Origin of the sequence: uncultured Winogradskyella sp., assembly GCF_947498345.1 — a bacterium.
Taxonomy (GTDB): Bacteria; Bacteroidota; Bacteroidia; order Flavobacteriales; family Flavobacteriaceae; genus Winogradskyella.
This window is the reverse complement of the sequence record NZ_CANMJY010000002.1, coordinates 1-57,671: the sequence shown is the minus strand read 5'-3', so window position 1 is coordinate 57,671 and position 57,671 is coordinate 1. Positions and strand designations below refer to the sequence as shown.

Sequence of the window (57,671 nt, the reverse complement as noted above, 5' to 3'; positions counted from 1 at the left end):
GCCATTTCTGTAGTCGTCAGTAAATCGGGTAAGAGTTAAGAAGGTTTCATCTGGGTTAAGACTGATATAATCATCATGTTGGTCTTTAACAGAAATAATATCCGGTTGAAATATTTGTGCTGTCTGTTTTTGACTTCCGTGTGTATTACATCCTTGGCAAATTATTAAAATAGCTAGAAAAAGAAAATATTGTTTCATTTTGTAATTTATATTATATGAAAAACAGATAAATTTTATTTAAAAAATAACTTTACTCTCATTATTAATTTAATCGAATTCCTTTTAAATTTTGCTTTTATTTGTCAACCTCTAAAAGTTTTAGAAACTGCAAATATTGATTCTTACTAAAATATCATGTCACTTAAATACGTATATAATGAAATAAACATTTCATTAAGAAACAGATTATTTGTCTAATTTCAAGAAGAATCCGCCTGATGCAAATTGCCCGTTCCTTACCTTTATAATTAATTCATTGACACCTTTCTTTAATTGTGCCCTATATACTCTACCTTTATGCTTAGGGTTATTATAAAAATCAAACCATGCATTCCAATCATTACCAGGTGACCTATAAGCATCCCTATAAATTCTGCCTATAAATCTTTTATTTAAAAACAAAGTGAGCTCATCTATAGTTGAAAAATTTAGAATTATCTCTTTTTCTGAATCTGAAACTATATTGGTCTTAAAATACGCCACAGTATTTTCATTATCATATTCTGTAACTCTTCCGGTAATGACTCCACCTCTTAAATCAGTATTGAATTTTCTCCATTTAATTTTACTCTCTTTTATCCCATTTTCAATTAATTGATTTGGCTTAGAAAAAGGTCCGGCAACTTCCCAATTTGTAACTAAATCCTCTGGACTGTAATCTATTTTGGGGGTAGACTCACCTTTATAAGAAAAATTATCTATCTTACTTAGCTTAATATTATCTAGCCAAACAGACCCGCCTGAAACTCTTGGCTGAAAGCCAACCATACCTGATGAAAGCTCAAATAATGGAAATATGATTTTAGGAATTTTTAAATTATTGATATATAAATGAATAACTTCATTTACTACTTCAAATTTAAATCTATGCCATTCACCTATTTTTATTGAATCCTTACCCTTTAAAGAAATTTTGTACTCTTCATAAAGTAATCTTGAAACATTACCATCTCTCCATGGGTTTGCTCTGATATAGCTACCATTTCCTTTTACGTATAATACACCAAAATCATCCCTTTTTCCTCGCTTTTGATAGTTATAAATAAAACCAAGGTAATTGTGGATTTTTTTTGGGAAAAACATTTCCCCTTCGACTTTAAGTCTATTAATTTTTTTTGACTTTTTTAAAAGGGCGAAAACTTTTCCGTTTGCCTTGAGCTCTAAGACTTTGTTATGAGATTTGTCATAAGAATCAATAACTTTAACATTATTTGCTGAGCTTATATTCCAGTTTGACAAACTACCATTTTCAAAATTCTCATATAGAACAAGTGTAGATTGTCCATACACCTCTTGAAAACTAGTATAAACGAAAAGCGTAAAATAAATTATAAAGATTAAATATTTCCCCATAAAGTTAAGTTTGAATTAGACTGATGAGTAATTTGTAATTAAACACTCTACTACATATAGAAATAACCATTAATTATATACTATGGGGACAAGCACTATTAAATTATTCATTTATTTTTTTTAAAAGTAATTCCTTTTCTTTTTGGTTATGTGTTAGCTCTATAGCTTGTTTAAAATTTATTTTGGCATCTTCGTTTCTATTAAGTTGCTTATAAAACTCCCCTAATGAAGCATATAAAAGATAGTATTTAGATAGTCTCTTGCTTTTGTTTTTAAGTTCTTCTAAAATTTCAATTGCTTTTTTAGGACCTTCAGTAATACCTTCAACCACTGCCAAATTCAATTTAATTACTGGTGATGATTTAAAGTTGTATAGTTGCAAGTATAAATGTTTTATAGTCTCCCAATCTGTAGATTCATAGCTATTCGCAATACAATGTTGTAAGGCTATACCAGCTTCTAAATGATACGAACTTAAAATTTGGCCTTCTGAAGCAGCAGATAATTCAACTATCCCTTTATTTATAAGCTCTCTACTCCATAAAGTTCTATCTTGATCTTTAAACAAAACTATGGCACCTTTATCATCGATTCGACTTTCAAATCTGGCAATATGAAAGCACATTAATGCCAAAAGCGCTCTAACTCTATATTCTTTATCATAAAAATTTGATAAAAGTTGTGTCAACCTAAGTGCTTCTGTACAAATATCTTTTCGGATGAGATTTTCATTACTAGTGGAATTATAGCCTTGGTTAAATAATAAATAGAGGCTATTCAACACACTATTCAGTCTGTCAGCCGATTTTTCTATATTCGGTGTTTGGAATAATTTATCATTTTCACGGATTTTCTTTTTTGCTCTATAGAGTCTCTTTTTAATGGTTTCTTCTTCTAAGACTAAAGCCGAAGCTAGTTCTTTTCTAGAAAAACCTCCTAATATATTTAAGACTAGAATAATCTGACTCTCTATTTTAATACTATTTGAACAGCATCTAAAAATCATCTCTAACATTCCATCTTCAATTTGCTGGTGTAATGTTATGTCATAAGTAAAAACATCTTGATCTTTTAATTGGCTTGTCTTAAGAGCTTGACTTTTGCTTTCTCTCTTTACAAAATTTATAGCTTTATTTTTAGCAACAGTAAGTAACCAGCCTTTTGGGTTATTAGGTACACCATCTTCCTTCCATTTTTCAAATGCAAGCAATAGGGTGTCTTGAGTAATATCTTGAGCAGATTCTAAGAAATTAAACCCAAATTTAGAAGTCAAAAAAGAAACGATATTACCGTACTCTTTTCGGAAAAGATTATCGACAATAATTTTTACCTCTTTACTCAGAACTTAAATTATAATTAATTTCAACAGGCCAACTGTACATTGATCTTACAGAAATAACGAAATCTTTGCTAAGTGGGCAATTCTGAGAAAGAGCAATAGCTTCATCTAGGTTTTTTGCTTTAATTAGTACATAACCTCCAACAATTTCTTTGGATTCTAGATAAGGGCCATCAGAAATAACACGTTCTCCTTTATCAATAATCACACTTCCTAAGTTTTCTAATCGCGCCCCTTTGATATACTGGTTAGTACTAGAAAGTTTCTTTACCCAGGCAATATATTTATCTATGTGGTTTTGTAAGATCTCAGACGATAATTCTTCAGGATACCCATTGCCGTGAATTAAAAGTAGATATTCTTTCATAATTACTTTTTTGTGAATATTCTAAAATAAAGTTAAGTATGCTAAAGCTAAAAATTATTAACAAATTTTTAAAATATACCCCCATTGTTTGTGTTTGTCTTATCAAACAAACTTGAATATTAAAATAATCATTAAATGAGGTTTTTGTCAGCCAAAGCATAGATTAATTCAAATATAAATCTTCTATTTGAAATCAATTAATTTTCTCTAATCATATATGCTATTTCTATACTAGATAAAGTTCTTTATGTGAATTCAAACCCTTTGAATCCCAGATTTCTTATTATCATTCATTTCTTCAAAAACCAATAATCTTGCTCAACAATGTTGTTATGACCTACTTTGACTCATCGAATTAACTTAATTCTTCTACCTCTCGATAGCTTAAACCAAATCTGAATTTAAAATATATGGCTTAAATGATGATTGGTTTGGGAAAACAATAACCTATGACCACAACATTATATCTCAAAGATACTACTTTATATTAGTTCATATAGATACGACAGAACCATATAAAACCTCCTTGTACATTTTTTCGTAGGTAGAATAGAGACATAAAAAATTAACAAAATCTCAGAATTATGAAAAAAACAAAAATTTTAATCGCAACGGCAATATTGGGTATTGCAACTTTCGTTGCCATTGCAGCTGATCATATTGATGCTCCTGCAGTTTCTGGTGGTACAAGTGATATCACAGATTTTTATGCCTTCCAAGGTGAGAACACATCAAATATTGCATTTGTAGCAAATGTTCAAGGGCTTTTAGCTCCTGGCGCTACAGGAAGCGCTTCGTTTGATGAAAATGTAATGATCGAATTTAATATCGATAATACTGGTGACAATGTTGAAGACTTGGTTATTCAAGCTCTTGCAAGAGATGGTAAAATGTATGTTTTTGGACCTACGGCGCCTTCTCAAACAGGTTTAAACAGTACTGTCGCTACTAATGCAGCCAATCAATTAGTTGCGGATATCACACCTTATGGACAGTCTGCTATGGTAGCATCTTCTACAGGAATGATGGCTTTTGCTGGTCCAAGAGACGATCCTTTTTTTATGGATTTTGCACAGTATTCTGAAATCATTGGTGGTAATGCAACAAGTTTCAACAACCCAGGATCAGATACTTTTGCTGGTTCTAATGTATTATCTGTAGTTGTTGAAGTACCAAAATCTATGATTGGTGGCACAGGTACAATTAATACGTGGGTAGAATCTAAAAGAAAACAATAATCTAAAATTTAAAAACTTGAAAACATGAAATTTAATAATATAAAATTATACGCATATGCAGTTTTAGTGTCGGTAATGACCTTTAATTGTAGCAATGATGACGATAATAATGGAGGAGAACCAATGGATACTGACTTTTCAGGAACATATGCTCAGCAAGACCAAATGGGTAGACCTGCTGTTAATACTGTGTTTGTATCTAGTGGTATGAAAGATGCTTTTAATACAACTGTTCCTTCACAACAAAGTGCATCATTTCAATCTATGTTCGAAACAAACTTAACAGCATTGAGTCCCGCTTATGCTAATCCTGGAGATACAAATGCATTAGGATTAGACGCTCCAACATTTACAGGTTTATTAGCAACAGATGTATTGACTGTATCGCTTGATGGAACTACTACATTTTTTGATGGTACAAATGTATTAACTGGTAGAACATTAGCAGATGACGTTATTTCTGTAGAATTACTACTCATATTTGGTGGTGAAGATGGTACTGAAAACCCAGGCCTATCTAATGATAATGTAGATGCTAATGATAAAGCATTCTTAACTTCATTTCCTTATCTAGCTTCCCCTTGGTAAGATACTGAACTCAAATTCTGAAGTAAGATTTAGGTTTTACTTCAGAATTACTCTAACAAAAAAACTCACAACATCATGACAATTAAATATTTTTTTTCAATAATAGCGCTTACTATACTTTATAGTTGCAATACAAATCAAGTTACCAACGAAGTAGATTACAAAATATACTTATCTTCTAAATTAAATGTATCTGAATTACATGCTAATGCTCAATTCTGGACAGATAAACTAAAAAATACCCCCGATCAATTTCCATATTTGGCTAAACGTGCAAGTGCTTACACTCAAGTATTCGATGCCACAGGTGACATATCTTATCTCATCAAAGCTGAACAAGATCTCATTGAAGCAATTGACCAATCTAAAAGAACTATTCCGTCTTATTTGAAAAGTTTAGCTACGAATTACATTTCACAGCATCGTTTTAAAGAAGCTTTGGTATTGCTAAAAGAAGCAGAAGATAATGGTGAAAAATTGAATGGTACTAAAAAAATGCTTTTTGATGTATATCTAGAATTAGGTAATAATTTAGCTGCTGAGAGTTATTTGATGCAAATTAAAGATAACTCAGATTTTGATTATCTAATTCGCTTGGCAAAATGGAAAGACCACAACGGTAACCTCGAAGCTGCTATAGAACAATTGGAAAAAGCTAAAGCAATTGCCGAGGCTTCTAACTTGAAAGAGATCAAGCAATGGTCATACACCAATCTTGCTGATTTTTACGGCCATGCAGGTGAAATAGAAATGTCTTACAGTTATTATTTAAAAGCCTTAGAGCTCGACCCAAATAATGCTTATGCTAAAAAAGGTATTGCGTGGATACTTTACTCTCACGAGAATAATCCAAAAAAAGCATTACAACTACTAGATCATATTTCAAGCTATTATAAATCTCCAGATTACGATTTACTTAAAGCGGAAATAGCAGAATATAAAAATGACTCTGAATTAAAAGAAAAAGCATTGTCAGATTACAAGAACGCTATTAAAAATAAAAATTATGGCGCTATGTATAACAAATACAATATCTTGCTATATACCGAAAATGAAACTTCTTTAACTAAAGCTATGGCTGTTGCTCAACAAGAAGTTGAAAATAGACCCACTCCTCAATCATATGATTTATTAGCCTGGAGTTACTTTAAAAATGGTGATATAGAAAGGGCAAATACTATTATAGAAGATCATGTATACGGACAAACGTCAGAACCAGAGGTGTTATATCATATTGCCGAAATCTACAAAGCAGTAGGCAAAACTGATAAGGTAAAAGTATTAAAGAGTGAGCTAGCTACCTGTCTTTATGAACTTGGACCTACTATGGCACCAAAAATTAAACAACTATAATTATGAAAAAGCAAATCTTAGCACTGCTATTGTTTGGTTGTTTTTCAATTGTAGTACAAGCTCAGAATGTTAAGGGCTTGGTATTAAATGAACTCAGTCAGCCTATAGAGGCAGCATATGTATATAATATAAATTCAGATAGTCATGCGCATACGTCAGAAAATGGTGTGTTTGTAATTGCCGAAACAAAAGTTGGTGACTCACTTAGAATAGGATTATTAGGTTATGAAACAAAAGTTATTTCTATAACCTCAACAGATAACTTAAAGATTATTCTTGAAGAGAAAATATTTCAACTCGATGAAATGGTTTTAGACAAAGAATTAAATACAGTGAGTACAATTTCTAGACTAGATTTAAATATTACTCCTGTAAATTCTTCACAAGAAGTTTTAAGAAAAGTACCTGGTTTAATCATAGGTCAGCACGCTGGAGGTGGAAAGGCAGAACAGATATTTCTACGGGGGTTCGATATAGACCATGGTACTGATATAACCATCGGAGTTGATGGTATGCCAGTAAATATGGTATCTCATGCCCATGGTCAAGGTTATAGCGATTTACACTTTGTAATTCCTGAAACTGTAAGTAAAATCGATTTTGGTAAAGGAGCCTATTATGCCTCAAAAGGTGATTTTAATACAGCTGGTTATGTCAATTTTAAAACCAGAGATTATTTAGACAAAAGTAGTATTTCATTTTCAGTGGGTCAGTTTAATACTTTACGTACCGTAGGTTTATTTGATTTATTAGAGAGAACAAAAAATCAGAATGCTTATCTAGCGATGGAATACATTGCTACGGATGGTCCTTTTGAATCCCCTCAGAATTTTAACCGTTTAAACCTCTTTGGGAAGTATGTGATGTACACTCCAGAAAATGATAAGATAACTTTAACTACGTCACATTTTACAAGTCGTTGGGATGCTTCTGGTCAGATTCCGCAACGCGAAGTCGATAATGGAAACATTACTAGATTTGGTGCAATAGATGATACAGAAGGAGGTGAAACAGAACGCACCAACCTTAATGTTATGTTCGATAAATATATCAATGATAACACTAAGTTTAGTGCAAATGCCTTTTACTCGCATTATGTGTTTGAGCTCTATTCTAATTTTACTTTCTTTTTAGAAGATCCTGTTAATGGGGATCAGATTAAACAGAAAGAAGATCGCCAGATTTTTGGTGCGAATACCGCTTTGAATTACTCTACATTTTTAGGCAATACGGAATTAAATCTAACTACAGGTTTAGGTGTACGACACGATATTGTTGATGATGTAGAATTGTCGCGAACGCTTAATCGAACTGAGACGCTTGAGTTCATTCAATTGGGTGATATCAATCAAACTAATATTGATGCCTTTGTAAATGCAGAGTTTGAATTTGGGGACTTTAAAATGGTACCAGCCTTACGCTTAGATTATTTTAAGTTTATGTACAACGATCAGTTACAGACTAATTACAAAACACAGTCTGAAACTAAGACTATTTTAAGTCCTAAATTAAATTTCTATTATAATGCAGCAGACAATTTACAACTGTATCTTAAGTCTGGTTCAGGATTTCATTCTAACGATGCTAGAGTCGTAGTGTTCAATGAAAGTGAAGACATTTTACCACGTTCTTACGGAGCCGATATAGGTACGGTTTGGAAACCGTTTCCTAAGCTGGTAGTGAATTCTGCCTTATGGTATTTATTCTTAGAACAAGAGTTTGTCTATGTAGGCGATGCAGGTGTTGTAGAACCAAGTGGTAAAACAAGACGTTACGGTGTGGATTTAGGTTTGCGCTATCAAATAAGTGATTGGTTGTTTTTAGATGCCGATGGGACATATACTAAAGCACGAAGTGTCGATGATCCTGAAGGTGAAAATTTTATCCCTTTGGCACCAGATTTTACACTTACAGGCGGTTTATCAGTTGATGATTTAGATGGGTTTTCAGGTGGTTTACGTTTTAGATATTTAGATGACAGACCAGCCAATGAAGATAACTCTATTGTAGCTGAAGGTTACTTCGTTACGGACTTTAATATTAACTATAAACTTAATAAGGTAACAATTGGTTTAGCAGTAGAAAATCTGTTTGATGATGATTGGAATGAAACTCAGTTTGCTACAGAGTCACGTTTACAAAACGAAGTACAGTCTGTAGAAGAAATACATTTCACACCTGGTACACCATTTTTTATTAAAGGAACTATAACTTATAATTTTTAGGGGGTCAGCCTCTTAATTTAAAGGGAAGTAAATTAGGATGGTTGATTGGTTGCTAGCAAGAAAGGTAGACTGCTGATTACAGTTTACTGGTCATGAGAAATCATGATATTTTTTGAGTTTTTTGTTAGTTGAAACACCTTCGCGAAAGCGAAGGTGTTTGTTATTTTTCAAAACTACGGCTTTGTTGGTTATTGATTACTTATTTTTTTGGGATTTCAATAGGTAAGTAGAGTTAATTCAGTTCTTATTTTACTCTACAAGTGATTTCATAATTTCTTGTCTTTAAAAGATTAGATAGCCCATGGTAATCTTCTTTTTCAGATATCAATACTTATGGTAATAGTCCATTACTTATCCCAAACATATAAGGTTTAAGGCATTCTTTATGATTAAAATTAATCATAAAAGATATCAAGGAGTAGAAGCCACCACACCAAGTGTATATAACTGTTCCATGGTTGGGCTTTCACTACCTCCTTCAGGTTCTAAGGTAATCCCAAAGGCTTGACTCTCATTGGCATTGGTAATAGCAAAGATTTTATTGTCGTCTGTATTAAAGTCGTCAATAGTACCTAAGCTTGTTGGTGTGAGTGGATTCAAGGTTAAAGACCAGACTTGCCAAACTTTACCTTCTGGTGCATCAGGTAAGCCTTCACCATCTAAATAAATAGTATTGTCAGCTTTGTTCCAATATACTTTTGCAAAAGCCTTATCATAATCCCCCTGACCACCTAATGGTACAGTAATAATGTCTTTATCACGTATAGCGTCAAGTAAGGTTTTAGTAGCTGCTAAATTCTCACGAGCGTCTTCAATTTGTATTTCTAGATATTGCTTTTCAGTAGATACGGTTTGTAGTTCTTCTTCAAGTTGAACTTTAGTGTTAAGCGTCCATATTAAACCACCAACAAGTAAGATAGATGCAGCCCAACCTGTATAAGATATCCAGTTAGGTTTCTTAGGTTTTAAATCTACTACTCTGGTTTCTTTATCATTGAGCTTATCTTCAAAAGAATCAAAATTTACAGCATGTGGGGATACTGAAGAAGTCAGTTTTACCACAGCTGCTTCAATCTCTAAGACTTCTTGTAAGATTTCAGGATATTCTTGCATCAGTTCATAAACCTCCTGATTTTCTTTTTCAGAAAGTTGGCCAGCTACGTATAGCTCTAAAATACCTGATTCTATGTATGCTTTAATATCCATATTACATAACCATATCCCTTAATTGCTGAATACAGTTTCTATTTCTTGTTTTAATTGTGCCAATAGGTATATTTAATTCTTCAGAAGCTTCTTTTTGTGTGAATCCTTTAAAATAAAGTAATTCAATCACATCTTTACATTTTTGGCCGAGGTTAGTGACAAACTTTTTAATTCCGATAGCATCTGTACTACGATCTAAATTATCACTGCTTGTTATGATATCTACGAAATTATCGGCATCGAGGTTTTGCTTTGATTGCTTAAATGCTTTAGACCTTGTTTTATCAATAGCAGCATTTCTGGCTATATTCAATACCCATGTAAAAAACCGTCCTTTTGAAGAGGAATATGTGTTCGACTTATTCCATGCCTTTACAAAAACATCCTGTGTTAACTCATCTGCTATATCGGTATCCTTTACAATATTGTAAACCACCCCATGAATACTCGCACCATACATTTGATATAGTTTTTCAAATGCATTAACATCTTTATCTTTAAATCGTTTAACAAGCGAGTCGATATCAACCATGTGATATTCTATGTTTTTTAGATTCCTAATATATTAAATTAATTGGTTATAAATCTTTATCAAAAGTACATTCTTTCCAAATCAAAGAATCGAAAGAAACTAGCTTACCGAAATCAATTATCTGGCATAGATAATTATCTTGGAATATATCAATTAATATTCCCCAAAAAAATATATTTGGCAACATTTTTATATTACTCACTGAATACAGGAATATTATAATTCTATATAACCACTTTCACCTGGTACCATTTTAAATTCTTTATTAATCCACTGTTGTTTTGCTTTCTTTATCTTTTTCTTGCTTGATGACACAAAATTCCAATCTATAAAACGTCTTTCTTCAAATGCTTTGCCCCCAAAAACTAATAGTAATGAGTTCTGACCTATTGTAAAACTGCATTTGTCGTTTTTTGAAACCAGCATTTTACCTGACTCTATCTTCTCGTCACAAGCTTCTATATACCCCTCTACTATATATATACCGATTTCACCTTCTAAATTTTCTAAAGTGGATACTTTGGATTTCTCTTTTGATATCATTTGCAACATAAATAGGTGCGAATAAACTGGAGCTGGAGACACTTTGCCATAACCCTTACCAGCAATCAATGTATATTCAACCCCATCTGACACCCAAAAGGGTAATTTTGATTTCTCGGTGTATGAAAAATTGGGGACCATCTCTTCAAGTTCCTTTGGTAGAGCTATCCATATCTGAAAACCATGAATTTTATACATGCCTCCATCCCTTAAATGTTCGGGTGTTCGTTCAGTATGAACCACACCTTTTCCAGAGGTCATAAGCCCAACATCCCCGGATTTGATTATCTCAACAGCCCCAGTGCTATCCCTATGTGTAATCTCTCCTTTTAATAAATAGGTTAAAGTCGTAAGGCCGATGTGTGGATGTTGCCCTATATCCATAAACTTAGTTGGTCCAACTATGGTTGGGCCTATATGATCAATAAAGCAAAATGGACCAATCATTCTTTTTTTTCTAAAAGGTATTAACCGACCTACAAGAAAATCCCCTATATCCCTACTGCGCTGTTCTATTATCAACCTTGAATTTGACATTCTGTAATTAGCTTTAAAATCTTCTTTTATTTATTTACTTTGATAAACTTGTATTTATTCTACATCTGAATCGTTTAGTCCATCAATTAATGTGTCTATTTGGGTTATAATTTGTCTTCGTTTTTGTTTTGCTTTTTCAATAATTTCTTCGGTACTCTTGGGGTTTGATATCTGATTGTTGTAATAATCTACAAGAGTTCTCATAGCGTTCATTTTTGCACTCAAATGTGTCTGCTCAACTTGTTGAATTAGCACCTCTTGTGCCTTACGTTGAAGTCTCGCACCTTTTTCAAGTTCTTTTCTATTAAGGAGTATTTCCTCACGGTTGTTTTTTATTTCCTCACGTTGTAAGACAATGGTATAAATCAAAACGGCAAAAGCGAGTGCTGAAAACAAGGCATTTACCGCACCAAAGAGGTCTCCGAAAGTCCCTCGGTCTGACCAATTTGGTATAAAATATATAATCAAAACGGCAGATATACCCCATATAAATGTTACAATTAAAATTAGCTTAACTAATAATTTTCCTGTAGAACTATCTTTTTTCATATATCAATTAGTTACCTGTAAGTATGCTTGTGTAGCGATTACTAGTTCAAGATACTTAATAGATTTGTATTAGAAACCATGGAATCAGTAGTTTTATATTATAAAAACCTTTGTTGCGACATGAGCTTAAAGAAAGTAACCTAATTTGTAATCTTATTCAAGAGGGTAGCCGTCAGTTGAAAATGAAAATGACTTATTACTATACTGCCCGATCATAATAGCCTGAATCAAAGGTCTTATCATAGGTGACCTAGAGCTAACATGTACTATAAAATTAGCCCCACTACCTCCCGTATCATCTTCTTTTTCTATAACATAGTTTACCGTAGCCATGGGCGGCAAACTAATTGGCTTGTCTATAAATTTTTTAACAAGCAGACCATGAGTGTCATAATAGTTAATCTTACTAACAAATAAGGAGTCTTTCGAGTTAGTATTTCTAATACTCAAAGTAGCTGACAATAAGTGTTTTGGGTTTTGGGAGTCAATATAGATATCGGAATAAATAGGTACATAAAATTCGTTATTATAAGAAAGAGAGCTCTCATCAGGTGTTTTATCTACCTCTAAAGCCTCAAGTTCATCTTGACCTAAGGTATCAAGATTTGGGTTAGGATTTTTACATGCTAGTGCTAAAATAACAATAATAGAAATAAATATTTTATCGAGTTTCTTCATAAACTTAGTTAACTAAACACATCCAAGTCAAAGATATACAAAAGATTGATATTCTATTCAAAAAGAATTGTCTAGTCTAAATTAATATGAAGTTCTGTAAAAGGATAACAGCTACCCGTGATTTTTTCCACCTTTTAAGGTTTTTCAAGCAGTAGCACAACTTTTCAACTACCTATTCCAAAGAACATCTTTCTGTAAATAAAGATATAGCTTTAATGGATTTTTACCTAAGGTTTTCTCTTAGAATTTCTAAGATTTCTTACTAGTTATTGAAATTGACTTACTTTAAGTTTATCTTTCTTTTTGGTATACAAAATTGTTGATTTAGCATATATTTGAGTGAATATATAATATAGATGAACTCCCTAGATAGATTATCTAATTGTTATTAACGACCATTAAAAATCTAATGAAAAAATGGGATCTAAACAAAAGTGTTACAATTGTGGAAAAATCATCAAAGAGAAAGAGCTCACCAAAGAGCATATTCCAGCTAAAAATTTGTTCGAAGGGTACAATGAAAAATACAAAATTCAAAGAATTACTGTTTCAGCTTGTCTGAAATGTAATCAGCAATATAGTCCAACTGATGAAGATTTTAGAAACATGATTGGAGCAATAGCTAAACGCAAAGAAAATAATGCCATAACAAATAAAACAAAACGTTCACTATTGAGAAAGGACCCTACAAGAAACACCTTTTCATTAGACTCTTTAGGGAAAATTAGTGGAATAACTTTAAATGAAATCACAGTTGAAGAGTATCACAAAAAAAATTTCAAAGGAATATTCTTTAATCAATATGGAGAAATATTTAATGAGAAGAAATATTCCATTTATGTAAACATTGATGAAAATGATTGGTCTTTACCAACACTAGGGATTTTAGGTTTTTTAAAAGACCTTTTTAATAGAAAAGTTTCTGGGCATGAAGATATTTTGAATTATTCCCTTCAACCATTTCGGCTTGGTATTGAGAACCCCAGCAAAAATGACTTAATACCAAGTATTAATGAAAATATTTACGTAGGATATTTTGATTATGTAAAAGAACATGCAGCACTAGTAATAGCAGTAAGAAAAAACTACTTAAGAATGATTAAATGGAAAAAACGATGGCAATGTATAATAACTCCTATATTTAAGTACTTTAGCAAGTGATTAAATTTCAAACATGAGAAAATTAATAGAATAGAACGACTATTAGGGACTTGGATGAATGCCATAAGTTAATAAGCCGAATATAAATTAATATTAAAAATCTGTATGTCATTGAGTAATGAAGAAATTAACGAACTAAAAAACTTGCAGTATGATATTTTGTTAGAAAAGTGTCTAAAAAAAGAAAAAGGTCATATTTTAAAAAACAAATATGGTTTTATCAGAGGAATTCCAGCTCAATTAGCTGAAGATATGTATGCTATCAGGATAGAGAAGATACCCGAAAATGCAGATAAAGATATGTTAGAACGAATAAAATATATTTGTAAATATAGTTTAAGCAAAATGCCAAAATCTAGAAAAGCAAAACAAAATAATATTGAATATTTCATTTATGATAAGTTTAATCAATATCAAAATGCTTTAGAAATAGTAGAAAAACGTTTAAAAGCACTACAAGAATAATTATATAAATTGAACGAAGATAAATAAGTTGCGTAACAACATAAATATATATGTTAGCAGTAAATTACATGATTAGTACGACAGAAAAAGCCGAATGAGTTTACCTTCTATTCGTTTCTTACATTTTAAGAGTTATTATTTCTTTCAGCTAAATATTTTAATCCTAAACCTAAAATCAATAAAACAGCTCCCCAATTTCGAGTCTTCTTTTTCGAGGCTAGCACACCGCCTACAGCCATTAATCCTCCTGTGGCAGTTAGAGTCGTTCCTGCTGCATCTACCTGATTACTATATTCTTTACCATAGTGAACAAAGTTTTTATAATGTTCGCAATTATTAGAGAAAAATCCATATGCTTTTTCACCCAATCTTGATAGTGCTCTGTCAACGGCTCTCTGTCTGTCAAAATTATTTCCTGGGCACCTTTCTATCTTCTTTGGAACATATTTTTCTAATTGCTTATTAATCTCCTCATTTGGAAGTACTTTTATACCCTTGGTGAAATTAGCTGTAAATTTAGGTCCTGAAAGATCGTTTCCCACATATATAACAAAGTGATCTACCATTCCCATAAATTTTTTATGTAGAATAACTGCGTCTGCTGGTCTTAGTTGATTTTTTAATACATATTGATTTATATTCATTGTCTCGTTTTTATAGTTTTACTGACACAAACATAGTACTTTAAAGCACTTACTTGTTTTGACCTATGCATAAGTCAACATAAAGTCGATTATAAGACCAATTCTACTCAATCCATTTTTCTGCCTTAGCTCTTAATTGATAATATGTTTCCTCTCGTTTTTTAATTTCTTGTTTGATGTATTTTGGGGCTTTTTTAAATAAAACTTTTCCTTGAAGGTCAACACTATGTTGCTTTAAAGCAAGAAATTTTCCTCTTCTATTTTTAGGTTGGATAAGTTTCTTTTCATGTAGTATATCAAACAAAACAAAAACTAAATCACTTTTAGCAGGATTAATTTCTAAATTAACAGGTTCAGGCTTGAATAATTTTTTGAATGTTTTTACAGATTTTATCGCTCTCTCAGAATATAAATTATCTGCAATTTCATCTAATTTATTTATGTTCCCTAGCCAATCATAATAGACCTTAGGCATATCATTTGAGGCCACCGTAGATTTATTTTCCATTTTTCTAATCAATCTATTTAACTGCAAATGGCTATCAATATCTTTAAAATTATAACCCTTTATTTCTGACAAACTGATTAGCGACTCTCTTAGTGATTTTAATTCTGTAATAGTTAAGATTTGGTAATCTGCAAAATTATCAATTATGTAATGCCCTATATTTGATAAGATATACTTCAAATCATTTCTAATATCTATATCTTCTATAGCATGAAGTATTGTATTTACAGTTTGTAAAAAAGAAATTGTTATGGTGTCGAAAACTTTTTTTGTATCTCGTTCCTTTTTGTTTTTTAAATAACTTAAGTTTTGCTGAACGATATCATATAATTCATATTTTTTTAAAAGAAGAATACTTTCGTCTACATTGTTAAAAAAAACTTCATTCAAGATTTCTTCAACTGAAAAGAATATTGATTTATTCATAAACTCAGAGTCGATTTTAAATAAACATTGGGATTGTTAAAATATGAGGCTAGAGAATTCTTATATTATTAATCATTCTATTAAAATTAATCTTTATCAAATGTTCTACTAACTGTTGTTCAATAGAATACAATTTTGACAGATATTCTATTATTAAGCTTATATTTTTGGGCTTTACTGTTTTGCCATTTGATTCTATATAGGGACCGTCGCTTTCAGTTAATAGATATTCTCTAGGAATGTGTTTTATAATTTCCTTCCCTTTTTTAGATTTTATCATTGCGGTATTTATAGAAAAATAATATCCAGAATGGGCTATTTCTTCTATTAATCTGACACCACCAGAATACCAATGAAAAATAGCGTTTCTAATGTCATATTTTCTGAGTAACTCTAGAACTTCTCTTTCGGCACTTCTTGAATGAATACTTAAAATCTTCGGCTTGCCCTTTACAGCTTTTAAAATTTGCTCAAAACTATATAATTGTAATTCTTTTGACCCTACGCCTTCTCGTGAAAAATCTAATCCAATTTCTCCTATATAAGATGTCATATCTAAGAATTTAAGAAACAAAGGCATTTCTTTTTCATGCTCACTAACCATCAATGGATGCATACCTAAAGCTAATCTTACTTTTTTATAGCCTTTTACATGGTTATATCCCATTTGAAAATGACTTGGCAAATTAGTCATACCAATTGTAGTAATACCTAATTTCTCAGATTCTTCACAAATCTTTACAGGATTTGGATACAAATCAAAATGGCAATGAGTATCAATAATCATTATATTCCTAATTCCGATTTTATTGTTGCATTTCCTTTATCCCTAAATAATTGTAAAACCTCATTTTTAGAGCGTAGAATCATTTGGGCATATTCTTCTAGATTATTAAAAGGAATGCTGCCATTAATTAATATATCTGTCTTCATTTGTTCCTGTGTAATATCCTTCTTTAAGAAATTTATTAATGCTGGCAAATCTACATAACTTTCTCTAGATAAAGGTCTGGTAATATCATTTCCATATACTTGATTGTCAACATTAGCCTTATTCAAGGACGCTCTCCTGTAGACACAAGGCATACAAATCCCACAGTGATTTGTATCTTTTCTACTCCAATACTGTTTGCGTCCAGGTTTACCACATGAAGTTGAGTGTTCTAAAACACTATTAAGAAAACTATTGTTCTGGCAATCTACAACCATTTCACCTTTTGTCTTAAAGTTATATGGGTTCCTAAGCTCAATATTAATACTAAGATTGTCTAAAAGCTCTTGTAATTTACTCAGGACATATGGATGAGTTGTTCTAGTACTCAAAGAACTTACTCTAGATGGCGTTAAAGGATAATTAATTGAGATTGTTCCATTCTCAGGGATTATAAGGTGAGCTGAAGGAGAAATAAAACATCCCAAACCAATAAAAAAGAATGAACGACTTCTATAATTACTTTCTACTTCAAAAGCTTGCCCTTCATTATTTTTTCTATCCAAAGCTAATCTAACCTGAATCCAATTATTTTTGACTTTATTTGGGTATGCGACAGATAATTTCTTGTATAAAAATTGTTGGTCTCTATTTGGTCCAGGAGAATAAAAATCAAAATGCGAAACTAACATAATTTCATCACCATCATTCAAAGTTTCCAACTGATCTATTACTCCTATTAAAGAGTCCAATCCTCCAGAGAATAAACTTGTTGTTTTGATATTCTCAGTATTAAAATGTCTTCTATTCTTGTTCCATCTTCCTCTTTTTTCAATAAAACAATTTTCAATTGTATTCGTAACAAAATTGATACTCCAATAATCGCCTGTTAGAAATTTTAATGCGTCCTGTAATACCTCCTCTTGACCATGCCACAATGATAATTGATATACAGGAAATTCCACTTCTATCTCTCTTGCCCAACCATCAATTGAGTATTTCTCCCTGTTTAATAAATTATCTATTCCATATACCAGTGCAGATATTAAGAATAAATCAAATTTAACAGACTTTGTGTCTCTAGAAAGATCATATAAATTAACAAAATCATTCAGAACATGAGCTACTTTTTGCTCATCATTGTTTAAATCTTCGAATACTAGATTTATTCATTGAAAACTTTCCATTAGTAGCTTCGTTTAGTTCTATTCCTACTCTCATAATTATTCAAATACCGTTAAAATATCTTGTTGTATGTTTTTTATTAATCTATCAGCGCCATCTGAGCTCCAATCTATATCTTGTAAAGAGTTTACACGTTGAACACCTCTCAGGCTTTCAAATATAAAATCCTTTATTTGTCTGAAGAGATTATTGCAATCAGATTGGTTTTTATCTTTTATCAACTTTTCGTAAAACCACTTGTCTAGGTGCTCATAAATATAATAACCGAAATACCTGATTATTAAATCTTCTGATGTTTCCCTTTCAAACTTACTATCTAATAATTCTTCCATTTCATCTATGGTTTCAGCACTTGAAACAAGCTCTTCGAGTATTTTTCTAGTAGCTTCTTTTGCAGCCACTTCATCAATTGTTGATGCAGTACCAGAACAATATTCAATCAAATGATTAATTATGTCTGATACAGACTTGTCTTTTAAATCGGACAGCCCTAGATTATCAAGAGTTTCTCTAAAATTATTTCCTGAGTTGATAAAAGCGCCAAAAAAGGCACCTAGTTTTTTAGCAGTTCTTATTCCACTTCTTCCAGCAACTTTTGAATTTCCTCTACCAGCTTTAGATGAACCACCTATAACATCAACATACCTTTTTAGAATCTTATTCTTTTTTTCTGTCGATATTGTTGAAGAATCACAGCTTCTTGTAATTGTATCACTTAAACTTCCCCAATTAGGTATGTTTTTCTTTGTGTCAGAAAATGATTTTGATGTACCCATTTATTTCTTTTTTAAATTATATGCCTTACTGACTTTGGTCCTATTATCACTAAAAAAGTCATTTAAGAAATCACCAATAACAGCATGATTATTAAACTCCTGTAAACTAATACCTATTGCTGGAGCAATTTCTTTTTTATTAATCGTCTTTAGCGTATCGATGTAATATGTCTCCGTATTCTCAATATTATCTCGTAACATTTGATTAAATATGTCAAAACCTATTTTCTCTTGTGGATTCTTTTTTAAATTATTGGACAGCAAGTTTAGGAAAGAGTCTTTCTCTATTGGGGTCAGAGCGTAGAATTGATCCTGAAATATCTGTTTTCTCGTACCCGATGGCATTTCTTGATACAACTCATTAAAGAAAGCCTTTACTATTGGAGGGATTAAACTAGAAGCTGAAATCGATGATATTTTATCTCTTGAAATCCAGAAATAATCTCGTAAGTCCACATCTGATAATTTAGGTTCTATGCGTAACCAATTAACTATTTTTTCTTTACCCCAATCATTAAAACTAGTGTTTTCTATCTCTTGAGAATTTTCATGAGCATTTCCTTCACTACAGATTTTTTCTAATTCCCTTATTTCACTTGGTTTTCCGTCTTGATTTAACTGCCAGCCATATAATTGCTTAAATAACTTAATTTCAGAATATTCTAGAATCATCAGCTTTGCTAAAATAGAACTACTAAAATTTGGCAATTTAGCAACATCAGATAACCTCTTTCTAAGGATATATGTATTCAAAAACCTCTTTATTTGTCTAGGATTACCATATAAACTTTGTGTAATCAGTGGAACTAATGAAGGAATTGAAATGATATTAGATTTAACTTTTTCAAAATCTTCAACACTTAACTCGTCACGCATGTTTAATAATCCATAGCTTGAATACCTGTCATTCAATCTAAATTCCTGGAATTTTGTATGAACGTGTTTAAATATTACCTCGCTCACCTCTCTTTTGCATATTAACATTGAAATATAGGTTTCAACTTCAGGCTCAGAGAGTTTTGGTAAAGCATAAGGTAACTGTATTAATTTTTCTAAATAGTCTTTTATTATTCTTGGGTTGTCCTCTTGAATTGGATTTGAGTTTCCATACTTAAACTCGATAGCATGACTAAAAATTCTTGGATCAGCACCAATTATAAAGGCTGTTTTAGGCACGTTTACAAATAACTTTATTGCCTCCAAGTTTTCGATTATTCTCTCAGGACTGCACCTGTCTAAATCATCGATTATTACAACGAGTCTTTTAAATTTGGTTGCTTCTAATAAATCCCCAAAATCTTTTCTAAATTCGGAAACTAAATTTGTACTTGAATCCTCATTTACTTGTTCTTTTTTTAATAATTTAAAAAATTCTTCACCCTCTTTGGATCCCAATTTTTCTATCAGTTTTTCTGGACTATCTACATCCCATTCCGATAACTTCTTGGTTATAAAAGGTGCCAGACTCAATCCCCCTGTAAAATATGCTGCCACTGCTGGTAACGCTACATTTTTCAACACCATTCCAGCTCCCCTCATCCAGTCAATAGACTTCCATAGCTTTTTTGCCTTATCCTTTACTGTTTCTCTTACTTCAGCACTTAATTTCTTATTATCTTCTAATTCTTTTAATATAGAATCTAATAAGGCTGCTTTGGCATCATCATAACCTTCAAATGTCCAACCGTTAAAATAAATGCATAATGATTCTTCTTGTTTAGGTTCACCATCTTCATTTTCGAATTCATCCTGAATTATTTTAAGAATGCTGGACTTACCACTTCCCCAATCGCCAAAAACACCTATAGTTATTGGAAGTACAGAATCGTCTTTAACAACATCAATTAATAAGTCTGCGTGAACTTTAAAACCTAAAAGGTCTTGTGAGGTTTCATTATCTGACCACATTTATTTTGAAATTATTTATTAATAATTTTAATAAGAAACAATGTTAGTACATGTTTTAAAGAAAAAACTATGCACGCAAAGTAACTTACAACTTTACTAAATGACTACGGAAAACCGTATATGATGAAATTAATTAAGGGTAGAGCTTAAATATACATTTTAACATTTACAATAAGAAAAGAATTACAAATATTTAGTTTATCGGATGCAAAGTCTCGATGACTTCCTGCAAGTTTTCAAGGTCATCCTGTAGATAGCGTTCAGTAGAAGAAATATAGCGATGCCCTGCCATGTACTGTGTCTCTCGAACATTATATGCGCTTAGCCAATTGACAATAACCGAAGCCCTAATCTGTTTAGGATCCTTAACCTTATAATTAATACGTTTAAGGCGTTTAAACAGTTCTCTGGTAATGATGTCAAACCTATCCGAGTTAAGCGGAAATAAGGCTTCTGTATTTATCTGTAAATTATCCAAAAGTATTTCTCTATCCGTTTCCAAATAACGAACTAGAGGCATCATCTGCCATGATCTGAGCTCTAGAGTTCTAGTGTTGGTCTTACGAGTTGATGGTACATAGAGCTTGCCCTTATCAATATCAATATGCTCAACCTTTAAGCTTTTAAGCGCAGTTGTTCCCAAACCTTGATAGACCATAAATCCTGTAATTACTTTATTGCGCAATGCCACTTCTGAACTATTAGGCGGCTGGATATTCCGTGTTGGGTAGCTATAATACAGATCCTCAAGCTCAGCAAATTCAAGCAGGTTATGATTGAGGCTACGCTTGGCTCCTCTAATATTGATATTATGCATTGGATTGGTATATCTGATATTCTTATCAATAAGATAGTTGAAGAATATCTTTAAACCACCTATTTGGTGCTTGACTGTGCTTTTAGATAATCGTTTCCCTTTCTTGGGCTGTTGTATATACTTTCCATAAGCTAGACAGGATTTGTAATCTATAGTTTCCGACAGATAACCTTTAGAACTGCACCAATATGAGAATAGAGTAGCAGAGCGCAAATAGGAAAGTACGGTTCCTCTTGAGTATCCTAGCTGATATAAATAATCTTCATACTGCCTCATGTTCAATCTGACTTGCTATGTGCGTATAAATTTGTGTACTCTCCAATGATGAATGCCCTAAAAAGGTACTGATGGATTTCATAGGTACTTTGTTTTGTAATAAGTGCGTTGCAATGCTATGACGTAACGTATGCAGTGTAATTCTTTTGTCAATGATCGTATCGTCTTCAGTAGCTTCGATAATAACTTTTAATCTGTCTGCTACTGTCTTGTCATTGATACGCCTACCGATATTTGAAACTAAAAGTGCATCTGTTTGAAAATTCCTTAAGAATTCAGGTCTTGCATCATAGAGATAATCTTCCAAGAGGCTAAGATTATATGCATTGATGGGAACAAACCGCTCTTTGTAGTTCTTTCCTTTGCGTACATAGATGCGCTGCTTTTCAAATAAAATATCCGAAGTATCAATATGCATGGCCTCATTACGTCTAAGCCCACAACTGTACAACAGCACCAATATAGCCCTATCCCTCATCTGAAAGTGCTCGCTCATGTGGGACACATTACAGGCTGCAAAGAGCTGTTTAATCTCATCTTGAGTAAGGATGACTTTACCTTCCTTATAATCCATCTTTTCACCTTTAAGGTGAACACCAAAATTAATATTAGCTTCATGCTCTTTAAGGTAATCGAGGAACTTCTTTAATGCCTGTTGGTGCTTATTGAGAAATGCTTTTGAGAGTCCACCGCCACGTCTGTCATTGGAGCGATTGGATAAGTGGCCATAATAGTCCTTAACCATTTTAGTAGTGATATGCTCAATAGTAGAATGTCCATTTCGCTCTAGGTAATGGAAGAATTCTTTTAGGTGGTGTGGCAAGTTATATACGGTGGTAGGGGCATAGCCCAATACATCCAGCCAATCCCTAAAGGACGCCAGGATCGTATTAAATGATTCGCTACGTAGGTTTAACTTCTTCATATCTAACTGCTATTTAGCTTTACAAGTTATCTGTCTGTTTTACTGACCTTTTAGATTTCAAGGTTTTGTGGCGAGCACCTCGCCACATCCTCATTATCAAACACTTAACCTCTCCATTTTACCAGTGGCGAACCTGTGGCGAAGCAGCGAGCCGCTGCGGGCAGGAAAAACTAACTTTTCTGCTTTTCTAATGTTTCTAGGCACACACCAAGTGCTTTATCTATACTGTTTTCCAGTTCCCTAAACTCATTGGCATCCACAATTTCATAGGTAAAGGATTCTGACTGAATGTCATTTCGCTTTATGATATAGCCTTCCCGTAACAAAAGCTGATGGTATCTGCGAAGCGTACTCTCGGCTATCCGCAGCTGCTTTCTAATTTCCCGATTAGAAAATAATGTATCCTTCTTTTTTGCCAAATGCCCTTTAAGGGCTTCGAGGTAGTTTCGTGTTGCACCGTTTAGGCTATCGGATTTACGGAGCAGCACCGATTTGATAAGATTGTTGGCCTGCTTTATATCTTTTAGGGTTGTTTCGATATACTCTTCCCCGGTATGCGCATCGAACTTGGATTCGCGTTGGTGCTGATGGTAAAAGGTTATAGCTTCTATAAATTGAAGGTAGTGTGCATTACTGCGCCGAGGTTTAAAGACCGATTTTGGCAGGGATAGATATTCCGCAAATGGGTTGATGACCCTAACGGGCTTTAGCAAACGCTGCACGTTGCACAACATCTGTCTGGCATCAATTTCATCTTGGACATTGATCTTTCCTGCCGAAGCCAATCTTTGGTATTGCATGATACGCTCGTCCTGTGCTTCTGATTCATCAATATAGAGCAAAAAGGAACGATTGGAATTATCCTCATAGAGGCTTTCCTGTGTGGTGCAGCCTGCAACCGACACGGGTCCTTCTACGGTAAGGTTTTTTGTCTTGCCCTCGCCACCGATACCTTTCTGTACCACGGATTTGGTAATGCGTTTTTTAGTCTGTAGTTCCCGAAGTGGGTACAGTACCTCTTCTGCACCGTCCAGATCTTCGATGAGCACCAGTTTGTTCTTGAGCTCATGGCGTTTGAAATAATAGAAGGCATTTGCAGATAGTACGGTAATCTCGACCTTATCCTCTTCGGGAATCAGTTCGGCAACCTTAGACTGTAAATGTGTTTTACCTACACCCGAGCTACCAAAGGAAATACAGTGCAAAGGATTACTGGTTTTTCTACTGGTAAATATAAGGTACATCAATAGCCGATTTACCTTTTCACCTATAACCCCACTTGCACCGATAAGCTTGTTGGTCTTTTTTAATAAATCTTTAGACTTTAAAAGATTCATTGCTGAACGTCGTTCCTGTTTGGAAAGCTGATACTCAAAAATTTCATCTTCATTCTCAATAGCTAAGAGTTCTATACGATAACTTTCCAGCTTATTGATCAATTCCTGTAACGCTCTTCTAATAACAGAAGTACCCACTTTCAAAAACTCTGCAAGCTTACGAACCAATTTTTCAACACCATTGGAATTGTAAAGGTCAATATTATGGCGCAGGGCATGGAACTCATCCTCAATACAGTTGACCTTCAAGGTGACCCGCATCCTGTCCAGCCCGTGTATGTTCAATCCACCCAAAATATGGACTTCCAATACCTCTGTGGTAAAGACAAAATGGTTGGGATTTGAAGTATTGAAAGTATTCATTATTTAAATCAGCATTTATTGAACATCATATAACACAAAATTATGATTCAAATATAAACAAATATGTTTATATAAATAAATAAAACTTGTGTTTAGTGCTTTTTTTATATATTTGAACTACATTTGGTCAGTAATCGGCATTAAAGAAATGAACATGGAAGCAACACAGGAACTCTTATTAACTAACATTAAACGTATACGCAAAGAGAAAGGCATGAGCCAAAAGGATGTTGCAGGAAAAGCAGATATGTTGGTGCCTACTTATTCACGTTTGGAGCGAGGTGGTACTGTTCCTGGACTAGCCTCTATAGTGAAAATAGCTAAAGCACTAGAAGTATCAGTTGTAGAATTGTTCCAAACTTCGGAAATTAAGGATCGCTCTATTGCTCAGAAGTTGGAAATGATTAACGAGCTTTCTGAATACAACAAAAATGTGGTCAGTATTATGTTGGATTCTATGATTGAAAAAGATCGTGTGGAGAAATTACAGCAAGTGAAAATGAAAACTCGATTGGCTGAATTAGAAAAAGCTCGCAAACAATAGCCGTACTTATTTTTTGATATTCTTTACTTTATTTTTACTCACCTGATAAAAAGAATCACAGACTCTAAAAATAATACTCATTAAATCCATAGAATTTCTGTTATCTATAGTAACACTCGAACCAATTTTACTTTTTGGTTCACCAGTTAAGAAAATATACTTTTCGTTAATAACACCCCCATTATGAAGAATGATATTTCTTGTTGCAAATGACTTTACCAAGGTTTCTTTCTCTATACAGTTCCAGTTTTTTCTAACACCTTTTTGTCTAATGTAACTAAACTTTACGTGGAATCTATCTTCATAATATTTAACTTTTTCCATGATTGACAGATGCGAGAATGCCATAACTTCTTTATCAATTAAAGAGAATTTGAGCTCTTCCATCGTTTCGAATTTCAGCACATCTTCATAACTCATTGTCTTGTGCTTAGTTATGAGGGTTTTCCAATAATATGTTAGTAGTAATCGGGTCAAGTCATTTAAAAAAGCTTCAAATTGAGCGATACAATAGACTAGAGCCATTTCATACACTATATTTGTGTAACCTTGTAGAGTATTAATCTTTTCTTGTAGATGATGAATCATGTACTGATCATCTTCTTTGAAACTATACAAACCAATCTGAGCAATCTTATTGTCTATATTTACATTAATAGAGTCGGGTACATCATATTTATAACCTATTGTTTCTAATATTTTTGTTATTGCAGAGGAATAAATTTCTTCTATTCCTTTTAATGTAGATGTCTTGGTGACTCTTTTCATTAATCAAAATTTTTAAAAAATTCCTCAAAAGAAACATCCAAAGCCTTTAGCACCTTGCAGAGGCTACTGAAGCGTAGATCCTGTCCATTTTCATAACGCCCATATTGAGATCTTGAAATGTCATGTTTGAATGCAAATTGCTCGTAGTTTTTATAACCTTTTTCAAGTCTAAGCTCAACTAGACGTTTACCAAGCTTATCGAGATTTTCCTGTATGTATTTTTCATGTTTTGCCATGAAACAAATTACTACTAGGTACATCTTTTTCACAACCTTTAATAAATTGTATCTAATAAGGTGTATTTAAAAAGGAAAATTATTATGTTTGCCCGTATTAATCTTAAAATCAGATATATTATGAAGAAATTACTTTTTGTTTTATCCGTTTGCAGCTTTGCATTTTTGTCATCATGTAGTGCAACCAGGGTTGTGCAATCAACTGGATCATCAGTGCCGTCGGGAACCGTGGTGCCTTTTTCCAAAATTTCCAATGAAAGTTTTGCCGAAGAATATATCGGTGCAGATGTCGTTGTGGAATGCCAACTACTTTCACAATCATCAGCTAAGGCTCAGTATTCGACCAAGAAAATGCCTGAAGGTCACTTCGCCTTTGAAGTGTCCAGTGAAGATGTTGACCTAAATCAAAATGAGCTTACAGGTGCATTAGAGGGCCTGGTTGTTTTTGCACCTAATTCTTATTCCGATCTTATTTTTTCAATGAAGAAAGGAGACAAAATTAAGCTTCAAGGTGGCACTTTGGTAACCAAGATCAGAGGTGGAAAATTATATGGACTTAACTCTCGATATATTCATTTTTTAGCCACCTCAATAGAGAAGATGTAAAAGGGCACAGCTATTTTCTCTAATTTGAAACTGCCTAGAGTCATTCGGTTATAAATTGATAGAACCCTTCAATATATTGAAGGGTTTTTTAATTTTTTGTATTTTTGAGTATCCCTTAGTTATATAACGTACACGTTTTCCAATTATTTCTACAGGAACTAACTGGTTATATTATTCATTTTTTGATATGGGCATTTTTAAAACTTTCTTAATTCTATTTATTTGTGCAAAAAGTCTGAATTCTCAAAGCAAGACTTTTTTGATACAAAATCAAAAGAAGAAAAATTAGAAATATTCAATTTATGGATTGAGGAAACCTTATCTATAACAAAGAGTCAGGTTAATTTATCTCGATACTATAAGAATTTTAGGAATATTAGAGAAGTGGCGTGAATTTGTTAAATGAAATAATTGATGTTGAGGGGTTTTAAAATTTACTAATTTAAATTATGTTAAATGGGATATTCTTTTGAATCACAAGAGCAAATAGATTTTGATAATTTATTTAGAGAAGGTGTGTATAATGGTGTCTATTTTTTAAATTCATTTCATCCTGTAGATCGCGAAGTTGCAAGTTTATTTAGGAATAACGTAAAGTCATTTTTAAATGGTAATAATTTTCAAAAACTATATAAAGAAAAGGAATTTAAGATATGTTTTGAATATATTAATTCTACCGAATTTAACGCATTCGCAATCCCTAGCTATAAGTTTAAGGGTCTATATCATATTGGGCTAACAGCGGGAGCATTTCTAAAAAGCTTCGATGTTTTCAATTCAATATTGGCGACTACAGATATTTTCGAAAATATTGATGGAATTGGAAATATCATTGAAGATGCTATTGAGAAAGTAAATATTTCAAAAATTCTATCCGAGCCTCTTACAACCTCCCCTGACTATTCTTATCTTTTAGAACCAGGCACAGTCAGAGCTAATATCGCGCTCTTTTGCCAAAATATCGCTATGGAATATTTAATTAATCATGAGGTAGCTCACATTTTAAATGGACATTTGGGTTATCTGAGACAAAAGAAAAATTCAAATGGAACAACTAATATGGCAAGGTGGAATATTGAATATTCTGAAACTTTAGATGAAAAAGATGTAAAGAAGTTGGAGATTAATAATTATCAAGCTATGGAACTTGATGCAGATGAAACTTCAACGTTGTGGTCAATATCAAATTGGATTCACAGAACGAGCGAGTTAATCCACCCTAAAATGCTTGAAATAGATTATTTTTTGTATTGTAGACTCTATATATTTGCGGTTGGCGTGGTTCAGAACATAATATTTAATGATGGCTCAAATAAGGATTTTATAGACTACAATGAATCAAAATATCCTCATAACGAAATTCGATATAATTGGATATATAGTTCTATGCATAGCATTCACAGAAGAAAACTTGAAAACAATGAGGAAAAGTTCTTCAGTGAGTGTTTGTATAAGGGTATTTTAGACTTGGAAAGAACTACAAACTTACATTTCGATAAAGACCCTTTGCCAATTAGCGTTAATAAAAATAGAAAGGTTAGGCTAATGACACCGTTACTTGATAAAATTAATTTTAATGTTTTACCCTACTTTAGAGAATTTTGGAAACCATACAAATACAATGAGCAAATGATTGATGAACACATCTTTAATGAGTTAAAAAAAGCAGTAGAAATGAGCGAAAAGGAATTACTTATTTCCATTGGCTCTCTGACAGCTTCTGATCTTGGAGCTAAACCCCCTAGCTTAAGCAAATTATTGGAGCAAGGAAAAGACTGGTTTTCAAACGAGTTGCCAGAAATAAGAAAAAAAGTATGCTCATCTGAAAGAATAAAGTATATTCTTGAGATGAAGAAAACAATGAGAACAGTAGATGTTGTAACAGTAATTTTTTCTACGCTTACACCAATTTATAAACCATTATTAGCAGTATTAGTCTCAGTGATGGTTATGCATCATGGTATTGATCTATTATGCGCAAATGTCTCATAATAATTTCAAAAGCATTTTGGAGTTGTTACATTTACTCGGACACAAGATTTAAGGATGTTTGTTGCTAAATAAATATCTTAGGAAAATGAAAAAACGAGTTTACAGGTGCTTTGGAAGGCTTGGTTGTATTTGCGCCCAATTCTTATTCAGACCTTATTTTTTCATTAAAAAAAGGTGACAAACTTAAAATTCAAGGTGGAACTCTGGTTACCAAAATTAGAGGTGGAAAGTTATATGGAATCACCTCACGTTACATTCACTTTGTAGCTACCTCGATAGTTAAAATATAGATAACCTATGATTTATTTGTTAACGACTCAGATTACCTTGTACCTTGTTAACACATGAAGCAAAAACGCACCTTATATCTGATAAGGTGCGTTTTTGTCAAAGAAGGACTTAGGAATCCTTAAATTAATTCTTATTAATCAAATCAAAAGTAAATCCGTTGCCTACAGCTTCTCTTTTTCCTGCTACCAATGGAAATAACTTACCGTGAATATTAAGCTTTAATTTTTCATTTTTTGAGACTTCACTGCCTATCTTAACGCTAACAGGTAAGTACACCGTTTCTCCTGGTTCTATGATAATACCTTTTGTTTTAAGTAATTTTGATTTACGAAGCGAAGATGGGCTTACTTTAGAGGTTCGTTTCAATATTTTATTTGGTAATTCAATTGTCCATCCATCTTTAAGGCTACTATCATCAATTGTATATATTAGCTCAGCAGGAACTTCTAAAAAATTTTGAGCAGCAATAGTCATCATCATAGATGCTTCAACAATTTCAGTTGTATTAAAATTTCTACAGCTTACATTACTACTTTTTTGAATTTGAGTTGATAGAGGCATATCATTTCTATGTTTTACTACAGCTCCTATGCACCAGTGTAATTCCCCCATAGAGTTTGTTCCAGTAGGAGTTCTCCATTGAAATGTTTGCACACTACCTGAAGGTGGAACTGTTATATTTTCTCTTCTATCAATTAGCATGGCATTTGGATTTGGAAATTCCAATGAAATCCTTGGATCAGTATAGTAAACCTCTAGCGTAACGCCATTTTGAGTTGTGCCTGTATTATTATTGATTCGAACATTCAGATCTACCAGAGCATTTTGATTTAACACACTTGGAACCGTCCATATATCAGGGCTGACCCAAAACGGCGTTGACCAACCACCGGAGCTTGTTTCAATTGCAGATGGTTCAGCCCCTAAATCAGTTGCATGATCCTTGATATAAAGACCAGTTCTGGCAGCGTCATGAACTAATGCCTTAGCTACAGGATAATTTTCCTGTGCACAAGGTAATATTTCCGAAGTGGGCGGCGCAAAGCCACCGAGTAGACGTGAAGCAGGCCTCAATTCAGGTGTAAAAGCCGCTGTACGATACTCTTCCCATATGAAATCAGTGGTTTCACCCGAAGCCGTATACCATATACTCTCAGCATATCTGTGTCCATGTACAGATTCTATTAAATCAATGTTGCGCCGTGCAATGCTCTCAAGTGTTTTTTCTCCAGGAGCATCATCAAAGGTATAAGCCCAAGGCTTTAGATATAGCTCACTGTAACTATGATAACTAACCAGAGCTTTCAAATTGGATAGATCACTAATAAAATCTCTTATGGCTTTAGTTTCTTTTTCACTAAAAGCCATTGTTCCCCTATATTCATAATCACTAGGTGTAGATGTTGAGCCTGAATCTAAACCCCATTCATGTCCCCAATTTCTATTCAAATCAACACCATAAGAACCATCACTGTTTTCTTTCCTGTTTTTTTTCCAAAGTCTATTTGCTATAGACAAACGAGAAAACTCATGACCATCAGGATTTGCTACAGGAATAAACCAAATTTGGGAATTATTGATATCTGCTCTTAATTCGGGCATGATTTGATATTCTAAGAGCATTGTGTCAGCTATGTACAATAGCGTCTCAACACTTATCCATTCTCTAGAATGTATTAATGACATAAAAACAATATCCGCTTTGGATGCATCGTCTACATCTGGGTTACTTGAAATTTTCAATGCCTTAATAGGTTTACCTTCTTCACTAAAGCCGATAGTAGTAATCTTTGTTAGTGATGGGTGCGTAGAATGTAAAAAATTTAGAGCTTCATCAATTTGTTCTGGAGATCTAAAGAAGTCGTACCTTAGTTGCGATGAAACTGATTGTGAAATCAATAGAATCAAGATAATAATGGTATTTTTCATAATTTAATGATTTATAAACTTTCATTTATTTTTTCAACTCTATATTCAGAAACTCGCATTGAATCGATTTGATAATCATATGCCTGTCCGTAAATGACAGGATAATTTCCTTCCATTTCAACACTATGAATATCAACACCTAGCTTGTTGACAATTTGAACATCGTTCCTGGATAAAACAGTTATTTTAACCATCCTTGGAAAGATTTCTGAATTGAAATCCTCCATCATATAGCCCATGTTTTTTATTGTAGAGAGATCACTAAGAGCTCCATAGATAATCCAATGGTCTTTTTCTCTAATCATGGTCTTAATATTATATCTACTCAATTCTTTAGAAATTGAAATATTGTTCTCCGTGGATAGAGATGTTCTGTCTTTAGAAAGTAGTTTTACTATTCTAAAGGAAATTTGTTTTGGATTTTCATCAGAAATTTGATATCCGATATCTTTTAATTTAGATAAGGTATTTTGATCATCGGAATAGAAATATAAAGTGTTTCCACTAATGTGTTTTATTTCTAGATCTAGTTCTTGCTCAATCAATGCTGCTTCTGTAGCATCACCGATTTTAATGCTCTTAACGGGTCTTTTATCAGTGAGATCCAAATTAACCTTGGAATCACAACTCATAAATGAAATTGAAAGACCCATTAAAAAAATAAATTTTAAGTGTTTCATGGTGTAACATTTATAGTATTAATTTAAAGTCAAAAATTAAGCCTTCCTTATGTGTATTTGAAGGAATACGCAAGGAGTTGGTACTATAAATTAGAATCTAATAGGAGGAATTAAATATGTCTTAATAAGGAAATTAAGAGACTTAAATATACAAAAAAATAATTCAAAATAAGCCATTAATGATTATTCAGTATTGCAGGATTAGGTCTAAAATATAGAAAGATCAAATATGAATTTACCTTTTAGAAAAATGTCCTAAGTCGACTTTGCGAAGTCTTTTAGGACATTTTTTGGCTCGCTAACCCAAGTCGCTCTGACTTTTAGGACAGCGATGCAAGATTGCTTTAGAACAGTTCAGCTGTTAAAAGCGATCTTGGTAAAGGGATTCCCTTTTGCATAACCCTTTATAAAAAGAAGACAGGATCGTAAATAGTCCTGTCTTGTATTATTTATTTTTTAGTCTAGAAACTAAAGTTCCAAATCCCCTCTATCGGCTATACGAAGCTTTAAGGTTTTCATTCGCTTTTTTATATTATTCCCTTCATTTTTTAGAGCTAGATACCAATCATCGAAATCAAGATTCGTCTTTTCAAAAAAGGCCGACTGTGACACATAGTTCAGATCAGGAAGATATGCCTGGCCTACCACGAATAGATTCGGGTCATCCAATGTCAACAGATAAGCAGGTGACTTTTTAGCCTTTTCATACTTTTCTTTTCCCAAGGATATCACCCAATTTTTAAAACCCGTAAACGCATGGTCATTGTCCCCAAACTTCATCATAAAGGCAATGTCCCTAAGCATGGGTGAATCAATTTCATCCCGTAATTTGACCAATCGCTTCTGAAATTTAGCGATATCATTTACTGGATATTTACATAGAATCCTTAATAGGGCATCCCCCTGTTCGTTCTTGTCGACACTTTTTTTCTCATTTATCGATTGTTCAATTATGTCCCAAAATTTCTGTTCTTTCATCATAACTTTATATATTCATAATAATATCATATCTAACCAGTAATTAACGTTCCAAGCCCAGACCTATATCCAGTTCAGTCTGTTGCTGCCTTAGGTTTTGCAGTCGGTCTTGAGTTTTTGTCTTTTCCATCACGATACGCTCAGGCTCAAACCCCAAGGTTTTCAGCCTGTAGCGTCTTCTAAGTCCATGTACACCAACTATTTTTCCACCCCTTGAGTAGAGCATGAGCCCCGCCTTTTCGAACTTGCGATAGTGTACTTTCTCGGATCTAGCCTTGGCAAAAACATCAATGAGTTTAAGCTGTAGCTCTTGGCGCTCACTACGCTTCCCCCTTAGGTTCAGCTCACGCTCAATGTCGAGCTGTAGCAGTTGTACTTTTTTTTTCGAATGGTCGACCTTGCTGTGTTTCAATCCAAGCTCTCTGTCCTGCCAGGCTTCCATTCGTGTTTTTACTTCCTTAAATTCTTTGCGTGTTAATCTGATGGGCTTTCCCGTGGCATATTCCAAAGCTGAGATGACATTGTGGATATGTAAATGCTCTTTGTCACTGTGCATTGTGCTTATGACCATAGCATGCGGTGCACGCTCTTTGGCATACTTACGGGCTATTTTCATGAGCACCTTCTTCGGTAGGTGCTTGGTATCCTCCTTATGGAAGGAGATGATCTCATGGTAGGCACGGTTGGCGTTTTTGCGCTTAAGTAGCCTTTTAGACTCATTGGACTCAAAGGACTGGATGATGTTGTTGATACGTTTGTTAAGGAGTTCAAGCCGTTTCTGGGTATTGGTTTCGGTCTGCATCATGGTTTCAAACTGCCTGTCCTTTTTGATATAACGGTTTAGGGTAAAGCCAACATTATTCTGGTCATCCTTGGTAAGGATATAGCGAATGGTATTTTCAAAAGCCTTTCTCGATTTTATGGATTTGGATTTAATGATCATAGTTATTAATTTATGAATTGCGAAAATGATTCCTCAAGAACCTCAAGACGCTCAAGGATATCGGTTATGACCTTAGGTCTATCATTGTCCAAAAGCTCTTCTACAAGAGCTATAAGTTCCATCAGTTGTTGACTGAGCTCAGACTGTAGCTGGACATCATTGAACAAAGGCTCATCGGATCGAAGCTCCCTATCCACTATAAGGTACAGGAACTCGGATACGCCCATCGCTCCCCTTTTTTCCTGAATAAGCTGTAAATACTCTCTGTCAAAGCCAAGGGTAAACTCTTTCTTGAACTTTCTGCGATGTCGCCTGTAGTGTCTATAATAAAGTTTCCAATAGTCTTTCTTGAGTTTTATGATCAGTTCATTACTTGGGTTATCAACATTGCACAACTTCTCATCGAGATATGTATGTAGCGAAGTATGTTTCATGGCTTATTGGATTTACCGTTGAAGACCACAACCATTGAGGGGAAAGGGGCAGAACCTTTCCTACACCCGTCCCTGATAAAGGCAAGTCTACCTTTGAGAAGCCGTATCTCAGCATGGCCGTATATCCAATCGTGGAACCACCGTGTATCGCTTCTAACAGGAAGCAACATGACAATGGTCGTTCCCTTTTTGGCTTCCATATGCGCTTTTCTTGCCCATAGGACAATAGAGCGACCATAAGGAGGATTGACGAATACAGTCTCACCGCTCCAATCCTGTATCAGCCCATCCTCTTTGGGAGTAAAGTACTTCTTGCACTTGGCGGTCTTAGGTAGACAGCACGGATCAAGTGTAAATCCAAATTCCTTATCGAGCTTATCGAACAGCCATTGTGGTGTTTCCCAAGCCATATATTTACTACTGAAGAGTACCTTGTCCATCTGTCACTGAATTATTTGGTTCTACATTCTTATCTTTAATCTCGTCCTTGTAAGGTGATAGGTCGATATATTGGATATTGTAATCCATAGGTTCTTCCTGAACTTCGGTATCCAGTTCCATTGCCAAACGCTTACGAAGCTTGGACTGTTTGTATGCAGGCTTGGTGCGTACCTTTATAGGTTTTTGACCATTGGTGATAACCAGTATCTCATCGTCCATCTCACGGATCTCAGAGGCGTACATGAGCGGTCTGGATTTGGTCTGTCCCGAACTGCCGTCAACATAGGAATAGCTTCCCAATAGCTTTTCGAGCTCAAAGGCCTTTTTGTCCTGACCCCCGTAGTAGCATTTCACATAGCAATTGGCGAGGATATTATCCTTGAGCTCTTTGTAAGGGCTGAGCAGGGATTCGTCCTGAAGAAAAATAGCTTGAGGTATACGAAATTTTCGACTGTTACTAATGATCTGACTATAGTCTGAAAGCCCATCGATCAGGGACGAAAATTCATCTAGGATCATCATAATGTCCAAGTCATTTTCCTCTGGAAGTCTTGAAAAGGCATAGCGGTAGAAACTCTGAAAAACTAAACTTACCATTGGCGCATAGAACTTAGAATCGCTCGCTGGCGACTGAATAAACAAACAGGTTGGCGATTTTCTAAAGTCCTCAAATGATATGTTACTGACCGAAGTAAGGTCAGCAAGAACAGGGTTATCGCCTAACCAACTGAGTGCTGAAATTGCGGTTGAAGTAATAGACTTGAGCGTCTTTTCAGAGTTCCCTGCCAAGGCCTTGAACTTTGTCCAGACCGCATCTGATGCCTTATCCGCCATATAACTCTCAATTACCTTGGGATTGCCTTGAAATTCAAGAATAAGCCTGTAGACATTACCTAAATTGGCATTAATACGAGGTTCAGACTCTAATACATGTTGAATAAATATCGTGATACAGTCCTCGCCACTAATGGAAAAGAAATCGTTTTCCTTAGCTGCATTGCCCATAAGGGTCTTGGCAATCTTTCGCATGGCGGCTACATTACCATTGCAACCATCAAGGGGATTGATATAGACGTTCTCTTTTCGGACAAGGTTCATCACTTTTGTACTTACACCCTGTGATTCAAGATATGGAAGTGTGGCACTAAGCTCAGAACTGTTATCGTTGATGACCATTGATGAGCTAATACAGTTCATGATACTGGTAAATACGTGGTTCTGACTTTTACCTTTTCCAGACCCTGCCACTACACATAAATTTCGGCGAGAGGTTTCCATGTCCAAGGCTCTAACACCATCAATAACCCAACCCTTGTTTCTTTTGGAAATGAGCTTGTTCGGATTTCCAAATTCTGCATTAACGCTGTGGTCTTTATCAAATGATGACGAGATGTCCCCCAGTATATTTGAGAGAACATCACTTATCGTATCAATAAATAGTTTTATCATAGCAATTTTGGTTTTAGTTCAACATTTTTTCAAGTACTTTGGATAGGAAGCCTGCGATGACTTCCATAAGCTTTGATAACCCATAGAGCCCAAGTAAAAAGAGCTTCCAAAGCCCTTTTACGAGGTAACCGATAGCTGAGTACAGGATACTGCCTTTGGTCTTTTTCATAGTCTCGGATTTAAGGGATTATCAATGCCCACGTTTATTGAAAGTCCCGAGCCCTCAAAGAGCTTTCGGTACACCAAAAGCATTTGCTCAAACAAATGATTGTCCTTTAAATCTACTGGATAGTAGATGATGTAGAGCTCAATACCGCTCAGATCATTTATTGATACATGATTCCTGAACCTCTCGATTACCTTATCAGGGTACTCTAGCAGTTCCAGATAACCTTTGGTATTGTAAACATTCAAAAGGTCGCTCGCTTCAAGGATATCGCTGTACAACAGCATTACCTTATCGGTACTGTTGGACTCTTTGAGACTATGCAAGTGTGCTACCAATGGTTTTATGATACTTGAGTTACGATATTCTCTCTGAATACCATTCTCATGTTCAAGGTGTGAAGCTATGGACTCAAAGAAGCCGTCCACATCGTTCTTACGCTTGAGATTGTTTTCGAACATATCCGAACCTAAAAGTTCAGCCTTAAACTGTGCATTGACACTGGTGTTGGTAATACTGCCATACCAGAACTCACGTTTACCACTTTCATAAATGGGATTTTCCATGAAACGGCGCACATGCACCATTTCAGGTTCAGGTATAAAGTCATCGGTCTTGTCCGCTAATACCGATACTGTTATTGAGCTCGGTGGAGTTTGGTCACAGCCCCATATAAGGGCTATGACCATTATGTATAGAATTGTTTTTTTCATATCTATTATTTTTAATTGTTATTCATTGGTTTAATGTTCTGGTAGTTGAGCTTCAGCTTGGGAAGGTCATCGTCAATACGACCTGTAAATAGTGATGCACAGGCGCCATTGGTCTTGAGGAACAGTTCCATTTTGAACTCCTCAAAACAGCTTCGCATTTTGGTAACGATCTCGTCTTCGGTCTGCTTTCCAAGCAAGAGGATCTGATATCGGTCTGTAAGTTTCTGTCTAAGCTCAGGGTTAAGTGAGGCACGCTCTTGGCAGAGCGACTCACGCTCAGCTTCCAGTTCGGCAAGTTCCTTGACGTCATTGCGGTACTTTTTGTGCTTCAAAATGACCTCACGACTCGGTTTCATAGCCCAAATTATCCAAAATGAAATAGTATAGGCAAATGCGTTAATTATGGTGAAAACAAGAGGGCTAGTCGTATAGACCTGTGCCAGTTTTGGATTCATGGTTACCATATACTGAATGCGCATGGTAGAGAAAAATCCAAAGACCAAGATGATAGGAATAAGGAAAATAAAGAACAGCAAAACCTGCTTTTTTACATTATCACCAGCGTATTTCTTGACTTTGTCTGGCGTAAAGTGACTGTACCAATAAATCGAGATGACACTCAAAATCGCCAATCCAAATGAAGATATCCTTGATCCGCCCAGTGTGTTGAGTGCATCAAAGTTTCCTATAAGTTCCATTGACGCTATGACGATGAGGATCGGGATATACAGATAGAACCATTTCGTTACCTCTGGCTTGTGCTTCTTGGCCGTATCATCAAACTTCCCCTTAAGCGGTGTTATCTTACCATCGATACCTTCGATTTTACGATCAATATCCCGTAGCTCATCTTCCATATCTGAGATATGGGACTGACCTTTGAGTTTTTGGATATCACCACTGAGTTTGGTATTGACGTAATCAACGAGATGCTGAAAATCGGCTACTAATGCACCGATGAAGTCACCTATTCGTGTGGTGCTTGACATGGACTTAAAGTCCATGGTCGATAGCTTTGTAGCTGTTTTTAAATGTACCTCCCTGTATTGGAGGTCTTTGTCTTTGATATACTGAGTAATTTCAGTATCAACTATTCTGACTACTCCTAGTCGCTTTTGTTTATTGAATTTCATATGTAAAAAATTTTTACATACAAGAGTTCAAAAAGGGACCCTATTTCAAGTTTCTGATTTTCAAGTGTTTAAAAAACATAATGGTATCAGTTTTTGAAATTAGTATTCAGATATTGATTAGGAAATTATACCATTTTTAATAGCTAGTGCTATCAGATGTGGTGAGGTGTGAGCATCGAAACGAATTTTAAGTTTCTTAATACGTTTTTCTATAGCGGAAACAGTCATCGCATATCTTTTTATTTTAAGCTCTTCAGCAATTTCATTTTGTTTCAATCCATTGCTAATTGCCTTTAATATTATTCTGTCAACAATGTCCATATCCAAAAGGTTTTCATTGTAGCGTAAGATTTTCTTTATGGAATCACTGAAGAAATTATCCCCAGACAACACTGCATCTATAGCTGGAATAATTTCTTGTAAACTAGTTTTACTCTTTAAAATATAAGCGTCAGCATCTAAGACAGATACTACATAATCAAGCATATCAAAGCTATCAATCTTTGACATTACAATAACTTTGGGTCTGTATTCTAATTTGCTTAAATAGCTTAAAAGTTCATCTCCAGAAGTAAATTGACCTCGATCAATTTTGCCTTTTAAAATTAGATCTAATATAACTATGTCAAAATCATTATTTTTTAATTCATTAAAAGCACTATTCGCATCCGATGTAGCTTTAATATCAAATGAATATGATGGTTCTTGTTTAAGGCTGTATTGTATTCCTAAACTAACTGAATCATGATCTTCAACAAGCAAAAGTTTTATTGCTTTCATTTTAAATTTTTAATTTTATTTCCAGTAAAGACCCTTGAATTGGAAGATTACTAATATTAAAGAGGCCATTCATCTCTTTTACTTTTGCTCTAATGTTAGAAATTCCAATTCCAGAACTTAAGCTTTCAATATTTGAAAACCCTTTACCATTATCTTTAATGTCAATTTGAAGTATATCTTTCACTTTTTTAATAGAAATAGTAGCTTCTGATGCTTGAGAATGTTTTATGATATTATTAAAGGCTTCACGAATAATGCCGAAAATTACTACTTTAACATCATGTTGAATTGAGTTCCAATCAATGGAAGATACACCTATACTCTTTATTTTCAAACTTGAGTCAAAGTTATACTCACTTATTAAAAAAATTATTTTTTTATCAAAGGATATATGTTTGAATTGTTCACTATTTAGGTTTTGAGAAATTTTTCGCATTTTATTGTATGCGTTGTCAAAATAATTCATAGTTTCTTTTAAATATGGATCGTTAAATTCCTTTTGTAATATATTTCCTTTTTGTAATCCTAATAAAAGATCACTAGCAACATCATCATGCAAATAGACGGATAGTTTATTTTTTTCTTCATGTCTAACTCGTAGTTTTTCAATTATCAACTTTTGTGATTGTAATTTTCGTCTTTGATAATTGTAAACTATAAGAATTAAGATCGAACCAATCAGAATAACTAGCAGGATGACAAAGACAAGGTTTTGATTTCTTTGTTTCTCTATTATTAATGATTGACTAGTATTTAATTTTTCTAAGATGAAATTTTCACTTTCTTTTTGGTCAGTTCTGTATCTTATCTTTGCAAATTCCCTCTTTAAGCTTCGCTCATAGTTTATGATACTGTCTTGTAATTGAACATATGAATTTAAATAGTTAGCATTGGGGTTAATTTTTGATAATTTCAATAAAGCTTTTAATTTATATTTGATATTACCTAATTTATTTGCGTTAAAAAGTGCTAGTTCATAGAATGTGTTTGCTTTTATAAAATCTTTATTGTGGTTCCAATAGAACTCACCTAAGTGTAATTGACTTACCATTTGTCCACTTATCGAACCCTCTTGCTTTCTAATACTATATGCTTCATTCAATTCTTTTAATGGATTTTGTTCGTTTGTTAATAATTTCACATATCCAATATTGTCTATTACCATAGCTTTTATATTGGCGTAATTTTCAATTTTTGGATTAGACAATGCCTGTTTAAACAAGTCTAGTGCCAACTCGTATTGTTTTTCATTTCGAAATGTTATTCCCAAGTTATTTTGGAGGGTTATCTTTTGCTTTGAAGACTTTGTAAATGATAATGCTTTATTATACCAAAATCTAGCTGCGTCATAATCCTCTAAATCATTTGAAATTATGCCTAAGTTATTATATAGAGAAAGTCTATAAGATGATTTTTTATAAGATTCTAAAAATGAAAGAGCTTCAATTGATATATTCTCGCTAGAATGATAATCACCGACAGCAGTATGTAATATTGCCATATTTAATAAATTCGCAGTGACTTGTAAACTATCACCGATCTCTTTAAAAAAGTGTTGAGATTTATTAAAATGATAATAAGCACTATCATATGTAAAGACCTTGTAATAGTAACTTCCGAGGTTATAATGACTTTTAGCTAAATTTAATGTATCTTTATTATATAAGGCCTTTAAATAATACATTTCACTATTCATTCTGAATGTATCTAATAAACCTAATCTGTAATTAATAATAGATAGTCTATCTAAAGATTTGTACCACAGTGAATCATTCTTATGAATTTTAGAAAGAAGAAATGCTTTTTGAGCATATGATTTGGGATTAGCAATATTCTTAGTTTTAGAAGAGTCTAGTAAACTATTAATACTATCGACGATTTTATTAGAAATAATATTTGTCTTCTTTTCAACATTATTTGAACAATTAAAGATTAAACAAAATAAAAAGCCTAGACAATGTAACCTATATTTATTCATAAAATAGTTATATTACTACAAAACTAACAAATCATTTTTTACACATTATTTAAATGAAAAAGCCATGCTAATTCAGCATGGCTTTAAAAATTTGAAAGGCTATTTTAATTTCCTTGATTACCCTCTTCTTTCTCTTCCTCTTGTCCACCTGGTTCAGAGGGTAATTGTCCGTTTTCTGTACAACACTCTAAGGTGGGGCTATTCGGTTGGGTTTCATAGATCGTATCATCTGGATTACATGAGAAGATACTAATAAATAGAACTAACGGTAAAAATTTTCTAACAGTTTTCATAGTATTAAATTTTAAAGATTAATGCCATTGAAATACTGCCTTAATGAAGTTTTGAAACCATTTTTAAACTAAGACTCACTGAGGTTTTCCGCACTTTTATTTTGTGGCTATAGTATAGTTTTGAGCTATTGTTTTTAACAGTAACAAGTACATTTTTCAGATTTTCAATGAACAACTGCTATATTAAATTCAATGCTTAGTCCACACTTATATAATTGATTATCAATTATTTAAAAAAACAAAGGATATCAAAATCTGAAAACTAGTATCAAAAATTGATAAGAAAACTAGATGAGAAAAATTTTAATTTCTTGGATCGCGTATAGTCATGATTTCAAAAAAAATGATGATGGAAAAGTCATTGTAAATAGTCATGGTACCCATTGTGAATTTTACTCACATATTTTCGACTACGATTTACATCTTCTTTTATCTGGATCGTCTGAACAAAATCCAGACACAAAGTTTCAATTTCTTTTTAATCACCTGAGAAGAACCTACCAGAAGAATACTCTCCCGCAATACATGGATATTAAAGATGTAGTTAGTATAGAGGAGATTAAAGATAAGTTGTTTCCTTTGCTAAGAGAATATATTGAAGAAGATGTAGAGATTTTTGTATCCCCAGGAACACCAGCAATGCAGACTGCGTGGTATTTACTAGCAATGGAATATAAAAACATTAAATTATTTCATGTGCGGCCTCCTAGATATAGAAAAGGCGAACCTAAAAAAGAATATATAGAGGTAAAATATGCCAACCTGATAAATGGTCTTGCAATACAAGAAAGCAATAAAAGGAATCCTTTTGAAAAAGGATTATTTGAATTTACAGCAACCATTCAGAAAGTATTTGATCTTGCTAAGAAAATAGCATCAGCCAATGATGTAACTACTTTTATTTCTGGTGAAACAGGAACAGGAAAAGGTGTTTTAGCAAAATATATTCATAAACAATCAAGAAGAAGTAAATATCCATTTATCAAAGTTGACTGCGGTGCAATCCCAGAAAACCTTATAGAAAGTCATCTCTTCGGACATGTTAAAGGGGCTTTTACAGATGCGACAACTGACTTTAAAGGTGCTTTCAGAGAGGCTCATCAAGGAACTATATTCTTAGATGAAATAGGTAATATTACACCCAGATTACAGCAAAACCTTCTTAGTGTTCTTCAAGAACGAGAAGTATCACCAGTAGGAAGCTATGAAAAATATAAAGTTGATGTAAGAGTCATATCAGCAACTAATGAAAATCTCTGGAGCTTAGTTGAGAAGGGATCTTTTAGGGCAGATTTATATTACAGGCTAGCGGTAGCTGATATTAGAGCAATAGCATTCCGCGAACTTCCCACAAAAGAAAAAGAATCGTTGTTCACTTTTTTTTTAGAAAAGAAGAGTCGTCTTTTTGATAAGCCAAAACTTAGATTCACTAAAGAAGTAAAGAGTTGTCTATATAATTATTCCTTTCCAGGAAATATAAGAGAGGTTGAGAATATAATTGAGCGATTTTATGTGTATTGTGAAAAGGAAATAGTTATGGAGGATATTCCAAATAAAATCAAGTATCCTCAAGGTTCAATAGCTTCTCTTAGCTTAAGAGACATGGAGAAGAAACATATAAAAATGGTCCTAGCAATGTATAATAGAAATTTAAGTAAATCTTCTATGGTTTTAGAAATAGCATATAACACACTAAAAAAGAAAATTGAAAAATATCATTTATAAGCTCTGTCTATACATTGAAAATCATCAAATCAGATATAAGCTTGAATCAAAACAATAAGAATGTAAAATTAATTAATATGAATCGACAAAAAATTTTAATAACTGATAGTCTCTTCATTCATAAAAAGCATGAGAGAATCATAAATAAAGCAGGGTTTGATATTGAACGAATTGACAACCCAAATCTATCCGAAAAAGATTTGTGCTCAGCTATTAAGGGAAAAACTGGTTATATCTTAGGAGGAATAGAAAAAGTTACTGAGAGAGTTATTAAATCTGCAGACAAGCTTAAAGCAATATCGTTTACAGGATCTGGATATAAAGAATTTATAACAGGTTATGAAGCTGCAACAGATAAAGGAATACTCATCTCAAATTGTCCAGGAGGAAATGCGGATGCTGTAGCTGAGTATACTCTTAGCTTGATGCTTATGATGAATCGAGAAGTATTGAGCTTAGGACGTACCGGAAGTAAGTCTTTTAAAACTACAAAATCCATAAAAAATAAAACAATTGGAATTATTGGATTAGGAAGAATAGGAATACTAGTATGTAAATATTTAAAATCTCTTGGAGTTAAGGACATATTGTATTATTCAAGAAATAGGAAATTCTTTCTCGAAAGTGGATTAGGTATTGAATTTGTTTCAAAATTGGATTTAATGAATAGAGCAGATATTATCTCACTCCATTTTTCAAACGAGGTTGGAGAAAAATTCATAAACAAAAATGATTTACAATTAATGCATAAAGATGCCATATTAATCAATGCCGCTTTTCCTGAAGCAGTTGACTTAAAAGAAATGTATAAACTACTAAAGGATGAAAAAATATTTGCAGCTTTTGACAAAGCACCAGATGGTAAGATACCTAATTTCCCAGCAAATAGATTTTTTTATTCTAACTCCCAAACAGGTTTCAACACGCAAGAAGCTATAGATACAGTGAGTAATATGACTACTCAATCAATAATAAATTTACTTCTAAAAAAAGATGATGCGTTTTGCATAAACAAAGGTTGTGAGAAAGAATAATAACTTCATAGAAAAAAACTGGCCAATTGCTATAGGCTTACTTTTGTTTTTTACTGGTATACTTTTGACTAGTCTTCATTTCGGAAGTTCCAGTAAACAAGCAGTTAGAGATGCTACACTTGGACTATTATTATCGTTGTTATTAAAAGTAATCTATAGACTCCATTCTTATCAAGATAAAGTAGAAAAACAAAAAGACTTAGTCGAGAAATTTATTCGACTATTATCGCAAACCCCGAAAATAGGCGAAACAGTATCACTTACATATGAAATTAATGAGAGAAAAGATCGCTTTTATGATTTCTTCTTAGAAAATATCCTAGATCAATACAACTATCAATTGAAAATTATCCAAAGAGGTAAGTATAGATGTAATGCGAGTAATGAGCTTTTGGTTACTAAAAAAGTTCTTGAATGCTGTAATAATAATTTAAAGGCCATTAGCTATCAAGATGAAAAATGGTGGACTAGTCATGAAGGAACTCTATATTTAAAAGCCCATGAACAAAATATAGATCGAAAGAAAGAAAAAGCCATTAGGATTTTTCTTATTGAGAGCTCTTCAATTAATAGCTTCAAAGATATATTTAAAAAACATCTAGAACTGGGAATAGAAATATATGTCATATATGTTGATAAGGACAATATAGACGCTAAATACTTAATTGACTTTGTGATTTACGATGACTATATACTTCGAAAAGCAAATGAATCCATAAATCAAAATGGTGGTAAGGAAGCTTTATTTACTACAGAGTTATCAGAGGTAAACAAATACTGTAACTACTTCGAGAATATATTAACCATAGCAAGGACTTTACGAAATAAAATACCTCAATAATTATGAAAATAGCAGTGATAGGTAATGGGGTAATAGGCTATTGTACAGCAATAGCTCTGTTACAACAAGGCAGAGAAGTGATTATCTATACTAAAGATAAAATTCAATCCAACCCAGAAAATACGGTTAGTATAGTTGCTTGTGCTCTATGGCAACCTTATAAGCTTTTCAATAATTTAGAAAACGAATCCAAAGAAGTAATTGAACAAATATGGCAAATTTCTAAAAAATCACTAGAGTTTTTTTTTGATATTTCTGAAAAACGAAAGAATCAGGACTTAGGAGTTTACAAAAAAAAACATTTTGAATATTCTTTAGATTCTATAAAATCAAACGGAAACTTAAAAAGTGATTTTTACTATATTAAATTATTAAAAGACTTTTGGGCTTCTAAAAATATTAAAAATACAACTATTGAAGAAAAATATTTAGATAATTCAACATCTTCTAATATAGAGTTCAGATACTTACATGGATACCTAACTTATGCTATAGATCCCCCTATTTTTTTGAAATTTCTTGAGCAACTATTTATAAGTCTAGGTGGTGAACTTAAAACTAAAAAAATAGGTCCATCAAACTTAAAAAGCTTAAAAGAAAAAGTGGTATTCAATTGTACTGGTTTGAATGGGTTTAGTATTTTCAACAAGAAGAAAATTAACATTTTTAGCAACAGGATAATAAGACCTAAAAAAGGTGTTTTGCTTTTATATAAATTGAAAAATTTACACACCTATGAAAATACTATTGTTATGGGTGAATTAACTATCCTTTGCAGAAAGAATGAGTTAACAATAGGTACTGGTGAAATAAAAAAAGGTGAAAATGAGAGAGATTTAATAGATAGACTTCTTAATAGATTAAAAGAATTGATTTCTAATCCAGAATTAGACGATTTTGGCCTTCAGCTTTTTCTAAAAAATCATAAAATCAATATTAATATGCCCAACAAGATTCTTATTGGATCTAGACCTTACTTCGAAGATGGAAAAGGATATTTTCTTAATCACTACAATCATCAATTTGGTTCAGGTGAGAAAATAAGCTTATACAATAATTTTGGACATGGTGGTAGTGGTGTAACTTTATGTTGGGGAACTGCTGTAGAAATAGCTAACATCTATACTAATAATGTCATTAATTCTTTGAATTCGTTTAACCCGTATAGAAAGAAGTTACATGTTAATAAGTATAGTGTAGAATTTGCTCATTTTGATTATAAAGAAATTAGAAAGATGAGTGATTATGAGCTAAATAAAAAAATCGAATTTGAATACGGTATAATTATGAATGAGTTCAAAAGATTGAAAATTAATAGAGATGATTATTCTTTATGTGTTTTGATAGATAATAAAGAGGAGAAAAATGATGAATCATCAGAATTAAGACTTTTAAATTGCTTAGAAAAAATTGATATCGATTATATAGCATATGAGGATAAACTTATAGAGTATTTAGATGATTTAGAAAAGTTCTTTCCTAAAAATATTAAAAATGAGTTTGATAGATATCAGATTAACCATCAAAAACTAGGTTGCTCTCAAGATATTTTTCTTTGGTATTCAATTCGTTTTGGATTAATAAATTATTATGTGAATGATAGAATAATTGTTCCAATTTCAAAGGAAGCCATTTCTGAGAAAAGGTCTTTTTATGGCAACTCAATAATAACGTTATTACCAACTAGTTTGAAGAAATTCGAAGATTTGGCAGATAATTATATTAAGAACACTTTTGGTTTTGAAATTGTATCATCTATAAAGCGTATATATTATGAAAGAACTTATTAAGTATGAATGTTCAGTTATTAAAAAAGATGATTGACTACAACCAATCATCTCTTTTAATCTGTTTTTCTTCTTCATTTTGTAATATTTGTTGCATTCTTTGTTTGTCTGTTAAACGTTCATTTACGTTGTACTTTTCTTTTGTAGAACTTTCTTTTGTCGTCGGCTGAAATTGCGTTTTGTTTTTGTGGTTTTGTGCGCTGTTGAAAGCAGTTTGTGCTTGGGTCTGGTCGATAAGACCGTAATAAATGCGCTTGGCACGTTTGCGTTTCTGGGGGTCGTGCAAACTATTGCCCTGTTCATCCGTGACATGAATCAGTTCAAGACTGAGCAGTTCTTCAACGGCAGTCGTGACACTTCTTGGGCTAACACCGACCTTGCCAAACTGGGAGTGCGCTATCCAATCCCGTTTTTTCACCTGCCCAAGTTCATTTCGCCAACCATTAGTGTTGCGAGCGATCTTTAGATAGACGCGAATGGCCGAGGATGACAACTGTTGCATAAGACTATCAAAGAAAACATTCGCAACAGGAGTAGTGTACCTAAGCGTCATGGCTTTCGTAATTGATTACCGGTAACTGCTCGTTCTGATTGGGAAAGATCAAGAAATCGGTCTCTGGTTGTTGGAAGAGCTGAAGAAACCAACCGCCATTATTAGTCACCTTTACAACACCTACCTTATGGTAAATCATCTTTTTATCAGATGGACTAGTAATTTCCTTTCGCGTACATACATTATAAAATGTCGTCATTTTAAATTTTGTTTATGTTTCCTTTAGCCTTAGGTCAAATAGACCAATATGATCTATACCTAAAATGAAATGATGTCCGACAAGCAATATTGTGCGACGTTGGTAGCAACAATGTAAATACCCTTTTAAGGTATTATTACTTGATGGGACGGTGGTAACTTAAATATAAAGGATTAGCTTTATAAAGTCATTTTAGGTACAAACCATATTCATAGCTAAAGGAACTACAACCAGTATATTACTACTTAAATTAAAAAGCAACCTTTTAGAGGTTGCTTTTTAATTTACGCTGTCCGCAGAAACTTTCCTGCTGTTTGTAAGAATCGGTGTTCAGATAGCTGGAGATAATTAAAGCTTGAGCTTGGGCTCACATGCCTGAGTAGTGCCCCTACATCCCTTACCGTACCACCATGTTCCAATATAGCATTGGCCTTACCATGTCTGAAACTGTGGGGTGTGATATCTTTATCTATCATTGCCATATCCGCTATATCCTTTATCCATCTTTGAACACTTTTACTGGTGAATGGCTTCCCTGTCTTTCTATTTAATAATAAATATTCCGATGCCATGGGAAAGCACAATCGAATTCCCAAGTACTGGTTCAAAAGCTCATTGGTCTGGGCTGACCAAACAACCAGGTCATAGCGCATTGTCTTTCGACTTCTAACTTTTGCCGTTCTAAGACCATTGAAGTTTTGACTGCTTATATTTGAGAGCCTGACATCCAATAGTTCACTGACCCGCATGCCAGTGTCCCAAAGTAGGTTGAGTACCAGCTTTTTTTGAAGATTAGCAAGAGTGTCGTTGCCCAAGGCAAAATTCATATCTTCAAAATCAGATTGGGTTACGATCGCTTTATCAGCATTAATAAATCGTATAGGTATAATTTCCTTGGGATTAATTTCGGTCTGCCCCCTTCCGTGCCAGAACCAAAAGAAATTCTTTAGGATTCTTGCTGAGTAAGCGATAGTTGTCGGGCTGTAAATAGGTTCCATGCTCTTATGAAAATCTATAATATCATCGCCCGTGATGTCCATCAGACAGGATTTAGGGCTGATGAATTTTATAAAATGTTTTAATCTTACCATATAGCGTGAACATGCAACGCTGGTATGGGTTTGTTTCCAGTCTAAATAAATCTGTATTGCTTTTTTAATTGTCATATAACATAAAAGACCCACCGAAAGCAATCCAGTGGGTCTTTCATTAACTCAAATCTAAAGATTCAAGAAAATTGATTTACTCACATCGTTGCTTTAACTCACTTCAAAGAAGCAAGCGACCCTTTCGGGCAATGTTGGGTGTCTTTATATTTAAGTTACCACTAGTAGTGTATCTCATAATAAAATAAAATCAAGGTTCATAAGATGAACCTTAAATAAGTTACTTACTGGCACTTGATGGCTTGCCATGATATAATAGAGGTAAGCAAAGCAGATATTACATAGCCAGTCAGTCACTTCAACTTATCACTCTATTCCCATACAGCCAGTTCTTTTCCCCAGCCGATAATCGGTATTTGATAATTTTTTAAAATTGTCAATATCCTATCTGGGCAAAAAATCACATACCAATTATTCATCTCTAATGTCCCTTCCCTTTAAATGCCTTTTGACCCTTATAAGGTGAGCTATTTTGCCAGGGCAAATTACAGAAAGATCGATTGATGCACCTGTACGCTTTCGGAAAGACATCAAGTGGTAAGACTTCCCTATTACAGACTTTGATGTCAGAAGACCTTATGGCTAACAGAGGCTTTATGTTCCTGGACCCACACGGAGATTCGGCTAAGACAATGGCAAACTACATTAAACAACGATTTCCAAAAACAAAGCTGATCTACTTTGATGTTACCGATCCCAATATTCCTTATGGCTATAATCCTTTACGAAAAGTTAGTCCTGCAAAAAGATCGTTAGTGGCTTCTAATCTCCTTGAGATATTCCAGCGTAATTGGAAATCGGCTTGGGGTATGAAAATGGAACATATTCTTAGAATGTGCCTGCTTGGTCTATTGGACAAACCTGGCTCAAACCTATCGGACATTTTAAGGTTGATCCATGATACGTCCTTTAGAGCATCAGTTATTCCCTTTATTAGAAATGATGCCGTCAAGACCTTTTTTGAAAAGGAATTTCCAAAATATAAACCAAATGATCTGCTTCCAATCCTCAACAAGCTTGGTGCACTCTTATCCCATGATGTTGTTAAGCGTATATTGGTAGATAACAAAAACCAGCTATCTCTAAGGTCGATAATCGATAGTAAAACGGTTCTTATTATCAACTTAGCAAAGGGTGCCATTGGAAGTGATGTGGCTAACATCATTGGTGGGCTTATGCTCACTTCCCTGTCCTCGGCAGCCTTTTCAAGAATTGACACACCAGTAAAAGACCGTAGGCCCTATTTCTATTATATAGATGAATTTCAAACCCTCAGTGGAACAGAGCTGATTTCAGAGCTGTTGGCACAAATTCGGAAGTTTGCTATTGGGCTAAATCTGAGTAATCAGTTCCTCTACCAGTTAGACCCAGAAGTACGTGCCAGTATCCTGGGTAATGTAGGAACCATCATTTGCTTTAGACTCGGAATTCAAGATGCACGTCTTATGGAAAAAGAGTTCTATCCTGAGTTTAAGGCTTCGGATTTCACATCCCTTCCCAACCATTCCATCTACCTGAGACTTATGATAAACGGAAAGCCCTCAAAACCCTTCAGTGCAGACACCATCCTCTAAGCAGCCTAAGGCTGTCTAGGCAAGAAAACCATAAAACAAATACTAATTTTTTAAAACAGATAACAATGAAATCGAATTTACCATCGGTTTTGGTGCTTAGCGCATCAGAACTGGAACTGCATTTGAAACGTCCTTTATTTGAGAACATGATTCACATCAAAGGTTCAAAAGATGTTTACCGGACGATGAAAGATTACATAAATTCTAATCGTATCTGCCATAAGGAGTTCTTTTGGTTGATGCTACTCTCATGTGCCAATAGAGTGGTAGGCATAGCAGATATAGCCTCGGGTGGTACTAATGGTGTGCATATTAATCTGAAAGAAATTTTTCAGTTCATACTGCTCACCAATGCTTCAAGCTTTATAGCCATACACAACCATCCCTCTGGCAATCTGAATCCATCCGTCAGTGACTATAGAATCACTAAAAAGCTTCAAAAGTTAGCCATGCTTATAGATTCAAGCTTGGTAGATCATCTTATCGTTTCCCAGGAAGGCTACTATAGTTTTTCTGACCATCATGCCCTCTAATAAAGCTCACTTCCCTCTTTACCAGTCCCTAATCATATCAACTATATGTCCAAGACCCCAATAACCTACTATGGTGGCAAGTTAAACTTGATTAAGCAAATAGTACCATTGATCCCAAAACATAAGGTCTACATAGAACCCTTTTTTGGTGGTGGTGCCATTTTCTTTGCAAAGTCCCCTGCCGAAGCTTCAGTGATCAACGATACCAATAACATGGTGGTCAACTTCTTTGAAGTGGCAAGAACGGATTTTGATAATCTAAAAACTAAGATTGAAGCAACTTTGTTTTCAAGAGCAACCTATAGCGTTGCCCTTGCCATTTATAGAATGCCTCACTTGTTTAATAAACTGCAACAGGCCTGGGCATTCTATGTGGGAACTAATATGGGCTTTAGCTGCCAGATTGGTTCTTGGGGCTACGATAAATATGGAAAACGGGTAAAAGTTTTTCAAAACAAAAAGCTACGCTTTAACACTGAAATTGTTGACAGACTTGAAAAAGCTCAGATCGAAAATCTTGATGCACTTAAGGTCATTGTCAATAGAGATAACGAAGATGTGTTTTTCTATATCGACCCGCCATATCCAAATTCTAATCAAGGTCATTATGGCGGGTACACCCAAGAACATTTTGAAAATCTTTTAAAAGTACTTTCTAAGCTAAAAGCGAAATTCATTTTGTCCTCATATCCTAATACCGTTTTAGAGAAATATATCAAAGAATTTGGGTGGCATACCAAAAGTTTTGATAAGCCTTTATCAGCTAGAAAAGCACAAGGCAATAAACCAAGAGGTCGAAAGACAGAAGTACTTACTGCTAACTATCCGCTTAACTAGACCAAAGCATAACAAGTAAATATTTAAACAATTACATATGAAAAGAACGATTAATAAGACAGTCAATCTTGATCTGTCCAATTACGAAGTAAACTCTTTTGTCATCCTTGGACTGTTTGTACATCAAGCAAAAAAAGAAGGATGGACTCAAGAAGAAATTGAAGCAGTAGCTAAAGAAGCTAAGTCCAAGGACTATGAGCACTTGTGCCAGACCATAAAGTACTACTGTGAAGTCAAACAAGAACAGATCAGCAGTGAAGAGATATGGGAAGTATTATCCCAACTAGGATTTCACACCCATTATTTAGCTAGTAAGCCCATTGACAATTGGGATGAATACGATCGTTCTAACTACAGATCGCTTTTAATTAAGTCTGGAAAGCTTAAGAAAATGTATGGCATCTACAAAAGTAATGTGTCTCAAAACGATGTAGAGCTTGTGACTTCTCATCCCAATTTCTATTTCAAAAAAGAGGAAGAGGCTAAGGCAGTAATGCAACAGCTTATAGCTGATGGACTGTTCAGTCCTGAAGAGCTACATATACTTCACCGCTACAGAAGACAATAAATCAAATATTAATCCATAAAACATTAGAAATCATGGAAGACAACAAAAAACAATTGATGAAACATTTTGCTACGGTACTCAGAAATCTGGCATTGGAAAAAGAAACAGAAAGCCTTATAAGTAAGAACCTAGTGTTCTACTTTTCAAGAAAAGAGCTCATCGAGATCTTGAAGAAGAAATTCGGTGGAACCATTCCCAAGGAACATAACCTAATGGAAATGGAAAATAGAGAACTCTTGGAACTTATCGATAACGAGCTGTTTATTATTTCCTATGTTACTGAAAAATGGAGTAAGGAAGAAAAAGAAGATAAACCTATTGCTGAAAAGTCTAAACCAAGCTCTAGTAGAGCTCAACAAAATTTAAAGTCCAATGACAAAAAAGATGAGAAGACAACTAAGTCTTAAAAAGCTAAAGAGATTTGGCTTGAGAAATGAAACTTTAGCTTTTCCGTTCCCAAAACTTTTTAGCACTTCAAACAATTTAATACAACATCCTCATAATGAGGATGTTTTTTCTTTTGTCAGCAAAATATTAATGTTGTTTACCGTATGCTTTATATAAAAAAATGTATTTTTATTAGTATAAATATAAATGGGAATAATATGATCATCTTATGGAGATAAAACGAAATAAAACAGGTAGTAGAACTAGAATTAGGACTAAAGAAAAGATTGATAAATATTTTTCGAATAAAGGTATTCAAATTCACGATGATGCAGATTTACTTCTAGAATATATTGGTAAAAAAGCGGATTTAGAATATTCCCTTCGTGCAATAAAGTATGGACGTAGATTAAGTTCTAAAATGAGTGTAGCAGATATAAATAATAAAATTAAAGCCTTTTGTGAAATTATAATGATTGAAAGTGAAGAAAAAGAAATAAAAATTGAAGCAATAAGACGTGGATTAAAAAAACTTTGCCCTTTGTGGCCAATATGCTAATAATGAAAGAAGAAAAAACAAAATCATTTGACTTTGCCTCAGAAACTACAAAGTTAATAATTAGTTTATCTACAGGAGTCATAACAGTAATATTAACATTTAGTGATAAAATTCTCAAAGATGTTGAAATTAAATGGATACTAATAACTTCAATTATTTTTTTACTCTTTTCAATTTTGTCTGGTTTAATGGTTATGATGGCTTTAACAGGAAGTTTGGCATCTTATAAAAATATTAAACCAAATATTTCTACATCGAATATAAAAATACCATCAGTAGTACAATTATTCTCATTTGTAATCTCAATGACTTTATTCAGCATTCATATTATTTTATTAATATAAATACTATTGCCAAGAACGTGTATAGCTTATGAGGCGCAATTATGACTACCCGCGAGGCACGCCTCACCACGCCACACACAGTGAGCGTCGTGTAACATATTGTTTAATACTGTACTAAAAGATAAACAAAGAATATAAATATCAACCTTATGAATAAAGAACAGGAATCAACAAAACAGAAAAAGCTTGGTGGTTTAAACATTGCGATTTCTTTGGTCTCAGGTGTTCTTGGAACTTATACAATTTTCACAGACAAAATGGGAGAATTACCAGAGATTGGCATAACTGGCAAATTTGCCTTATTACTAGGATTATTGATAATTATTTATTTAGTGAATTTAGCATTATCACAAAAAAATGCTTTTTTAAAATTTTTATCTTACACAGTTTTAATTGGTCTTATAGGATATTTCTTTTATACTCTTCTTTGGAATGAACAGGGAAACAATGACTATGTTATCGGTAACCTTGAATGGAGTTCTGCCAACAATTCGAAAAAAATAGGTGATGCCCCTTTAAATAAATCCAATGATAGCATAATTGATGGTAGATATTATTCTTATGAGGAAGCTCGCGAGGCTTGTTCTGAATTGAAAGGTGGCTGGAGACTACCTAATGAATCTGAATTTAGACAATTAGCTAATTTCTGTGGTAAGACAATAAATATAGCCTACGAAGAGATTGTAAACGGGAATTGTAAAGTTAAATTGAAACTAACTGGAAACTATGACCCAGAGACAAAAAAAGTCATTGAAAAGGGTAAAATGGGATATTATTGGACAAACAATAATGATAAAGATAATACCGATAATATTACAGTAATGGTTTTAAATGGTAGATTAGATGAGAATCCAAAAAAAATAGATTTTGATGGATATTCGCCTGAAGTACCTAGAAATAAATTCAGCTGTAGATGTGTTCGTAATGTAAATGAATAGTTTATCGTAATAAAAAACACGTTACACAACAATGAACTAAGCTAAAATGCAAGAGAATTTTAGCTTAGTTCATTGTTAGGCATAGTCTTTTATTGTTTTTAAAAGTTTCTTCATTTCCTTTTCAGAGTCTAATTTAATTCTCTGAATGAGATATGTATAATTCTTAATTAGTTTTGATTTCCGAGGCGTTTTTGCGATATACTCTATCTTTTTCTTTTCTGTATATTGAAAATCATAGCCGTATTTGTTTATGAAAGCTATTAAAGTCAAATGAAGCAGTTTTAATCTGTCAAACCGTAGTCTTTCTTCTGTGCTTGAAATTCCATCAATAAACTCACACATTTGGGTGTATTCCTCTTGGCAGTAATTCAATTCATCGAACAAATTTGCGTAATCTGTTACTTCATCTCCTTTAACAAGGATTAGAGCAATATTTTGAAAGCTATTCCTGAAGAAATGGTCAGATGCATTATTCGAATCATAGTTCTCGCCTTTGAATAGAGCTAAATCACACATTATTTGAGGAAAAACTTTGATGTATTTAATAAAGTTTAAATCATCCTTTGTTGCTATTGTTGTGTCTAAGTATATCATCTGCTTTTCGATTATCCTCAACCAACCATAAAATGCTAAAATTCTATAAACAAAGGAATTGAAGTAATTGTGTCCATTCTCAAAGTATTCTCCATCAACTTTATGCCAATTTTTATCTTGATTGTTGATAAAATTCCACAGTCTGTGATTCAAATCTTCGGCACTATTTAAAAGATGGGTTTTGTTTTTAGCTAAAACCTCCTTAATTTTTTTTCTCTGTTCGTATTTGTGCTCTTGATTTAATCTGAATTTTAAAAATTTTCTATCGACTATTGGTTTTAGAATGAATATTGTGAGTATTGCTGTAATCGCAGAAATTATTCCAGCTACAACTCTTGAGTCTTTTAAAATTTCATCCATTCGTTTTGTTGATTCAGATTATGCCTAACGTGTACGTGTATGGTTTGTTGCGGGAATTAACGCGCGTTTTTTTCCGCTAGTTTGATTTTTCTTAAAGGTAGGAAATTTTCTTTCGCTTAACCGACTTAGCAATGAACTATACACGTTGTTGGTAGTAGTTATATATTATTTTACTTTACCCAATGGTTCAATTCCATATTCATCTTTTAGATGTTTGGCAAGTTCATCTACCTCATCTACTGTATAATTGACAATTATTTCAGCAATTCTTTCCATTGAAATATGTTTGTTGTTTTCAAGAGTATTAGAAGATTGAATTTCATTTTCCAAGATTTCAATTTGTTTTCTGAGATTCTCATTCTCTTTCAGTTTTTGCTCAAAAAGTTGCTTGTAAGTTTCTTTTTTTTATCCTCACTTTCTAAACTAATTTCAACAATTTTCCTAATCTCTTTGGCGACTAACCTTAAAGCCTTTTCTTTGTCTTTCCAATATTCATCATTAATTGGTATTCCATTTTTTGGTAGAGCTTGTAATTCTGCAATAGGTGTTTCTAACCAATCGCAATCAGTCAAAATAATTGGAATTACGATAGCTTCGTCTTGCTTGTGCCTTTCAAAAGCAGCTTTCATTTCAATATCATAACAGTAATCTGAAGCAATGAAATCTACACTTATCAGAAGTAAGATAATATTTGCTGTTCCGAGAGCATGCTTAATTTTCTCATTCCAGTTTTGCCCAGGTAATATTTCTCCGTCATACCAAGATTCAATATATTCTTGTCTTTTTAGTAAATAAAGGTGTGTCTCTAGTCTAGACCTTAAATCATTATCCTTTCGCGAATAGGCAAAGAAAATTTTCAATTTAGTTTTTTCCATCAACTAATTTGAACCATTAAGATTGAAGAAACGCATTTAGAAGCCTCTAAATGCGTTTAAAAAGAAAAGAATGAACATTACGCCCATCCTTTTACAACCAAAATTATATTTTAAGTTATTGTTTTACAATTGTTTGTATTTAAAAACTACAGCATCAACTAATCTGTACCATTACCCTCTATACTATTACCTAACCTATTCATACCACTCTAACTCTTCATTTAAATCTCTAATAAATTCATTTAAATTAACAATAAAACCTGTTTTTTCATCTACTGGAAACACATTTATCAAATAATTATTTTCTGAAATAAATGCAATGATTGTTTCCTCAAAATCATCAAGAGTTATTTTAAATGGTATATGGTTTTTCCAGTTGCCTTCAAGACAACTTTTGATATAAGCTTCTTTAGGCCACATTGGTATTAAAGTCTTGTCATCTATATCTGATAATCCAATATCACCATTATTGTCAACTACAGTCCATAATTCTTCAAAGTCTGCAACCTTTTTCATGAAGTATTTATACCGTTTAAAAGGTTTCAATTTTGAAACATTCTCTATCTCTTTTGAATTTAATTTCATTTATTTATCTATACTTATAATAATCTAAAAATTTTCTTCTACAGGAAATACAGTATTAACTGGTAATGCCTCATTTACATTTAGAGTATGATTATTTGAATTAGACGCACCCCCATTACCTGTATTACTATCATCCTTTAATATATTAAAAAATTCCGAGAACCCAGGAAATGGATTAAAGAAATCATCTACAACATTACCAAAACTATTATTTCCAAATAAATTTTTTCCTAAATTATCCATTGTTTCAATATAATTCATCGAAAATTCTAGCATAGCATTTGAGTTTTCGCTATCTGTATCTGTAGTCGAAACTTCTTCGTCTGTTATAGTACCTGCTGCTAATGTTGTTGTTGCTACTTCTTTTACGGGTCTTTCTTTGTTTTTTCTACCATAATTATCGTATTTGTGTTGACGTCTATGATCGGCTCTATTTTGTAGATTTGAATGTTCATAACCATAACCTTTAGAAGCTTCTCGACCTCTTTCATGTGCCAGATCTTTTCCTGGGGGATTTCTGATGCTCTTTCTTTTTGTACCCAGTTCATTGCTCTTTTTCATCTGATTCATTTCAGATTTTATCCAGCCTTTATCTGCTTTACTAGCCTTTGGGTCTTTAAGCACCTGTCGTAATCTTTTTTGTTTACCTAGTCTACCTAATTTTTTTGCAGCTTTCTTTACTAACTTTCTAATAGGATTACCAGGTCCACTTGGAGCCATTCCATCGTAATCTTGAAAATAAACGGGGTTGTCAAATCCAAAATTATATGGACTATGTCTTCGCATTTTTTCAGCCAAAGGGTCAAGGTTCATCCAACGTCCTAAAGCTGGATCATAATTTCTAGCAGATACATCATACCACTCTAATCCAAGTTCTTCATTATATTCTTTCCCACCGAATTTAAATCGAGATGCCACACTATTCACATTAGCACTTACCACGTCATTATACCCCTTATGTTTTAAGCCAAAAGGATAGTAGTTATTTTCTTCAATGATTTCTGTACTTGAGTTAATACTACCATTCCCATCACTATCTGCATAGGTGAGTCTAACGTTCCCTAAATGGTCCTTAAACTGGTAAATATAATTAAACTGCTTGTTACCTGGTTCTATATACCCTTCTGGGTGAGATAGCATCTTTAATGTCCCATCCTCATAGATATAATTACCCGCATATTCGGTTGTAGTCCCTGTACTCACAATCTTTTTTTGTTTAACACCAGTGGCATCGTAAATATAAATAATATCTCCCGAAACAAAGTTAACATTGGTAGGCAAATTTAAGTGATTATAGCTTATTGAGGTAATGCCCTTGTTCTCATCCGCTGTCATGTTACCATTGGCATCGTAAGTGTATTCGGTGGTAAGGTTGGCACCATCTTTAAAACCAAAGCTGGTATCACCGT

Annotated in this window: 60 protein-coding genes and 2 pseudogenes (1 of these 62 running past the window's edge); 21 read left to right on the top strand and 41 right to left on the bottom strand. The window is 33.4% G+C overall.

The genetic code is table 11. The features are described from left to right. The 4 genes from Q0912_RS03405 to Q0912_RS03390 form a co-directional block, all read right to left on the bottom strand. A protein-coding gene (locus tag Q0912_RS03405; RefSeq protein ID WP_299112064.1) for a hypothetical protein crosses the window boundary here: on the bottom strand, positions 1–198 show its 5' end (the start). It extends 705 nt beyond the left edge of the window; 198 of the gene's 903 nt are visible here — the first part of the coding sequence; its start codon is at positions 196–198; its stop codon lies beyond the left edge, outside the window. Positions 199–405: 207 nt separating this feature from the next. Next, on the bottom strand, positions 406–1,572 hold the full coding sequence (locus Q0912_RS03400; RefSeq protein WP_299112062.1) for a hypothetical protein: 1,167 nt from the start codon (positions 1,570–1,572) through the stop codon (positions 406–408). A 103-nt stretch (positions 1,573–1,675) separates the two neighbouring features. Further along, positions 1,676–2,893 carry a sigma-70 family RNA polymerase sigma factor gene (locus Q0912_RS03395; RefSeq protein WP_299112631.1) on the bottom strand — a complete coding sequence of 406 codons (1,218 nt, stop codon included), beginning with the start codon at positions 2,891–2,893 and terminating at the stop codon, positions 1,676–1,678. Positions 2,894–2,906: 13 nt separating this feature from the next. Continuing rightward, positions 2,907–3,278 (bottom strand): YciI family protein, encoded by a 372-nt coding sequence (locus Q0912_RS03390; protein ID WP_299112059.1) that lies wholly within the window; start codon positions 3,276–3,278, stop codon positions 2,907–2,909. Positions 3,279–3,862: 584 nt separating this feature from the next. Here Q0912_RS03390 and Q0912_RS03385 point away from each other — a divergent pair. The 4 genes and pseudogenes from Q0912_RS03385 to Q0912_RS03370 all read left to right on the top strand — a co-directional run. After that, positions 3,863–4,810: pseudogene (locus tag Q0912_RS03385) on the top strand (DUF4331 family protein); the annotation flags it as partial. After that, a complete protein-coding gene (locus Q0912_RS03380; RefSeq protein WP_366125121.1) occupies positions 4,805–5,104 on the top strand; it encodes a DUF4331 family protein in 300 nt (99 codons plus the stop codon). The pseudogene Q0912_RS03385 and the gene Q0912_RS03380, both read left to right, overlap by 6 nt. Positions 5,105–5,179: 75 nt before the next feature. Further along, entirely contained in the window at positions 5,180–6,457 is a 1,278-nt protein-coding gene (locus Q0912_RS03375) for a cell surface protein (protein WP_299112057.1), read from the top strand. 2 nt (positions 6,458–6,459) lie between these two features. After that, positions 6,460–8,682, top strand: coding sequence for a TonB-dependent receptor (locus tag Q0912_RS03370; RefSeq protein WP_299112054.1), 2,223 nt, complete (start codon positions 6,460–6,462; stop codon positions 8,680–8,682). 411 nt (positions 8,683–9,093) lie between these two features. Here Q0912_RS03370 and Q0912_RS03365 read toward each other — a convergent pair whose 3' ends face one another. From Q0912_RS03365 to Q0912_RS03345, 5 genes are all read right to left on the bottom strand, one after another. Then, a complete protein-coding gene (locus Q0912_RS03365; RefSeq protein WP_299112052.1) occupies positions 9,094–9,888 on the bottom strand; it encodes an anti-sigma factor in 795 nt (264 codons plus the stop codon). A gap of 1 nt (position 9,889) precedes the next feature. Then, positions 9,890–10,420, bottom strand: coding sequence for a sigma-70 family RNA polymerase sigma factor (locus Q0912_RS03360; protein ID WP_299112049.1), 531 nt, complete (start codon positions 10,418–10,420; stop codon positions 9,890–9,892). Positions 10,421–10,636: 216 nt separating this feature from the next. After that, positions 10,637–11,500, bottom strand: coding sequence for a pirin family protein (locus Q0912_RS03355; RefSeq protein ID WP_299112046.1), 864 nt, complete (start codon positions 11,498–11,500; stop codon positions 10,637–10,639). 54 nt (positions 11,501–11,554) lie between these two features. Continuing rightward, the gene (locus tag Q0912_RS03350; RefSeq protein ID WP_299112044.1) at positions 11,555–12,049 is read right to left on the bottom strand and encodes a hypothetical protein; all 495 of its coding nucleotides are present in this window, start codon (positions 12,047–12,049) and stop codon (positions 11,555–11,557) included. A 153-nt stretch (positions 12,050–12,202) separates the two neighbouring features. Next, positions 12,203–12,727: a DUF3124 domain-containing protein gene (locus tag Q0912_RS03345; RefSeq protein ID WP_299112042.1), complete on the bottom strand. Its 525-nt coding sequence runs from the start codon at positions 12,725–12,727 to the stop codon at positions 12,203–12,205. A 417-nt stretch (positions 12,728–13,144) separates the two neighbouring features. Between Q0912_RS03345 and Q0912_RS03340 the strand changes: the two genes are divergently transcribed. Together Q0912_RS03340 and Q0912_RS03335 are read left to right on the top strand one after the other, a co-directional pair. Beyond that, on the top strand, positions 13,145–13,888 hold the full coding sequence (locus tag Q0912_RS03340) for a hypothetical protein (RefSeq protein ID WP_299112039.1): 744 nt from the start codon (positions 13,145–13,147) through the stop codon (positions 13,886–13,888). A 111-nt stretch (positions 13,889–13,999) separates the two neighbouring features. Beyond that, positions 14,000–14,353: a hypothetical protein gene (locus Q0912_RS03335; RefSeq protein WP_299112036.1), complete on the top strand. Its 354-nt coding sequence runs from the start codon at positions 14,000–14,002 to the stop codon at positions 14,351–14,353. Between the two features lie 125 nt (positions 14,354–14,478). On the opposite strand, the gene Q0912_RS03330 is transcribed toward Q0912_RS03335, so the two are convergent. From Q0912_RS03330 to Q0912_RS03290, 9 genes are all read right to left on the bottom strand, one after another. Continuing rightward, a complete protein-coding gene (locus Q0912_RS03330) occupies positions 14,479–14,997 on the bottom strand; it encodes a lecithin retinol acyltransferase family protein (RefSeq protein ID WP_299112034.1) in 519 nt (172 codons plus the stop codon). A gap of 103 nt (positions 14,998–15,100) precedes the next feature. Then, complete coding sequence (locus Q0912_RS03325) at positions 15,101–15,931, bottom strand: hypothetical protein (protein ID WP_299112032.1); 831 nt, start codon at positions 15,929–15,931, stop codon at positions 15,101–15,103. A 49-nt stretch (positions 15,932–15,980) separates the two neighbouring features. Continuing rightward, complete coding sequence (qatD, locus tag Q0912_RS03320; protein ID WP_299112030.1) at positions 15,981–16,718, bottom strand: Qat anti-phage system TatD family nuclease QatD; 738 nt, start codon at positions 16,716–16,718, stop codon at positions 15,981–15,983. Further along, a complete protein-coding gene (qatC, locus tag Q0912_RS03315; RefSeq protein ID WP_366125120.1) occupies positions 16,718–17,977 on the bottom strand; it encodes a Qat anti-phage system QueC-like protein QatC in 1,260 nt (419 codons plus the stop codon). Before qatC ends, qatD begins: the two co-directional genes overlap by 1 nt. Before the next feature lie 108 nt (positions 17,978–18,085). Then, on the bottom strand, positions 18,086–18,823 hold the full coding sequence (locus Q0912_RS03310; RefSeq protein WP_299112025.1) for a hypothetical protein: 738 nt from the start codon (positions 18,821–18,823) through the stop codon (positions 18,086–18,088). Continuing rightward, on the bottom strand, positions 18,824–20,731 hold the full coding sequence (locus Q0912_RS03305) for a P-loop NTPase fold protein (protein WP_299112023.1): 1,908 nt from the start codon (positions 20,729–20,731) through the stop codon (positions 18,824–18,826). A 193-nt stretch (positions 20,732–20,924) separates the two neighbouring features. After that, positions 20,925–21,824: a site-specific integrase gene (locus Q0912_RS03300; RefSeq protein ID WP_299112021.1), complete on the bottom strand. Its 900-nt coding sequence runs from the start codon at positions 21,822–21,824 to the stop codon at positions 20,925–20,927. After that, positions 21,811–22,749, bottom strand: coding sequence for a tyrosine-type recombinase/integrase (locus Q0912_RS03295; RefSeq protein ID WP_299112019.1), 939 nt, complete (start codon positions 22,747–22,749; stop codon positions 21,811–21,813). The genes Q0912_RS03300 and Q0912_RS03295 overlap by 14 nt, the downstream gene beginning before the upstream one ends. A gap of 170 nt (positions 22,750–22,919) precedes the next feature. Then, positions 22,920–24,449 (bottom strand): hypothetical protein, encoded by a 1,530-nt coding sequence (locus Q0912_RS03290; RefSeq protein WP_299112017.1) that lies wholly within the window; start codon positions 24,447–24,449, stop codon positions 22,920–22,922. Positions 24,450–24,603: 154 nt separating this feature from the next. Here Q0912_RS03290 and Q0912_RS03285 point away from each other — a divergent pair, with 154 nt between their 5' ends. Then, entirely contained in the window at positions 24,604–24,993 is a 390-nt protein-coding gene (locus Q0912_RS03285; protein ID WP_299112015.1) for a helix-turn-helix transcriptional regulator, read from the top strand. A 6-nt stretch (positions 24,994–24,999) separates the two neighbouring features. Here Q0912_RS03285 and Q0912_RS03280 read toward each other — a convergent pair whose 3' ends face one another. Both Q0912_RS03280 and Q0912_RS03275 read right to left on the bottom strand, forming a co-directional pair. Then, a complete protein-coding gene (locus Q0912_RS03280; RefSeq protein ID WP_299112013.1) occupies positions 25,000–25,761 on the bottom strand; it encodes a hypothetical protein in 762 nt (253 codons plus the stop codon). Beyond that, positions 25,761–25,997: a helix-turn-helix transcriptional regulator gene (locus Q0912_RS03275; protein ID WP_299112010.1), complete on the bottom strand. Its 237-nt coding sequence runs from the start codon at positions 25,995–25,997 to the stop codon at positions 25,761–25,763. The genes Q0912_RS03280 and Q0912_RS03275 overlap by 1 nt, the downstream gene beginning before the upstream one ends. Before the next feature lie 120 nt (positions 25,998–26,117). On the opposite strand from Q0912_RS03275, the gene Q0912_RS03270 reads away from it, so the two are divergent. Together Q0912_RS03270 and Q0912_RS03265 are read left to right on the top strand one after the other, a co-directional pair. Further along, on the top strand, positions 26,118–26,603 hold the full coding sequence (locus Q0912_RS03270) for a hypothetical protein (protein WP_299112007.1): 486 nt from the start codon (positions 26,118–26,120) through the stop codon (positions 26,601–26,603). Between the two features lie 456 nt (positions 26,604–27,059). Further along, positions 27,060–28,595: a hypothetical protein gene (locus tag Q0912_RS03265; RefSeq protein ID WP_299112005.1), complete on the top strand. Its 1,536-nt coding sequence runs from the start codon at positions 27,060–27,062 to the stop codon at positions 28,593–28,595. Between the two features lie 414 nt (positions 28,596–29,009). Here Q0912_RS03265 and Q0912_RS03260 read toward each other — a convergent pair whose 3' ends face one another. The 13 genes from Q0912_RS03260 to Q0912_RS03200 all read right to left on the bottom strand — a co-directional run bounded on the left by Q0912_RS03260 (position 29,010) and on the right by Q0912_RS03200 (position 40,803). Beyond that, positions 29,010–30,815, bottom strand: coding sequence for a M14 family metallopeptidase (locus Q0912_RS03260; RefSeq protein ID WP_299112002.1), 1,806 nt, complete (start codon positions 30,813–30,815; stop codon positions 29,010–29,012). 11 nt (positions 30,816–30,826) lie between these two features. After that, positions 30,827–31,447 (bottom strand): hypothetical protein, encoded by a 621-nt coding sequence (locus Q0912_RS03255; RefSeq protein ID WP_299111999.1) that lies wholly within the window; start codon positions 31,445–31,447, stop codon positions 30,827–30,829. A 516-nt stretch (positions 31,448–31,963) separates the two neighbouring features. After that, on the bottom strand, positions 31,964–32,476 hold the full coding sequence (locus Q0912_RS03250) for a DUF4240 domain-containing protein (protein WP_299111996.1): 513 nt from the start codon (positions 32,474–32,476) through the stop codon (positions 31,964–31,966). A gap of 40 nt (positions 32,477–32,516) precedes the next feature. Next, positions 32,517–33,416, bottom strand: a complete 900-nt coding sequence (locus Q0912_RS03245) for a relaxase/mobilization nuclease domain-containing protein (RefSeq protein ID WP_299111993.1) — start codon at positions 33,414–33,416, stop codon at positions 32,517–32,519. A 5-nt stretch (positions 33,417–33,421) separates the two neighbouring features. Then, positions 33,422–33,850, bottom strand: a complete 429-nt coding sequence (locus tag Q0912_RS03240; RefSeq protein ID WP_299111990.1) for a hypothetical protein — start codon at positions 33,848–33,850, stop codon at positions 33,422–33,424. Further along, positions 33,847–34,290, bottom strand: coding sequence for a DNA N-6-adenine-methyltransferase (locus Q0912_RS03235; protein ID WP_299111987.1), 444 nt, complete (start codon positions 34,288–34,290; stop codon positions 33,847–33,849). The genes Q0912_RS03240 and Q0912_RS03235 overlap by 4 nt, the downstream gene beginning before the upstream one ends. Then, positions 34,268–35,740 (bottom strand): type IV secretory system conjugative DNA transfer family protein, encoded by a 1,473-nt coding sequence (locus tag Q0912_RS03230; RefSeq protein WP_299111984.1) that lies wholly within the window; start codon positions 35,738–35,740, stop codon positions 34,268–34,270. Before Q0912_RS03230 ends, Q0912_RS03235 begins: the two co-directional genes overlap by 23 nt. 13 nt (positions 35,741–35,753) lie before the next feature. Next, positions 35,754–35,909, bottom strand: a complete 156-nt coding sequence (locus Q0912_RS03225) for a hypothetical protein (protein WP_299111980.1) — start codon at positions 35,907–35,909, stop codon at positions 35,754–35,756. Next, a complete protein-coding gene (locus tag Q0912_RS03220) occupies positions 35,906–36,619 on the bottom strand; it encodes a hypothetical protein (RefSeq protein ID WP_299111976.1) in 714 nt (237 codons plus the stop codon). Before Q0912_RS03220 ends, Q0912_RS03225 begins: the two co-directional genes overlap by 4 nt. 11 nt (positions 36,620–36,630) lie before the next feature. Continuing rightward, a complete protein-coding gene (locus Q0912_RS03215) occupies positions 36,631–37,752 on the bottom strand; it encodes a hypothetical protein (protein ID WP_299111973.1) in 1,122 nt (373 codons plus the stop codon). Positions 37,753–37,869: 117 nt separating this feature from the next. Next, entirely contained in the window at positions 37,870–38,532 is a 663-nt protein-coding gene (locus Q0912_RS03210) for a response regulator transcription factor (RefSeq protein WP_299111970.1), read from the bottom strand. A gap of 1 nt (position 38,533) precedes the next feature. Then, positions 38,534–40,510, bottom strand: coding sequence for a tetratricopeptide repeat-containing sensor histidine kinase (locus Q0912_RS03205; RefSeq protein WP_299111967.1), 1,977 nt, complete (start codon positions 40,508–40,510; stop codon positions 38,534–38,536). 104 nt (positions 40,511–40,614) lie between these two features. Beyond that, positions 40,615–40,803, bottom strand: coding sequence for a hypothetical protein (locus Q0912_RS03200; protein WP_299111964.1), 189 nt, complete (start codon positions 40,801–40,803; stop codon positions 40,615–40,617). Positions 40,804–41,094: 291 nt separating this feature from the next. Between Q0912_RS03200 and Q0912_RS03195 the strand changes: the two genes are divergently transcribed. From Q0912_RS03195 to Q0912_RS03180, 4 genes are all read left to right on the top strand, one after another. Continuing rightward, a complete protein-coding gene (locus tag Q0912_RS03195) occupies positions 41,095–42,528 on the top strand; it encodes a sigma-54 dependent transcriptional regulator (RefSeq protein ID WP_299111962.1) in 1,434 nt (477 codons plus the stop codon). 77 nt (positions 42,529–42,605) lie between these two features. Beyond that, on the top strand, positions 42,606–43,562 hold the full coding sequence (locus Q0912_RS03190; RefSeq protein ID WP_299111960.1) for an NAD(P)-dependent oxidoreductase: 957 nt from the start codon (positions 42,606–42,608) through the stop codon (positions 43,560–43,562). After that, positions 43,549–44,403 carry a hypothetical protein gene (locus tag Q0912_RS03185; protein WP_299111958.1) on the top strand — a complete coding sequence of 285 codons (855 nt, stop codon included), beginning with the start codon at positions 43,549–43,551 and terminating at the stop codon, positions 44,401–44,403. The genes Q0912_RS03190 and Q0912_RS03185 overlap by 14 nt, the downstream gene beginning before the upstream one ends. Before the next feature lie 2 nt (positions 44,404–44,405). Beyond that, a complete protein-coding gene (locus Q0912_RS03180) occupies positions 44,406–46,193 on the top strand; it encodes an FAD-dependent oxidoreductase (RefSeq protein WP_299111955.1) in 1,788 nt (595 codons plus the stop codon). Positions 46,194–46,227: 34 nt separating this feature from the next. On the opposite strand, the gene Q0912_RS03175 is transcribed toward Q0912_RS03180, so the two are convergent. The 3 genes from Q0912_RS03175 to Q0912_RS03165 all read right to left on the bottom strand — a co-directional run bounded on the left by Q0912_RS03175 (position 46,228) and on the right by Q0912_RS03165 (position 48,108). Further along, positions 46,228–46,743 (bottom strand): hypothetical protein, encoded by a 516-nt coding sequence (locus tag Q0912_RS03175; RefSeq protein WP_299111952.1) that lies wholly within the window; start codon positions 46,741–46,743, stop codon positions 46,228–46,230. Next, positions 46,733–46,942 carry a hypothetical protein gene (locus Q0912_RS03170; protein ID WP_299111950.1) on the bottom strand — a complete coding sequence of 70 codons (210 nt, stop codon included), beginning with the start codon at positions 46,940–46,942 and terminating at the stop codon, positions 46,733–46,735. Before Q0912_RS03170 ends, Q0912_RS03175 begins: the two co-directional genes overlap by 11 nt. A 284-nt stretch (positions 46,943–47,226) precedes the next feature. Continuing rightward, positions 47,227–48,108, bottom strand: a complete 882-nt coding sequence (locus tag Q0912_RS03165; RefSeq protein ID WP_299111948.1) for a tyrosine-type recombinase/integrase — start codon at positions 48,106–48,108, stop codon at positions 47,227–47,229. A 503-nt stretch (positions 48,109–48,611) separates the two neighbouring features. On the opposite strand from Q0912_RS03165, the gene Q0912_RS03160 reads away from it, so the two are divergent. The 8 genes from Q0912_RS03160 (at position 48,612) to Q0912_RS03125 (ending at position 53,848) form a co-directional block, all read left to right on the top strand. After that, the gene (locus Q0912_RS03160) at positions 48,612–49,682 is read left to right on the top strand and encodes a type IV secretion system DNA-binding domain-containing protein (RefSeq protein WP_299111946.1); all 1,071 of its coding nucleotides are present in this window, start codon (positions 48,612–48,614) and stop codon (positions 49,680–49,682) included. A 65-nt stretch (positions 49,683–49,747) separates the two neighbouring features. Then, on the top strand, positions 49,748–50,215 hold the full coding sequence (locus Q0912_RS03155) for a JAB domain-containing protein (RefSeq protein WP_366125117.1): 468 nt from the start codon (positions 49,748–49,750) through the stop codon (positions 50,213–50,215). A gap of 45 nt (positions 50,216–50,260) precedes the next feature. Then, positions 50,261–51,052, top strand: a complete 792-nt coding sequence (locus Q0912_RS03150) for a DNA adenine methylase (protein ID WP_299111944.1) — start codon at positions 50,261–50,263, stop codon at positions 51,050–51,052. 37 nt (positions 51,053–51,089) lie between these two features. Further along, on the top strand, positions 51,090–51,620 hold the full coding sequence (locus Q0912_RS03145; RefSeq protein ID WP_299111942.1) for a hypothetical protein: 531 nt from the start codon (positions 51,090–51,092) through the stop codon (positions 51,618–51,620). 32 nt (positions 51,621–51,652) lie between these two features. After that, positions 51,653–52,027, top strand: coding sequence for a hypothetical protein (locus tag Q0912_RS03140; RefSeq protein WP_299111940.1), 375 nt, complete (start codon positions 51,653–51,655; stop codon positions 52,025–52,027). A 209-nt stretch (positions 52,028–52,236) separates the two neighbouring features. After that, complete coding sequence (locus Q0912_RS03135) at positions 52,237–52,566, top strand: hypothetical protein (protein WP_299111937.1); 330 nt, start codon at positions 52,237–52,239, stop codon at positions 52,564–52,566. Positions 52,567–52,568: 2 nt separating this feature from the next. Next, positions 52,569–52,910 (top strand): hypothetical protein, encoded by a 342-nt coding sequence (locus Q0912_RS03130; protein ID WP_299111935.1) that lies wholly within the window; start codon positions 52,569–52,571, stop codon positions 52,908–52,910. 149 nt (positions 52,911–53,059) lie between these two features. Continuing rightward, positions 53,060–53,848: an FISUMP domain-containing protein gene (locus tag Q0912_RS03125; protein WP_299111933.1), complete on the top strand. Its 789-nt coding sequence runs from the start codon at positions 53,060–53,062 to the stop codon at positions 53,846–53,848. 75 nt (positions 53,849–53,923) lie between these two features. Here Q0912_RS03125 and Q0912_RS03120 read toward each other — a convergent pair whose 3' ends face one another. The 5 genes and pseudogenes from Q0912_RS03120 to Q0912_RS03100 form a co-directional block, all read right to left on the bottom strand. After that, a complete protein-coding gene (locus tag Q0912_RS03120; protein WP_299111930.1) occupies positions 53,924–54,802 on the bottom strand; it encodes a hypothetical protein in 879 nt (292 codons plus the stop codon). A 183-nt stretch (positions 54,803–54,985) separates the two neighbouring features. Then, positions 54,986–55,078 (bottom strand): annotated as a pseudogene (locus Q0912_RS03115) (50S ribosomal protein L7/L12); the annotation flags it as partial. A gap of 89 nt (positions 55,079–55,167) precedes the next feature. Then, positions 55,168–55,677 carry a toll/interleukin-1 receptor domain-containing protein gene (locus Q0912_RS03110; protein ID WP_299111927.1) on the bottom strand — a complete coding sequence of 170 codons (510 nt, stop codon included), beginning with the start codon at positions 55,675–55,677 and terminating at the stop codon, positions 55,168–55,170. A 195-nt stretch (positions 55,678–55,872) separates the two neighbouring features. Continuing rightward, a complete protein-coding gene (locus tag Q0912_RS03105; RefSeq protein WP_299111925.1) occupies positions 55,873–56,193 on the bottom strand; it encodes a DUF2750 domain-containing protein in 321 nt (106 codons plus the stop codon). Positions 56,194–56,286: 93 nt separating this feature from the next. Beyond that, a partial coding sequence (locus Q0912_RS03100) for a polymorphic toxin type 8 domain-containing protein (protein ID WP_299111923.1) occupies positions 56,287–57,671 on the bottom strand: 1,385 nt, incomplete at its 5' end.

Excerpts from the sequence above, each read along its gene's own strand:
- Q0912_RS03400 (WP_299112062.1), bottom strand. The coding sequence starts at position 1,572 with ATGGGGAAATATTTAATCTTTATAATTTATTTTACGCTTTTCGTTTAT.
- Q0912_RS03390 (WP_299112059.1), bottom strand. The coding sequence starts at position 3,278 with ATGAAAGAATATCTACTTTTAATTCACGGCAATGGGTATCCTGAAGAA.
- Q0912_RS03375 (WP_299112057.1), top strand. The coding sequence starts at position 5,180 with ATGACAATTAAATATTTTTTTTCAATAATAGCGCTTACTATACTTTAT.
- Q0912_RS03370 (WP_299112054.1), top strand. The coding sequence starts at position 6,460 with ATGAAAAAGCAAATCTTAGCACTGCTATTGTTTGGTTGTTTTTCAATT.
- Q0912_RS03365 (WP_299112052.1), bottom strand. The coding sequence starts at position 9,888 with ATGGATATTAAAGCATACATAGAATCAGGTATTTTAGAGCTATACGTA.
- Q0912_RS03360 (WP_299112049.1), bottom strand. The coding sequence starts at position 10,420 with ATGGTTGATATCGACTCGCTTGTTAAACGATTTAAAGATAAAGATGTT.
- Q0912_RS03355 (WP_299112046.1), bottom strand. The coding sequence starts at position 11,500 with ATGTCAAATTCAAGGTTGATAATAGAACAGCGCAGTAGGGATATAGGG.
- Q0912_RS03350 (WP_299112044.1), bottom strand. The coding sequence starts at position 12,049 with ATGAAAAAAGATAGTTCTACAGGAAAATTATTAGTTAAGCTAATTTTA.
- Q0912_RS03345 (WP_299112042.1), bottom strand. The coding sequence starts at position 12,727 with ATGAAGAAACTCGATAAAATATTTATTTCTATTATTGTTATTTTAGCA.
- Q0912_RS03340 (WP_299112039.1), top strand. The coding sequence starts at position 13,145 with ATGGGATCTAAACAAAAGTGTTACAATTGTGGAAAAATCATCAAAGAG.
- Q0912_RS03330 (WP_299112034.1), bottom strand. The coding sequence starts at position 14,997 with ATGAATATAAATCAATATGTATTAAAAAATCAACTAAGACCAGCAGAC.
- Q0912_RS03325 (WP_299112032.1), bottom strand. The coding sequence starts at position 15,931 with ATGAATAAATCAATATTCTTTTCAGTTGAAGAAATCTTGAATGAAGTT.
- qatD (WP_299112030.1), bottom strand. The coding sequence starts at position 16,718 with ATGATTATTGATACTCATTGCCATTTTGATTTGTATCCAAATCCTGTA.
- Q0912_RS03310 (WP_299112025.1), bottom strand. The coding sequence starts at position 18,823 with ATGGGTACATCAAAATCATTTTCTGACACAAAGAAAAACATACCTAAT.
- Q0912_RS03305 (WP_299112023.1), bottom strand. The coding sequence starts at position 20,731 with ATGTGGTCAGATAATGAAACCTCACAAGACCTTTTAGGTTTTAAAGTT.
- Q0912_RS03300 (WP_299112021.1), bottom strand. The coding sequence starts at position 21,824 with ATGAGGCAGTATGAAGATTATTTATATCAGCTAGGATACTCAAGAGGA.
- Q0912_RS03295 (WP_299112019.1), bottom strand. The coding sequence starts at position 22,749 with ATGAAGAAGTTAAACCTACGTAGCGAATCATTTAATACGATCCTGGCG.
- Q0912_RS03290 (WP_299112017.1), bottom strand. The coding sequence starts at position 24,449 with ATGAATACTTTCAATACTTCAAATCCCAACCATTTTGTCTTTACCACA.
- Q0912_RS03285 (WP_299112015.1), top strand. The coding sequence starts at position 24,604 with ATGGAAGCAACACAGGAACTCTTATTAACTAACATTAAACGTATACGC.
- Q0912_RS03280 (WP_299112013.1), bottom strand. The coding sequence starts at position 25,761 with ATGAAAAGAGTCACCAAGACATCTACATTAAAAGGAATAGAAGAAATT.
- Q0912_RS03275 (WP_299112010.1), bottom strand. The coding sequence starts at position 25,997 with ATGGCAAAACATGAAAAATACATACAGGAAAATCTCGATAAGCTTGGT.
- Q0912_RS03270 (WP_299112007.1), top strand. The coding sequence starts at position 26,118 with ATGAAGAAATTACTTTTTGTTTTATCCGTTTGCAGCTTTGCATTTTTG.
- Q0912_RS03265 (WP_299112005.1), top strand. The coding sequence starts at position 27,060 with ATGGGATATTCTTTTGAATCACAAGAGCAAATAGATTTTGATAATTTA.
- Q0912_RS03260 (WP_299112002.1), bottom strand. The coding sequence starts at position 30,815 with ATGAAAAATACCATTATTATCTTGATTCTATTGATTTCACAATCAGTT.
- Q0912_RS03255 (WP_299111999.1), bottom strand. The coding sequence starts at position 31,447 with ATGAGTTGTGATTCCAAGGTTAATTTGGATCTCACTGATAAAAGACCC.
- Q0912_RS03250 (WP_299111996.1), bottom strand. The coding sequence starts at position 32,476 with ATGATGAAAGAACAGAAATTTTGGGACATAATTGAACAATCGATAAAT.
- Q0912_RS03245 (WP_299111993.1), bottom strand. The coding sequence starts at position 33,416 with ATGATCATTAAATCCAAATCCATAAAATCGAGAAAGGCTTTTGAAAAT.
- Q0912_RS03240 (WP_299111990.1), bottom strand. The coding sequence starts at position 33,850 with ATGAAACATACTTCGCTACATACATATCTCGATGAGAAGTTGTGCAAT.
- Q0912_RS03235 (WP_299111987.1), bottom strand. The coding sequence starts at position 34,290 with ATGGACAAGGTACTCTTCAGTAGTAAATATATGGCTTGGGAAACACCA.
- Q0912_RS03230 (WP_299111984.1), bottom strand. The coding sequence starts at position 35,740 with ATGATAAAACTATTTATTGATACGATAAGTGATGTTCTCTCAAATATA.
- Q0912_RS03225 (WP_299111980.1), bottom strand. The coding sequence starts at position 35,909 with ATGAAAAAGACCAAAGGCAGTATCCTGTACTCAGCTATCGGTTACCTC.
- Q0912_RS03220 (WP_299111976.1), bottom strand. The coding sequence starts at position 36,619 with ATGAAAAAAACAATTCTATACATAATGGTCATAGCCCTTATATGGGGC.
- Q0912_RS03215 (WP_299111973.1), bottom strand. The coding sequence starts at position 37,752 with ATGAAATTCAATAAACAAAAGCGACTAGGAGTAGTCAGAATAGTTGAT.
- Q0912_RS03210 (WP_299111970.1), bottom strand. The coding sequence starts at position 38,532 with ATGAAAGCAATAAAACTTTTGCTTGTTGAAGATCATGATTCAGTTAGT.
- Q0912_RS03205 (WP_299111967.1), bottom strand. The coding sequence starts at position 40,510 with ATGAATAAATATAGGTTACATTGTCTAGGCTTTTTATTTTGTTTAATC.
- Q0912_RS03200 (WP_299111964.1), bottom strand. The coding sequence starts at position 40,803 with ATGAAAACTGTTAGAAAATTTTTACCGTTAGTTCTATTTATTAGTATC.
- Q0912_RS03195 (WP_299111962.1), top strand. The coding sequence starts at position 41,095 with ATGAGAAAAATTTTAATTTCTTGGATCGCGTATAGTCATGATTTCAAA.
- Q0912_RS03190 (WP_299111960.1), top strand. The coding sequence starts at position 42,606 with ATGAATCGACAAAAAATTTTAATAACTGATAGTCTCTTCATTCATAAA.
- Q0912_RS03180 (WP_299111955.1), top strand. The coding sequence starts at position 44,406 with ATGAAAATAGCAGTGATAGGTAATGGGGTAATAGGCTATTGTACAGCA.
- Q0912_RS03175 (WP_299111952.1), bottom strand. The coding sequence starts at position 46,743 with ATGACGCTTAGGTACACTACTCCTGTTGCGAATGTTTTCTTTGATAGT.
- Q0912_RS03170 (WP_299111950.1), bottom strand. The coding sequence starts at position 46,942 with ATGACGACATTTTATAATGTATGTACGCGAAAGGAAATTACTAGTCCA.
- Q0912_RS03165 (WP_299111948.1), bottom strand. The coding sequence starts at position 48,108 with ATGACAATTAAAAAAGCAATACAGATTTATTTAGACTGGAAACAAACC.
- Q0912_RS03160 (WP_299111946.1), top strand. The coding sequence starts at position 48,612 with ATGCACCTGTACGCTTTCGGAAAGACATCAAGTGGTAAGACTTCCCTA.
- Q0912_RS03155 (WP_366125117.1), top strand. The coding sequence starts at position 49,748 with ATGAAATCGAATTTACCATCGGTTTTGGTGCTTAGCGCATCAGAACTG.
- Q0912_RS03150 (WP_299111944.1), top strand. The coding sequence starts at position 50,261 with ATGTCCAAGACCCCAATAACCTACTATGGTGGCAAGTTAAACTTGATT.
- Q0912_RS03145 (WP_299111942.1), top strand. The coding sequence starts at position 51,090 with ATGAAAAGAACGATTAATAAGACAGTCAATCTTGATCTGTCCAATTAC.
- Q0912_RS03140 (WP_299111940.1), top strand. The coding sequence starts at position 51,653 with ATGGAAGACAACAAAAAACAATTGATGAAACATTTTGCTACGGTACTC.
- Q0912_RS03135 (WP_299111937.1), top strand. The coding sequence starts at position 52,237 with ATGGAGATAAAACGAAATAAAACAGGTAGTAGAACTAGAATTAGGACT.
- Q0912_RS03130 (WP_299111935.1), top strand. The coding sequence starts at position 52,569 with ATGAAAGAAGAAAAAACAAAATCATTTGACTTTGCCTCAGAAACTACA.
- Q0912_RS03125 (WP_299111933.1), top strand. The coding sequence starts at position 53,060 with ATGAATAAAGAACAGGAATCAACAAAACAGAAAAAGCTTGGTGGTTTA.
- Q0912_RS03120 (WP_299111930.1), bottom strand. The coding sequence starts at position 54,802 with ATGGATGAAATTTTAAAAGACTCAAGAGTTGTAGCTGGAATAATTTCT.
- Q0912_RS03110 (WP_299111927.1), bottom strand. The coding sequence starts at position 55,677 with ATGGAAAAAACTAAATTGAAAATTTTCTTTGCCTATTCGCGAAAGGAT.
- Q0912_RS03105 (WP_299111925.1), bottom strand. The coding sequence starts at position 56,193 with ATGAAAAAGGTTGCAGACTTTGAAGAATTATGGACTGTAGTTGACAAT.